Source organism: Streptomyces sp. NPDC093544, assembly GCF_040683495.1.
Taxonomy (GTDB): Bacteria; Actinomycetota; Actinomycetes; order Streptomycetales; family Streptomycetaceae; genus Streptomyces.
In genome coordinates, this window is record NZ_JBFBEA010000010.1 from 209,284 (window position 1) to 266,562 (window position 57,279).

The 57,279-nt window shown below is 68.9% G+C and carries 49 protein-coding genes and 4 pseudogenes (2 of these 53 cut by a window edge); 23 read left to right on the top strand and 30 right to left on the bottom strand.

Annotated features, from left to right (window positions below):
• From AB0N66_RS17450 to AB0N66_RS17480, 7 genes are all read left to right on the top strand, one after another.
• A protein-coding gene (locus AB0N66_RS17450; protein ID WP_365435008.1) for a S8 family peptidase crosses the window boundary here: on the top strand, positions 1-325 show its 3' portion. 884 nt of this gene lie to the left of the window's left edge; only the last 325 of its 1,209 coding nucleotides appear in the window; its start codon lies beyond the left edge, outside the window; it ends in the stop codon at positions 323-325.
• 217 nt (positions 326-542) lie between these two features.
• A complete protein-coding gene (locus tag AB0N66_RS17455; protein WP_365435011.1) occupies positions 543-971 on the top strand; it encodes a hypothetical protein in 429 nt (142 codons plus the stop codon).
• Position 972: 1 nt separating this feature from the next.
• A complete protein-coding gene (locus AB0N66_RS17460) occupies positions 973-2,067 on the top strand; it encodes a GNAT family N-acetyltransferase (protein WP_365435014.1) in 1,095 nt (364 codons plus the stop codon).
• 368 nt (positions 2,068-2,435) lie between these two features.
• Complete coding sequence (locus AB0N66_RS17465) at positions 2,436-3,254, top strand: glycosyltransferase family 2 protein (RefSeq protein WP_365435017.1); 819 nt, start codon at positions 2,436-2,438, stop codon at positions 3,252-3,254.
• Positions 3,251-4,264 carry a glycosyltransferase family 2 protein gene (locus AB0N66_RS17470; RefSeq protein ID WP_365435020.1) on the top strand — a complete coding sequence of 338 codons (1,014 nt, stop codon included), beginning with the start codon at positions 3,251-3,253 and terminating at the stop codon, positions 4,262-4,264. The genes AB0N66_RS17465 and AB0N66_RS17470 overlap by 4 nt, the downstream gene beginning before the upstream one ends.
• A complete protein-coding gene (locus AB0N66_RS17475; RefSeq protein WP_365435023.1) occupies positions 4,261-5,058 on the top strand; it encodes a polysaccharide deacetylase family protein in 798 nt (265 codons plus the stop codon). Before AB0N66_RS17470 ends, AB0N66_RS17475 begins: the two co-directional genes overlap by 4 nt.
• Entirely contained in the window at positions 5,051-8,890 is a 3,840-nt protein-coding gene (locus AB0N66_RS17480; RefSeq protein WP_365435026.1) for a lipopolysaccharide biosynthesis protein, read from the top strand. Before AB0N66_RS17475 ends, AB0N66_RS17480 begins: the two co-directional genes overlap by 8 nt.
• A gap of 94 nt (positions 8,891-8,984) precedes the next feature.
• Here the strand turns inward: AB0N66_RS17480 and AB0N66_RS17485 are convergent, their stop codons facing one another.
• Positions 8,985-10,400: a xylan 1,4-beta-xylosidase gene (locus AB0N66_RS17485; protein ID WP_365435029.1), complete on the bottom strand. Its 1,416-nt coding sequence runs from the start codon at positions 10,398-10,400 to the stop codon at positions 8,985-8,987.
• Between the two features lie 272 nt (positions 10,401-10,672).
• Between AB0N66_RS17485 and AB0N66_RS17490 the strand changes: the two genes are divergently transcribed.
• The gene (locus AB0N66_RS17490) at positions 10,673-11,767 is read left to right on the top strand and encodes a DUF5925 domain-containing protein (protein WP_365435032.1); all 1,095 of its coding nucleotides are present in this window, start codon (positions 10,673-10,675) and stop codon (positions 11,765-11,767) included.
• Between the two features lie 34 nt (positions 11,768-11,801).
• Here AB0N66_RS17490 and AB0N66_RS17495 read toward each other — a convergent pair whose 3' ends face one another.
• On the bottom strand, positions 11,802-12,170 hold the full coding sequence (locus AB0N66_RS17495; protein ID WP_365435035.1) for a GntR family transcriptional regulator: 369 nt from the start codon (positions 12,168-12,170) through the stop codon (positions 11,802-11,804).
• Positions 12,171-12,242: 72 nt separating this feature from the next.
• On the opposite strand from AB0N66_RS17495, the gene AB0N66_RS17500 reads away from it, so the two are divergent.
• The 5 genes and pseudogenes from AB0N66_RS17500 to AB0N66_RS17520 all read left to right on the top strand — a co-directional run bounded on the left by AB0N66_RS17500 (position 12,243) and on the right by AB0N66_RS17520 (position 17,450).
• Positions 12,243-13,172, top strand: coding sequence for a GNAT family N-acetyltransferase (locus AB0N66_RS17500; RefSeq protein ID WP_365435038.1), 930 nt, complete (start codon positions 12,243-12,245; stop codon positions 13,170-13,172).
• A pseudogene (locus AB0N66_RS17505) lies at positions 13,153-13,383 on the top strand (DUF402 domain-containing protein); the annotation flags it as partial. The gene AB0N66_RS17500 and the pseudogene AB0N66_RS17505, both read left to right, overlap by 20 nt.
• A gap of 178 nt (positions 13,384-13,561) precedes the next feature.
• Positions 13,562-14,701: a tyrosine-type recombinase/integrase gene (locus AB0N66_RS17510; RefSeq protein ID WP_365435042.1), complete on the top strand. Its 1,140-nt coding sequence runs from the start codon at positions 13,562-13,564 to the stop codon at positions 14,699-14,701.
• Complete coding sequence (locus AB0N66_RS17515) at positions 14,698-15,024, top strand: helix-turn-helix transcriptional regulator (RefSeq protein ID WP_365435045.1); 327 nt, start codon at positions 14,698-14,700, stop codon at positions 15,022-15,024. Before AB0N66_RS17510 ends, AB0N66_RS17515 begins: the two co-directional genes overlap by 4 nt.
• Positions 15,021-17,450 carry a hypothetical protein gene (locus AB0N66_RS17520; protein WP_365435048.1) on the top strand — a complete coding sequence of 810 codons (2,430 nt, stop codon included), beginning with the start codon at positions 15,021-15,023 and terminating at the stop codon, positions 17,448-17,450. The genes AB0N66_RS17515 and AB0N66_RS17520 overlap by 4 nt, the downstream gene beginning before the upstream one ends.
• Before the next feature lie 41 nt (positions 17,451-17,491).
• Here the strand turns inward: AB0N66_RS17520 and AB0N66_RS17525 are convergent, their stop codons facing one another.
• Entirely contained in the window at positions 17,492-18,157 is a 666-nt protein-coding gene (locus AB0N66_RS17525) for a hypothetical protein (RefSeq protein WP_365435051.1), read from the bottom strand.
• 116 nt (positions 18,158-18,273) lie between these two features.
• On the opposite strand from AB0N66_RS17525, the pseudogene AB0N66_RS17530 reads away from it, so the two are divergent.
• A pseudogene (locus AB0N66_RS17530) lies at positions 18,274-18,543 on the top strand (DUF402 domain-containing protein); the annotation flags it as partial.
• A 13-nt stretch (positions 18,544-18,556) separates the two neighbouring features.
• Here AB0N66_RS17530 and AB0N66_RS17535 read toward each other — a convergent pair.
• The gene (locus AB0N66_RS17535; protein WP_365435054.1) at positions 18,557-19,180 is read right to left on the bottom strand and encodes a class I SAM-dependent methyltransferase; all 624 of its coding nucleotides are present in this window, start codon (positions 19,178-19,180) and stop codon (positions 18,557-18,559) included.
• A 137-nt stretch (positions 19,181-19,317) separates the two neighbouring features.
• On the opposite strand from AB0N66_RS17535, the gene AB0N66_RS17540 reads away from it, so the two are divergent.
• Together AB0N66_RS17540 and AB0N66_RS17545 are read left to right on the top strand one after the other, a co-directional pair.
• A complete protein-coding gene (locus tag AB0N66_RS17540) occupies positions 19,318-19,452 on the top strand; it encodes a hypothetical protein (protein WP_365435056.1) in 135 nt (44 codons plus the stop codon).
• Between the two features lie 349 nt (positions 19,453-19,801).
• Positions 19,802-20,857, top strand: coding sequence for a lytic polysaccharide monooxygenase (locus AB0N66_RS17545; protein ID WP_365435284.1), 1,056 nt, complete (start codon positions 19,802-19,804; stop codon positions 20,855-20,857).
• Positions 20,858-20,909: 52 nt separating this feature from the next.
• On the opposite strand, the gene AB0N66_RS17550 is transcribed toward AB0N66_RS17545, so the two are convergent.
• Both AB0N66_RS17550 and AB0N66_RS17555 read right to left on the bottom strand, forming a co-directional pair.
• Positions 20,910-21,788 (bottom strand): alpha/beta fold hydrolase, encoded by an 879-nt coding sequence (locus AB0N66_RS17550; protein WP_365435059.1) that lies wholly within the window; start codon positions 21,786-21,788, stop codon positions 20,910-20,912.
• Between the two features lie 173 nt (positions 21,789-21,961).
• Positions 21,962-22,408: a MarR family winged helix-turn-helix transcriptional regulator gene (locus AB0N66_RS17555; protein WP_365435062.1), complete on the bottom strand. Its 447-nt coding sequence runs from the start codon at positions 22,406-22,408 to the stop codon at positions 21,962-21,964.
• 118 nt (positions 22,409-22,526) lie between these two features.
• On the opposite strand from AB0N66_RS17555, the gene AB0N66_RS17560 reads away from it, so the two are divergent.
• Entirely contained in the window at positions 22,527-22,901 is a 375-nt protein-coding gene (locus AB0N66_RS17560) for a cupin domain-containing protein (protein ID WP_365435065.1), read from the top strand.
• A gap of 218 nt (positions 22,902-23,119) precedes the next feature.
• On the opposite strand, the gene AB0N66_RS17565 is transcribed toward AB0N66_RS17560, so the two are convergent.
• The 3 genes and pseudogenes from AB0N66_RS17565 to AB0N66_RS17575 form a co-directional block, all read right to left on the bottom strand.
• On the bottom strand, positions 23,120-23,920 hold the full coding sequence (locus tag AB0N66_RS17565; protein ID WP_365435068.1) for a M15 family metallopeptidase: 801 nt from the start codon (positions 23,918-23,920) through the stop codon (positions 23,120-23,122).
• 136 nt (positions 23,921-24,056) lie between these two features.
• On the bottom strand, positions 24,057-25,205 hold the full coding sequence (locus tag AB0N66_RS17570) for an MFS transporter (RefSeq protein WP_365435071.1): 1,149 nt from the start codon (positions 25,203-25,205) through the stop codon (positions 24,057-24,059).
• Positions 25,206-26,104: 899 nt separating this feature from the next.
• Positions 26,105-26,467 (bottom strand): annotated as a pseudogene (locus AB0N66_RS17575) (transposase); the annotation flags it as partial.
• Positions 26,468-26,828: 361 nt separating this feature from the next.
• Between AB0N66_RS17575 and AB0N66_RS17580 the strand changes: the two are divergent.
• On the top strand, positions 26,829-27,899 hold the full coding sequence (locus AB0N66_RS17580; RefSeq protein WP_365435074.1) for a chitinase: 1,071 nt from the start codon (positions 26,829-26,831) through the stop codon (positions 27,897-27,899).
• A gap of 16 nt (positions 27,900-27,915) precedes the next feature.
• Here AB0N66_RS17580 and AB0N66_RS17585 read toward each other — a convergent pair whose 3' ends face one another.
• Entirely contained in the window at positions 27,916-28,500 is a 585-nt protein-coding gene (locus AB0N66_RS17585; protein ID WP_365435077.1) for a DinB family protein, read from the bottom strand.
• Between AB0N66_RS17585 and AB0N66_RS17590 the strand changes: the two genes are divergently transcribed.
• On the top strand, positions 28,499-28,771 hold the full coding sequence (locus AB0N66_RS17590) for a hypothetical protein (protein ID WP_365435080.1): 273 nt from the start codon (positions 28,499-28,501) through the stop codon (positions 28,769-28,771). The genes AB0N66_RS17585 and AB0N66_RS17590 overlap by 2 nt on opposite strands.
• Here AB0N66_RS17590 and AB0N66_RS17595 read toward each other — a convergent pair.
• Positions 28,762-29,838, bottom strand: coding sequence for an ImpB/MucB/SamB family protein (locus tag AB0N66_RS17595; protein ID WP_365435083.1), 1,077 nt, complete (start codon positions 29,836-29,838; stop codon positions 28,762-28,764). The genes AB0N66_RS17590 and AB0N66_RS17595 overlap by 10 nt on opposite strands.
• Positions 29,835-33,359: a DNA polymerase III subunit alpha gene (dnaE, locus tag AB0N66_RS17600; RefSeq protein WP_365435086.1), complete on the bottom strand. Its 3,525-nt coding sequence runs from the start codon at positions 33,357-33,359 to the stop codon at positions 29,835-29,837. Before dnaE ends, AB0N66_RS17595 begins: the two co-directional genes overlap by 4 nt.
• Positions 33,360-33,687: 328 nt before the next feature.
• On the opposite strand from dnaE, the pseudogene AB0N66_RS17605 reads away from it, so the two are divergent.
• Positions 33,688-33,843 (top strand): annotated as a pseudogene (locus AB0N66_RS17605) (DUF3533 domain-containing protein); the annotation flags it as partial.
• Between the two features lie 208 nt (positions 33,844-34,051).
• On the opposite strand, the gene AB0N66_RS17610 reads toward AB0N66_RS17605, so the two are convergent.
• The 12 genes from AB0N66_RS17610 to AB0N66_RS17665 form a co-directional block, all read right to left on the bottom strand.
• Entirely contained in the window at positions 34,052-35,134 is a 1,083-nt protein-coding gene (locus tag AB0N66_RS17610) for a S1 family peptidase (RefSeq protein WP_365435089.1), read from the bottom strand.
• Positions 35,135-35,411: 277 nt separating this feature from the next.
• On the bottom strand, positions 35,412-36,290 hold the full coding sequence (locus AB0N66_RS17615; RefSeq protein ID WP_365435092.1) for a slipin family protein: 879 nt from the start codon (positions 36,288-36,290) through the stop codon (positions 35,412-35,414).
• A 176-nt stretch (positions 36,291-36,466) separates the two neighbouring features.
• Positions 36,467-37,369 (bottom strand): S1 family peptidase, encoded by a 903-nt coding sequence (locus tag AB0N66_RS17620; protein WP_365435095.1) that lies wholly within the window; start codon positions 37,367-37,369, stop codon positions 36,467-36,469.
• Between the two features lie 440 nt (positions 37,370-37,809).
• Positions 37,810-38,592 carry a DUF1684 domain-containing protein gene (locus AB0N66_RS17625; RefSeq protein ID WP_365435098.1) on the bottom strand — a complete coding sequence of 261 codons (783 nt, stop codon included), beginning with the start codon at positions 38,590-38,592 and terminating at the stop codon, positions 37,810-37,812.
• Positions 38,593-38,596: 4 nt separating this feature from the next.
• The gene (locus tag AB0N66_RS17630) at positions 38,597-39,895 is read right to left on the bottom strand and encodes an NtaA/DmoA family FMN-dependent monooxygenase (protein WP_365435101.1); all 1,299 of its coding nucleotides are present in this window, start codon (positions 39,893-39,895) and stop codon (positions 38,597-38,599) included.
• Positions 39,892-40,971, bottom strand: coding sequence for an LLM class flavin-dependent oxidoreductase (locus AB0N66_RS17635; protein WP_365435103.1), 1,080 nt, complete (start codon positions 40,969-40,971; stop codon positions 39,892-39,894). The genes AB0N66_RS17630 and AB0N66_RS17635 overlap by 4 nt, the downstream gene beginning before the upstream one ends.
• Before the next feature lie 69 nt (positions 40,972-41,040).
• The gene (locus tag AB0N66_RS17640) at positions 41,041-42,018 is read right to left on the bottom strand and encodes an ABC transporter substrate-binding protein (RefSeq protein WP_365435106.1); all 978 of its coding nucleotides are present in this window, start codon (positions 42,016-42,018) and stop codon (positions 41,041-41,043) included.
• A 77-nt stretch (positions 42,019-42,095) separates the two neighbouring features.
• The gene (locus AB0N66_RS17645; protein WP_365435287.1) at positions 42,096-42,848 is read right to left on the bottom strand and encodes an amino acid ABC transporter ATP-binding protein; all 753 of its coding nucleotides are present in this window, start codon (positions 42,846-42,848) and stop codon (positions 42,096-42,098) included.
• 83 nt (positions 42,849-42,931) lie between these two features.
• Positions 42,932-43,813, bottom strand: coding sequence for an amino acid ABC transporter permease (locus tag AB0N66_RS17650; protein ID WP_365435109.1), 882 nt, complete (start codon positions 43,811-43,813; stop codon positions 42,932-42,934).
• 101 nt (positions 43,814-43,914) lie between these two features.
• Entirely contained in the window at positions 43,915-45,750 is a 1,836-nt protein-coding gene (locus AB0N66_RS17655; protein ID WP_365435112.1) for an FAD/NAD(P)-binding protein, read from the bottom strand.
• Positions 45,747-45,953, bottom strand: a complete 207-nt coding sequence (locus AB0N66_RS17660) for a hypothetical protein (protein ID WP_365435115.1) — start codon at positions 45,951-45,953, stop codon at positions 45,747-45,749. Before AB0N66_RS17660 ends, AB0N66_RS17655 begins: the two co-directional genes overlap by 4 nt.
• A 527-nt stretch (positions 45,954-46,480) precedes the next feature.
• Positions 46,481-47,665, bottom strand: coding sequence for a DUF5685 family protein (locus AB0N66_RS17665; RefSeq protein WP_365435118.1), 1,185 nt, complete (start codon positions 47,663-47,665; stop codon positions 46,481-46,483).
• A gap of 290 nt (positions 47,666-47,955) precedes the next feature.
• Between AB0N66_RS17665 and sepF the strand changes: the two genes are divergently transcribed.
• Positions 47,956-48,396 carry a cell division protein SepF gene (gene sepF, locus AB0N66_RS17670; protein WP_365435121.1) on the top strand — a complete coding sequence of 147 codons (441 nt, stop codon included), beginning with the start codon at positions 47,956-47,958 and terminating at the stop codon, positions 48,394-48,396.
• Positions 48,397-48,461: 65 nt separating this feature from the next.
• Here the strand turns inward: sepF and AB0N66_RS17675 are convergent, their stop codons facing one another.
• Both AB0N66_RS17675 and AB0N66_RS17680 read right to left on the bottom strand, forming a co-directional pair.
• Positions 48,462-49,652, bottom strand: a complete 1,191-nt coding sequence (locus AB0N66_RS17675) for an acyl-CoA dehydrogenase family protein (protein ID WP_365435124.1) — start codon at positions 49,650-49,652, stop codon at positions 48,462-48,464.
• Between the two features lie 179 nt (positions 49,653-49,831).
• Positions 49,832-51,424: an MFS transporter gene (locus AB0N66_RS17680; RefSeq protein WP_365435127.1), complete on the bottom strand. Its 1,593-nt coding sequence runs from the start codon at positions 51,422-51,424 to the stop codon at positions 49,832-49,834.
• Between the two features lie 372 nt (positions 51,425-51,796).
• On the opposite strand from AB0N66_RS17680, the gene AB0N66_RS17685 reads away from it, so the two are divergent.
• Positions 51,797-52,189, top strand: a complete 393-nt coding sequence (locus AB0N66_RS17685) for a hypothetical protein (protein ID WP_365435130.1) — start codon at positions 51,797-51,799, stop codon at positions 52,187-52,189.
• A 116-nt stretch (positions 52,190-52,305) separates the two neighbouring features.
• On the opposite strand, the gene AB0N66_RS17690 is transcribed toward AB0N66_RS17685, so the two are convergent.
• The gene (locus tag AB0N66_RS17690; RefSeq protein ID WP_365435133.1) at positions 52,306-53,082 is read right to left on the bottom strand and encodes a helix-turn-helix domain-containing protein; all 777 of its coding nucleotides are present in this window, start codon (positions 53,080-53,082) and stop codon (positions 52,306-52,308) included.
• Positions 53,083-53,482: 400 nt separating this feature from the next.
• Between AB0N66_RS17690 and AB0N66_RS17695 the strand changes: the two genes are divergently transcribed.
• Positions 53,483-54,514, top strand: coding sequence for a phosphatase PAP2 family protein (locus tag AB0N66_RS17695; protein WP_365435135.1), 1,032 nt, complete (start codon positions 53,483-53,485; stop codon positions 54,512-54,514).
• 106 nt (positions 54,515-54,620) lie between these two features.
• Here the strand turns inward: AB0N66_RS17695 and AB0N66_RS17700 are convergent, their stop codons facing one another.
• From AB0N66_RS17700 to AB0N66_RS17710, 3 genes are all read right to left on the bottom strand, one after another.
• A complete protein-coding gene (locus AB0N66_RS17700) occupies positions 54,621-54,836 on the bottom strand; it encodes an I78 family peptidase inhibitor (RefSeq protein ID WP_365435138.1) in 216 nt (71 codons plus the stop codon).
• 343 nt (positions 54,837-55,179) lie between these two features.
• Positions 55,180-56,238, bottom strand: a complete 1,059-nt coding sequence (locus AB0N66_RS17705) for a YafY family protein (RefSeq protein WP_365435141.1) — start codon at positions 56,236-56,238, stop codon at positions 55,180-55,182.
• Positions 56,239-56,423: 185 nt separating this feature from the next.
• Positions 56,424-57,279, bottom strand: the 3' portion of a protein-coding gene (locus tag AB0N66_RS17710; protein ID WP_365435144.1) for an ABC transporter substrate-binding protein. Its footprint extends 431 nt past the window's final position; 856 of the gene's 1,287 nt are visible here — the last part of the coding sequence; its start codon lies off the right edge, out of view — the gene reads right to left on this strand; its stop codon occupies positions 56,424-56,426.

Here is a 57,279-nt window from a genome sequence, read left to right on the forward strand (position 1 = left end):
GGTCGCCGCGGCGATCACGGTCGGCGCCACCACCAACACGGACGCCAGGGCCAGCTACTCCAACTACGGCACGGTCCTGGACATCTTCGCCCCCGGCTCCTCGATCGTCGCCGGTTACAACACCAGCGACACCGCCACCGCCACGCTCTCGGGTACGTCGATGGCCACGCCGCACGTCGCGGGCGCGGCAGCGATCTACCTCGCGGGTCACACCTCGGCCACCCCGGCCCAGGTCGCCACGGCCCTGGTCAACGGGTCCACTGCCAACAAGGTCACCAGCCCGGGCACCGGTTCGCCGAACCGGCTCCTGAAGATCGTCCCGTAACACGCCAACTCGCTTGACGTGAAAAGCAGTTCCCCGGAGGCAGTCGGCGCCTCCGGGGAACTGTTGTTCACGGCCAGGGGCGAGCTGTTCACGGACGGGGGCGACTCGTTCGTGAAGGGGCGTTGGGCGCACGAACGCCTTCCGCATCTTGACGACCCGCCGTACGCTGCGCGACATTGAAGCCCGGCATCCGGCGCTTCGGGGGGCAAAGTCGCCAATGCAGACCATACGACGCATCAAGGCATCTTCATCAGGCACCACGGAGGGGACGGGGCAGGATCCGGGGAGGGACCTGCTGCCGCTGCTCGGCGGCGCTGCGACGGTGGTCGCGGTAGTCGGCGCGGTGCTCGCACTCGCCGACGTGGACTCACCGCTGCGCGGTCCGTTCACCCTGTTCTTCCTGCTCGCCGCGCCGTCGGTCGCCATCGCGGCCACGCTGCACGGCCTGGAACCCTTCGGCCGGCTGCTGGTGTCGGTCGCCGGAGGGGTCGCCGTCAACATGCTGGTGGCTCAGGGCATGCTGGCCCTGCACCAGTGGTCGATGCCCGGTGGGGTCGTGGCCGTGACCGCGATCAGCACCTTCATGCTCCTGCTGGTACTGGTACGGCGCCTGCGTGGCCGTACCGCGAGAAGGCGGGCCTCCTGACGTGGACATCAGCGTGTACCGCCCGGGCGAGCTGACCGCCGCCGACCGGGCGGCGTGGACGGCTTTCCAGGTGAAGGCCCATCTGAACGGCTCGCCCGGACTGGCGAACCCTTTCCTGTCCCCCGAGTTCACGCTCGCGGTGGGCCGCTGCCGACGCGGCGTGCGGATCGCGGTCGTACGGGAGAACGGCGAGCCCGCGGCGTACTTCCCGTTCCAGCGCACCGGAACCGGCATCGGCCGGGCCGTCGGCCTCGGTGTCTCCGACTGCCAGGGAGCCGTGCACCGGCCCGGCTTCACCTGGGACGCCACCGAGTTGTTGCGGGCCTGCGGGCTCGCGGTGTGGGAGTTCGACCATCTGGTGGAAGGGCAGGCGCCGTTCGAGGCGGGAGCCGCCGACAACTTCCCCTCCCCGGTCATCGACGTCGACCAGGGCTACGAGACGTTTCTGCGCCAACTGCGCGAGCGGTCACCGAAGTTCACCAAGTCGACGCTGGCCAAGGAGCGCAAGCTCGGCCGGGACGCCGACGGGATGCGCTACGTCCACGACGAGCGCGATCCCGAGGCGCTGCGCACCCTGATGGACTGGAAGTCCGCGCAGTACCGCAGGACCGGGCGCAGCGACCGCTTCGCGCACCCCTGGATCAGCCATCTGGTGGAGCAGCTCTTCCACACCCGCTCTGCGCAGTTCGCGGGGATCCTCTCGGTGCTGTACGCGGACGGTAAGCCGGTCGCGGCGCACTTCGGGCTGCGTTCGGAGCGGGTGCTGGCCTGCTGGTTCCCGGCGTACGACCCGGCGTTCTCGAAATACTCGCCGGGGCTGATCCTGCATTTGCGCATGGCCGAGGCGGCCGCCGCCGACGGAATCGCCTATCTGGATCTAGGGCGGGGCCAGAAGGAATACAAGGACTCCCTGAAGACGCGGGAACTCGCCGTTTCCGAAGGGTGGGTGACACGACGTCATCCGATCGCGATCGGGCACAGGGCGCGCCGCGCCCCGGTCCGGGCACTGCGAAATGCGGTGCTGGCCAGGCCGGAACTGTTCGAGCCGGCCGACAGAATCCTCAAGCGGATGGGGAAGATCCGCTCGAGGAGTTAGGTAACGGTCAAACCAACAAAAACGTGAGGCCTCGTTCCAGGTCTTGCCATACGGTCTCATTCATCAATACCGTCGTACATCTCACCCGCATCGGTTCATCAACGCATATGCGATCTAGGGGAGGGCTCAAGATCGCGGATGACCGGCGCGGGGCGCGGTAGGGGGGTGCCGTGCTCGGTGACCACTTGTGCCGAGTCGTCCGCGCGACCGGCTTTTGCGTTTTCTGAAAGCCGGCAGCTTTGCCAGCTCACCCGGCACGCACGGAGATCTATTTCGTTATGCCGTAAGTGAGAACCCCCCTTTCGAACCGGACAAAGAGCCGGACTGCCCAGGGGCGGGCGGTCCACCGGACGAGAGGGACCAGACTCATGAGCTCAGTCCTGCGCCCAGCCATTTCGGGCCAAGATCAGACTACGGCCGGCAAGTACCGGCCCATCTCCTCTCACCTGGCCATAGCGCCGCCGGTGAGTGTCGTGATTCCGGCCATGAATGAGGCCGAGAATCTTCCGTACGTCTTCAAGACACTTCCCAGCTGGATTCACGAAGTGGTTCTCGTCGACGGCAATTCCACCGACAACACCGTCGAAGTGGCCCGTGAACTGTGGCCGGACGTCAAGGTCGTCAAGCAGCACGGAAAGGGCAAGGGGGATGCCCTGATCGCCGGGTTCGAGGCGTGCAGCGGCGACATCATCGTGATGGTCGACGCGGACGGTTCGGCCGACGGCAACGAGATCGTGTCGTATGTGTCCGCGCTGGTGTCAGGGGCGGACTTCGCCAAGGGCTCGCGGTTCGCCAACGGCGGCGGCACGTCCGACATGACGCCGATCCGCAAGCTCGGCAACCATCTGCTGTGCGCGGCCGTCAACGCCAAGTTCGGGGCCCGTTACACCGACCTCTGCTACGGCTACAACGCGTTCTGGCGGCACTGCCTGGACAAGATCGACCTCGACTGCACCGGCTTCGAGGTGGAGACCCTGATGAACATCCGGGTGGTCAAGGCGGGTCTGAAGGTCCAGGAGATTCCGAGCCACGAGTACCTCCGCATCCACGGTTCGAGCAATCTGCGGGCCGTGCGGGACGGGATCCGGGTGCTCAAGGTGATCCTCAAGGAGCGCTCCAACCGGCGCGCGCTGCGCCGCACTCCGCACGCCTCCCAGCTCAACTCGGGCCAGGGAGAGGTGTCTTGAGCGGGCGGAACTTCTCCGTGGTGATCTGCGTCTACACCGAGGACCGCTGGGAGGACATCCTCGCGGCGGTCTCCTCGGTGCTGGCGCAGTCCCTGCCCGCACTGGAAACACTCCTCGTCGTGGACCACAACACCACGCTGTTGGAGCGGCTGACCAGGGAGTACAAGGAGACCGACGGGGTGCGGGTGCTCGCCAACGCGGGCCCCCGCGGCCTGTCCGCGGGCCGCAACACCGGAATCGCCGTCGCGCGCGGCGCGATCATCGCGTTCCTCGACGACGACGCCGTGGCCGAACGGGACTGGCTGCGGCACTTCGCGTCGGGGTACGAGGATCCGCGGGTCATGGCCGTCGGCGGCCGTACGATGCCGATCTGGGCGTCGGGCCGCCGGCCCGCCTGGTTCCCCGAGGAGTTCGACTGGGTGGTGGGCTGCACATACAAGGGGCTGCCCCCCGGCCGGGTCCGGGTCCGTAACGTCCTGGGCGGCAACGCCTCTTTCCGTCGTACGGCGTTCGACGCGGCGGGCGGCTTCGCGACCGGCATCGGCCGCGACGGCGACAAACGCCCGCTGGGCTGCGAGGAGACGGAGCTGTGCATCCGCCTCACCCGCGCCAGGCCGGACGCCATCCTCCTGATCGACGACCGCGCGGTCATCCACCACCGGGTGCCCAAAGTGCGCGAGCACTTCGCGTACTTCCGCACGCGCGCGTACGCCGAGGGCCTCTCCAAAGCCCTCGTCGCCCGAAGTGTCGGTGCGGACAAGGGACTTGAGTCCGAGCGGCGCTACGCCACCCGTGTGCTGCCCGCCGGGGTCGCCCGCGGGCTGCGGGACGCGGTGCTGGCCCGCCCGGGCGGCGCCGGACGCGCGGGCGCCATCGTCACCGGAGTGCTGACGGCGGCGGGCGGGTACGCACTCGGGAGCATCCGGGCACGCAGGGGCGGCGCTACTTTCTCCGTCGTGGAGATCGAGGGGGTCTCTCCGGCAGCTGACGACAAGGGGGCCGCGGCATGAACGAACCGGTGCCGATCCTCATGTACCACTCGATCGCGCCGCGACCGAGCGACGCGACGCGCGGACTGTCCGTCACCCCGGACGCCTTCGCCCAGCAGATGGCGCTGCTGGACGCGCAGGGGTTCGCTCCGATCAACACGGGTCAGCTGGCGGCGAGTTGGCGGGAGGGCGGCCCGCTGCCGGAGCGGCCGGTGCTGGTCACCTTCGACGACGGCTACGAGGGCGTGCACCGGCACGGACTGCCCGTGCTCGCCAAGTACGGCTTCGCGGCAACGCTGTTCGTGTCGACGGGCTGGATCAGGGGCGCGTACGACACCGGGGGCAGCCTCGACACCATGCTGGACTGGGACCAGGTGCGCAAACTCGCCGCGGAGCAGGTGGAGATCGGCGGGCACAGTCATACGCACCCGCAGATGGACCAACTCACCGAGGACGCGCTCCGGTTCGAGGTACAGCACTGCCGGGAGATCATCACCGGGGAACTGGGCACCCGCCCCGCCTCGTTCGCGTACCCGTACGGCTACTCCAGCCGTCGGGTGCGCGAGGCGGTGCGGGAGGCGGGCTTCGCCCAGTCGCTCGCCGTCGGCAACGCGCTGGCGCGCCGCCGCCAGGGGCCGTACGCCCTGCGGCGCGTCACCGTGCGCCGGAGCACCGGCATCGAGGAGTTCGAGCGACTGGTCGAAGGCCGTGCGATCGCCCTCAACTTCGCCAGGGACCGCGCCCTCACCAAGGGGTACGCCATGGTCCGAAGAGCACAACAGGTCCGCCGGAAGGCCATCAGTTCCCGTGTCTGACACGACCACCACCGCCCAGGCTTCATCGCCCACGACCGAGGCGCCCGCACAGCGCACGGGCCGCCGCCTCCGCCTGCCCGGCCGGGGCAAGGGCGGGAGCGGAGGAAACCAGCTGTTCCGCAACGCCTACGCCCTGATGCTCAACACCGGTATCTCCGCGGTGCTCGGGCTCGGCTACTGGCTGGTCGCCGCCCGCTACTACTCCGAGACGGCGGTCGGCCAGGGCTCCGCCGCGATCGCCGCGATGAAGCTCCTCGCGGGCCTCACCGCGGTGACGCTGACGGGCGCCCTGGCCCGCTTCATCCCGGTCGCGGGCCGTGCCACCGGGCGCCTCATCTTCCGTACGTACGCGGGCAGTTCGGTGGTCGTCGCGCTGGCCGCCGGCGTCTTTCTGCTCACCCTGAGCATCTGGGGACCCTCGTACCAGTTCCTGCACGGATCGCTGGCCGGCCTCGGCTTCGTCCTCGCCGTCGTCGCCTGGTCGCTGCTGACACTTCAGGACGGTGTGCTGACCGGCCTGCGCAGCGCGCTGTGGGTGCCGGTCGGCAACACGGTGTTCTCCGCGGTGAAGCTGGTGCTGCTCGTCGTCCTGGCCTCCGTGATCCCCGCGACGGGTGTCTTCGTTTCGTGGGTCGCGGCGATCGCCATGTCCGCGGTGCCGCTCGGCTGGCTGGTCTTCCGGCGCCTGGTCCCCCGCCACATCAAGGCGACCAAGGAGGACACGAAACCGCCCTCCGTGAAGGAGATCGGGCGCTTCCTCGCGGGCGACTACACCGGCTCGCTGTTCTCGCTCGCCGTGGTCTACCTCGTCCCGGTGATCGTCGCCTCGCAGGTCAGCTCCGCCGACAACGCGTACTTCTACATCACCGCGACCATCGGCGGCACGGTCAACCTGCTCGCCATCAACATGGGCGCCTCACTCACCGTCGAGGGCTCGCACGCCCCGGCACGCCTCGCCGCGAACACCCGGGCCGCGCTCAAGCGGATGGCGCGGATCATGCTGCCGGTGGGCGCGCTGCTGTTCCTCGGCGCGCCGTTCATCCTGCGCGTCTTCGGCCAGGGCTACGCGGACGCGGCGACGCCGCTGCTGCGCTGGTTCGCCATCGGCGGACTGCTGCGGGTCGTCATGGAGACCTACTTCGCGGTCCTGCGCGCCCAGAGCCGCACGGCCGGACTCGCTTGGCTCCAGGGCCTGTTGTGCGCCCTCGTGCTCGGTCTGACGGTGACCCTCCTCCCCCGCATGGGCCTGACCGGCGCGGGCGTCGCGGAGGTAGCCGCCCTCGCCGTGATCGTGACCATCTCCGCGCCCCGGTTGTACAAGATCCTGCGGACCGCGCCGGCCGAGGTGCCCGCGGGCGCGGCACCGGACGGGGACCTCGCCGACCTGGGGGCGCGCGAGGTGCCCACACCGAAGCGCGGGCCCGCGTGGGCACTGGACTCGGACACCCTCGCGCTGGGCGTCCATGTCGACTTCGACCACCTGGAGCGCCGGCCGGACGTGCGGCCGGGGCCGGGGACGCCGCCCACCGGGTCACCGGCGGTGCGGCCTGTTCACCGGCCGACCTGGGCGCTGGGCACGAAGCCGTCGGTCGGGCTGCCCGTCGAGGCACGGGAGCCCGGTTCGGAAGCGTCGCTGGGCCCGTCCGAGACTCCGGAGATCGACGCCCCCTTCGATCCGGAGAAGCCGGAAGGCACCCCTTCGGAGGCCCAGGGCGAGGAGTCCGGCGACCCTGCCGGGTGGGCGCGGCCGGCCACAGCGGACCCGCACCTGGCAGACAGGACGGATCCCCCACCCCCGTCCCCGCGCAAGCGATTGACACCCCCGACCAAACCGGGAGTGATCCTCGGCTGTCTGCTGGTCTCCGCCCTGCTCCTCTACTGGGTCCCCGCACTCGGTCTCAACGACGGCGCCCTCGACCGAATGGGCGGGCTCGGGCTCATCTCGGTGCTGCCACTGCCGACCCTCGTCGGCGCCGCCCTCCTGATCATCGTGTTCGCCTCACTGCTCTGGATGGGCCGAGAGCACAAGGGGCTGCTGCTCGTCACCCTGCTCGCCACCGTGGTCTCACTGCACGCGCTTCCCGCGGTGATCGAGACAGAGCCGCGGTTCGCGACGGCCTGGCAGCACCTCGGGTTCCTGGACTACATCGACCGCACCGGATCCGCCGTACCCGATCTGGACGCCCGCTGGAGCTGGCCGGGCTTCTTCGCGGCGGCCGCGTTCGTCGCGAAGGCCTGCGGGGTCACCGACCTCACCGAGGTGATCCGCTGGTGGCCGCTCACCATGCAACTCCTCTACCTGGCACCGATGTTCCTGCTCGTACGCTCGATGCGGGCGAGCTGGCGCGCCAAGTGGACCGGCATCTGGATCTTCGTACTCAGCGGCTGGGTGGGCCAGGACTACTTCTCCCCGCAGGGCTTCACCTATCTGCTGTACCTCGTCTTCGTGGCGATCCTCCTCGTCTGGTTCCGGGCACCGCGGGTGCTCTGGACGAAACGGCGGCCGGGCGAAGCGGAGGTCGAGCCGACGGACCGCCGCCAACAGGCCGTCCTGCTCATGGTGTTGATCGGCCTGTTCGCGGTGACCGTCCCGGCGCACCAGCTCACCCCGTTCGTGATGCTGGGCGTCCTCGCGGTCCTCGTCCTGGTCGGCCGCTCCGAACTGCGCGGCCTGCCCATCTTGTTCGCCGTCCTGGTTGCCGTCTGGGTCGGCTTCATGGCCGAGCCGTACTGGTCGGGCCACTTCGACGACCTGTTCGGCGGGATCGGCGGCGTGGGCGGCAATGTGTCCTCGTCGGTCTCCGGCCGTATCGAGGGCGGCAGTTCGACCCACAAACTCGTCCTCTACGCGCGCGTGCTGCTCGCCGGCGGCGTGATGACATTCGCCTGCTACGGCTGGTGGCGCCGCCGCGAGAACAAGTACCGCGAACGCTCGCTGCTCGTCCTCACCTTCGTGCCGTTCCTGGGCTTCGGTATGCAGTCGTACGGCGGCGAAATGGCCCTGCGCGTCTTCATGTTCGCCCTCCCGGGCGCGGCCCTGCTCGCCGCACTCGCCCTGTTCCCACGCACCGGCGTCACCGCGAAGGAACGGGACAGGGACCGCGTGAGCCTCGCACCACTGGCGGCCCTCATGGCAGGCCTGGTCCTCATGGGCGGCTTCCTGGTGGCCCGTTGGGGCAACGAGTCCTTCGAGCGGGTCCGGCCGGGCGAGGTCGCCGCCATGAACTACGTGTACGCGCACGACGATCCGACCGCGCGTCTGCTGTGGATGAGCAACGACACGGTCGAGAACGTGACCCCCTCGATCCCGTGGGGCGCGCGGGACATGGAGAAGATCGAGTATCTGCCCACGCTGGCGCCCGTCGACCCGGTCCTGGTGTCGAGCCTGGTCAAGGCGCTCAAGGACGCCGGCCCCAACTCGTACCTGATGATCAACCGCAGCCAGGTGGTCTACCTCCAGCTGGACGTGGGCTACTCACCGACCTGGGAGTCGCGGCTCATCAAGAACCTCGACCAACGGCAGGAACTGAAGAAGGTCTTCGTCAACGACGACGCGACGGTGTACGCACTGCGCGAGCAGCCCGCGGGCGAGATCCCGAAGGCCGATCCGGGACCGATCGGACCTCAGGTGACGTGGACACCATGGTCGGTGGTGGGCGGTCTCGCGGCCATCGCGCTCATCCTGATGCTGACCGCCCGGGAAGTCGTACGCGTCGCCGTACGGCCCAGTGTGCGGCAACTCCGTTGGCTGCAGAGCAGCTTCTGGTTCGCGCTGCCACTGCTGGCGGTACTGCTGGCTTCACTGGTGCAGCGGTTCCTGACGATGAAGTAGCTCCTCGACGATGCGGTGGTACGAGGGTGAAGTTGTTCCTTGCAGGCGTACGAGGATGAAGCAGCTCTTTGAGAGGCGTACGAGGTGAAGTGGCTCAGCGTTCCAGCCACTTCACCTCGTACGCACCCAACTCGACCTGCTTCCCGTCGACTTTCACGCTGATCGACCGGTCCAGCGTGTTGACCACGAGGACCGTCGTGCCGGTGGCGAGGACGCGCACCCGGGACACATCGGCGTCGGCGACGGGCACCGTCTCGTACGTCGTCCCCGGCGGGAACTCCTCACCGAACCGGGAGAGGAGGTCGAACATCGACATCGCCCGGCCCCCGTCACCACTGCTCGTCGGCGTCCACAGGCAGCCCGCGCAGTCGGGCCCCTTCTCCTTCTCCGGGTTCCAGTAGAAGCCGGAGGTGGCGCCGCCGCGGGCCATGGCGATCAGGCCCGAGGCCTGCACGGCGACACGGCGGGTCTCGGACCAGCCCTTGCGTTCGTCGTTGCCGTCGGCCGGTTCGACGTAGTACTCGGCCCACCACAGCGGCAGATCACCGGTCCGCTCCCGCACCCACTCGCCGACGGCCGTGAACTTGTCGGTGGCCGCGAACTCGTCCGGCAGCAGATCGTCGTCCTTGGTGTAGCTGGAGCCGTCCACGACGACGAAGTCCGCGCCCGCCTTGTGCTTGTTCCAGTAGTCGAAGGCGTCCAGGACACGCTGGTCCATGGTGCCCCAGGTGCCCTTCACCGTCGGCGACGCGTCGTGCGTCTGGCGCGGGTCGAGGCTGTCCATGACGAGATACGGCCCGCCGACCATGATGTCCGGGTTGACCTTCTTCAGAGCCTTGTAGACCAGGTTGTAGAGCGCGGTGTAACCCTCGTAGTCCCAGCGGGCCTTCTCGTCGTTCCAGAAACCCTTGAACTCGTTCCAGACGATGAAGTGGCGTACGTCCGGATAGCGCTTGGCGACGGTCGCGGCGAGCGCGGCGAAGTCGTCGAAGTGGGCGGGATCCGGGGCGGTCTCCAGGGCGGCCTGGCTCCAGTCGGTGTCGCCGGACTCGCCGCCCTTCATCCAGTCCGGGGAGCAGCACAGGGTGACGACCGGGGTGCCGCCCGAGGCACGCATGAAGTCGATACGGCGGTCCATGTCGACGAAGTCGTAACGCCCCTTGGTCGGCTCGGGGTTACCGGCCCCCCAGCCCATGATGTGCTGGATCTGCGGCAGCGGCTGCTTCGACAGCAGCCCCTCCACCCGCTCGGTGGCCGCCGCGCTGCCCTCGTCGGCGCTGAACTGGGTGTGCGTGAAGCCCCAGCCGACCTCCGGCTCCGTCGCCTTTGCCGGGACGGCGGGCGTGCCGTGCACCTTGTCCCCGTCCGGGGTCGTGCCCTCGGTGCCCGCGCCGCCGCCGGGCAGTGTGTTGATCAGGGTCACCAGCAGGGCCAGAGCGACCGCTCCCACGCCGAGCACCGCGGTGAGCCGCCACCGCCGAGTCCCCGAATTCCACCCATGACGTCCCATCAAGGGCAACAGTAACGGCGGGGACAGGCGGTGGAACAGGTTCCGGCTTCCGTGCCGAGCCAGTTCACGGCCTCGCGGCGGGTCACGCGGCCGACCTCGATATGGCCGTGACCCCGCCTCGTCCCTCCGGCGGCCCTGACACCGGCGACCGCGCGACCGCCTCTCGGACACCCGGTCGAAAGCCGGTTGAGCTGGGGCCCCTCGCGAAGGACACCCGGACCTGGCAGCGGAAATCCCGTGCACAGGTTCCCTCGGTGACGGATCATGGCGGCATGTCTGCCAACCCACACGACGCTCTGCCGATCCGGCTCAACGTCGATGACAGCGACTCGCCGTCGGACGTCATCGACGCGCTGTTCCTCGGCCGCTTCGCGACGGGCGAGCAGCCTCACTCGCACGCCGTCAACATCGACCGCGTACGGTCCGGGGCCACGCTGCTCCCGAAGGGCGCCCGCGTGCTGCGCTCCGCCCGCGACGACGACCGCAGCGCGACCCTCGCCGAGGGCGACGGCTGGACCCTCCTCGTCTCCCGCTGGAACCGCGGCGCCGACGTCACGGTCACCGCGACCAGCACCGAGCTCGCCGAGAAGGTCCTCGACCAGGCAACGGACGGCGCGGCCGACGAGCCCGAACCCCAGCCGGAGAACGTGACGATGGGGTTCTGGTACGTGTCCCCGCGCCGCGGCCCGTACCGCACCACACGCCAGATCTCGGCCGGCACCTGGGACGAGGTCCGGCCGAACTACACCACTCCGGTGGCGGACGCGATGGACACCCTGATGAAGACGACGCCGGAGGACATCGCCGGCCGGCTGCTCCTGCTGCACGGCCCGCCGGGCACGGGCAAGACCTCGGCCCTGCGCACCCTGGCCCGTTCCTGGCGCGACTGGTGCCAGGTGGACTGTGTCCTGGACCCCGAGCGGCTCTTCTCCGACGTCGGATACCTGATGGACATCGCGATCGGCGAGGAGGACGGCACGGGCAAGGGCCGCTGGCGGCTGCTCCTCCTCGAGGACTGCGACGAGCTGATCCGCGGCGAGGCCAAGCACACGGCGGGTCAGGCCCTCTCGCGCCTGCTCAACCTCACCGACGGCCTGCTCGGCCAGGGCCGCAACGTCCTCGTCGGCGTCACCACCAACGAGGACCTGGAGCGCCTCCACCCCGCGGTCGTCCGCCCCGGCCGCTGCCTCGCCCGCATCGAGGTCGGCCCCCTGACCCGGCGCGAGGCCGTGAACTGGCTCGGCACGGAAGAGGGCGTCTCCCGCGAGGGCGCGACCCTGGCAGAGCTGTACGCGCTCCGCCGGGGGACGTCTCCGACGCAGGTACCGGATCAGCGGGAGGGCGCGGACGCGGGGCTGTACCTGTAGGAGGCACCGGGCGCAGGCTCGCTTCCGGTGCGCGCTACTCCCCGTACGCCGCCCGCAGGGCATCGCGCGCCGCGTCCCGCGCGGCGGACTCGGTCAGACCGAGGCGGCGTACGCGCTCGGCGTAGGCCTGCGCCGCGATCGCGGCCTCGCGAGCGGCGGCCGAACCGGCGGCAGCAACGAACGTTCCGTTGCGGCCCCGCGTCTCGATCACCCCGTCCGCCTCCAGGGCCCGGTACGCCTTGGCGACCGTGTTGGGCGCGAGGCCGAGCGACTCGGCCAGCCCCCGCACGGTGGGCAGCCGGTAGCCGACCGGCAGCGCCCCGGACCGGGCCTGCTCGGAGATCTGGGCGCGCACCTGCTCGTAGGGCGCGGCCCCCTCATCGATGTGGATCTTCAACGTCACGGGGCGATTGTCCCGTACCCGGCGGAAAAATGAGAGGCACCCGAACACAGCCCGCGCGTAGCGTCAGGCTCCATGACAGTGATCGTTCGCGACGTCCGCCCCGGCGACCGGCGGGACGCCGAGGGCTTCGCCCGAATCCGCACCCTCGCCCTCCCCTTCGTGCTGTACACCCCCGACTCCGTCGGGTACGACGTCACGCACGCTCACCCCGACGCCCACTACCGTCCCCTGCTCGCCGAGCAGGACGGCGAACTGATCGGCACGGCCCAGGTCGGCATCGTGCACGACAGCCCGGAGCCGGGCCAGGGCTATCTCAACGTGTACGTCGCCCCGGACCGCACGCACCGGGGCGCGGGCTCCCTCCTGGTACGCGCCGCCGAGGAGCACCTGACGGCCCTGGGCGCCAGGAAGCTCTTCACCTGGGTCCTGGACTCCCCCGCCGATCGCGCCTTCGCCGAGAGGCACGGCTACCGCGCGAGCCGCTCCGCGCACTTCCTCCGCCTGGACCTGGCAGGCGGCACCCTGCCGCCGCTCCAGGACCTCCCGCCGGGCGTCGAACTCCGCACGGGCGCGGACTTCGCCGGCGACCCGCGCCCGCTGTTCGACCTGGACGCGGAGACGACGGCGGACGAACCCAGCGACGTCGACCAGGAGTTCACGGACTACGAGGCCTGGCTCCAGGAGACCTGGAACCACCCTCTCTTCAGCCCGGAGCTGACCTCGGTCGCGGTCGTCGACGGCCGCCCCGCCGCGTTCAGCGCGGCCCGCACGAACGGCGGCACCGGCTACGGCACCGTGATGACGGGCACCGCCCGCGCCCACCGCGGCCGCGGCCTCGCCAAGCTCGCCAAGAACGACTCCCTGCACCGCGCCAGCACCGCGGGATACACGGAGGCGTTCACGGGAAACGACAGCGGCAACGAACCGATGATCGCGATCAACAAGTGGTTCGGCTACGAGATCTGTGCGACGGAGGTGCGCCATGTCCGCGAACTCGGCTGACGCGAAACACCAGTTGGAGATCGTCCTCGTCAAAGCGGGCCGTACGAAGATCCGTTACCCCGCCCAGTTGCTCGCCGACGACGGCACCCGCGTCACCGTTCGCGCGCCGTGGGCGGGCGACGGCGTCCGCGACTTCGGCTTCGTACGGTTCGAGCCGGGCGATGTCTTCACCGAGTACTACTGGCGGGACCGCTGGTACGCGGTGAAGGAGGACCCCCGGGAATTGCATCAGATGCGTGATCGGTCGTTGGCGTGTGGCCCCGAACTGCGTGAAGTGTACCGGCTCGCCACCTGACGTCTTTCGGCTCTGATCGTCGCCCTGACCTGCGGGTTTGTTTAGAGCCATTCGTTAGATGCATGATTCTGCCCTCTAGTGAGAGAGGGCGGGAGTGTCCGACGGTACGAGGGAAGTGCAGGGGGCCGCACGGCTTGAGCTGGTCTCCGGGGTGCATCTGTTGCATCCCGAGGACGCCGTACTCGACGCGATGGTGTCGGGCTGGGCACGACAGCAGATCGGCGGTCGCGGACTCCAGGCGGATACGGCCGCCGGGCGCCAGCGGATCGTTGAGCAGTTCAGGGATTTCACGAATGAGTACCCGTGGAACTGGACGGCCGCGCACATCGACGAGTGGATGGCCGACCTGGTGATGCAGCACGACCGCGCCAAGTCGACGCTCCGCACTTACCAGGGAGCCGTGAGCCTGTTCATGGACTACCTGCTCGACCCGGTCTACGGGTGGGTGGACGTCTGCCTTGAACGGTTCGGAACGCACCCGACGCCGATCCTCCACGATGGCAACCGTCGCGAACACCTCGTGGATTACGAGGGCGAGGCAGAGCGCCGACCGATGACGCGGGAGGAGTGCCAGCTCTTCTTCGACCATATCGACGATCGGGTGGAGCGAGCGGTCAAGCGGGGCCGCAAGGGTGCCTTGACCGCCTACCGGGATGCCACCTTGTTCAAGACGATCTATGGGTGGGGACTGCGGGCTTCGGAGGCGTCCGGCCTGGACGTCGTGGACCTCTACCGGAACGCGAAGGCTCCGCAGTTCGGCCGGTACGGCATGGTGCACGTCCGCAAGGCCAAGGGCACCAAGGGCTCGGGGCCGCGGCGGCGGAACGTCGCCAGCATCATGCCGTGGGCAGTCGAGTCCCTGGAGGACTACGTCGTCAACGTTCGTCCCCGTTATGGCTTTCCCACTCACCCGGCGCTCTGGCTGACCGAACGCGGTGGCCGACTGAAGGTGGGCGAGATCGAGGACCGGTTCGCTCTCTACCGCGAGGAGCTGGGGCTCCCGGAGGAGCTGGTGCCGCACTGTCTGCGGCATTCGTACGTCACGCACAACATCGAGGACGGCGTCGATCCGAAGTTCATTCAGGAACAGGTCGGCCACCTCTACGCGTCCACGACCGCCCTCTACACCGCAGTCAGCAGCGACTTCGCCAACACGATGATGCTCAAGGCCATCGACCTGGCCTTCGACAACGATCCCGGAGACCGGGCCCTGGAACGGAGTGGACGACGATGACGGTGAAGCTCGACTACAAGTGGCACCTGCGCGAGGTCATGGCCACCAAGGGCATGTTCTCCACCACCGATCTGCGGCCTGTGCTGGCCGAGCGGGGCATCGACCTGTCCGCCAGCCAGATCTACCGGCTGGTGGTGGAGGTGCCGGAACGGCTCAACCTCAAGGTCCTGATGGCTCTGCTGGACATCCTCGACTGCTCGATGGACGACCTGATCGAGCCGGTCGCCGTGGGCAGGCCGAGGGCGAAGAAAGCCGCGGATGGCACCGAGACCACCGGCGTCGGCGACTTCCGGCCCAAGCGGGCCCGGATCACCGGGTCGTGACCGTGTCTGCGCGGACCGCCGTCGACCCGCACGCGGTGATACGCGAGCTGGTCGCCGCGGTCGAACCGGATCTGCCGCCGGGGACCGTCCAGGCGGCGATAGACCAGGCCGTTCGGTCCAAGGCAGCCGCCGTCCGCCTGGCCCAGGTCCTCGACGGAGACCCCGGGCTGCTGACCTCGGGCCGGGCCGAAGGCCCGGCCTCGGTCGAACGCCTGATCCGCCTCCTACAGGAGGGCGGCGCCGTCCACGTCGTCCGTCCGCCCTGCGCGCTCTGCGGCAAACTCGCGCCGCTGACTTGCATCCACGACTCCGGGCTGCGGATCTGTTCCTTATGCGGCAACTACCGCACGAGGGCCGAGGGTTGGTCCTGCATGGCCTGCGGCAATGGCGAGACCCCCCGCTACGGCCTGGACCGCTTCGGCCGTGAGGTCTGCCGCTCCTGCTTCAAGGCCGACTGCACCGAGGACCCGGCCGCCGACCTGCTGAACCACCTGTCCGGTCTCGGGCTCGACAAAGCCGTGCTCCAGACGGTGATCGCCGAGGTCACTGAGGGGAAGACCACGATCGCCCGCCGTCTGCTCTGGGACCTCCAGAACCAGCCGGACCTGTTGGCGGGGCAGGCTCCCCACCATTCCCCGCGGACCGTGCTGCTGGCCGACCGGCTGCACCAGGGCGGAGCCGAGGGTGTCCCGGCACCGAAGTGTCCGCACTGCGATCGCCCGGTCCGGCTGACGCACTCGATCAAGCGGATGCGTATCTGCGGGACCTGCTACAACCGTGCGAAAGCCGAGCCCTGCAAATGGTGCGGACGCCATCGCCCGGTCGCCGGCCGCGATGAAACGGGCTCCCCGATCTGCGTCACTTGTCGCCGGGAGGAGCCCGCTTACCAGGAAACTTGCGCTGTCTGCGGCCGTCTCGACGCTGTCGGCGCCCGCACCGCCGACGGGCCGCTCTGCACTGCGTGCCGCAAGCCGCCCGTCGTCCGGTGCGGTTCCTGCGGCAAGCTCCGCGGCTGCATGTTCGCCAAGACCGACTCGCCTCGCTGCCGGGCATGCTCACGCAAGCTGGAGCCTTGCACCGACTGCGGACGCCCTTCCCACGTCACCGCCAGGACCACACGGGGACCCGTCTGCGAGAACTGCTGGGAGAAAGCCCCCGAGGCCCATAGACCCTGCCAGCAGTGCGGCACGGTCGAGCGGCTGTTCCACTTCGGTCTCTGTCGCCGATGCGCCGGCGAACGCCAGCTGCAGACGCTGATGACACCGCCCGACGGCAAACGCCGTCCCGAGCTCGACAAGGTCGCAGCCGCCCTGCTGGACCTCAACCCCCGCCGGACCCTGCTCTATCTGCGGGAGTCCGCCACTGCCAGCCGTCTCGTCACCGACCTCTCCACCGGGGCCTGCGAACTCAGCCACAAAGCCCTCGACGCCCGCATGAGCCACCAGCGGGACATGGCCGTCGACTACTTCCGGGCCGTCCTGGTCTCCGCCGGCATCCTCCCGGTCCGGGACGAGTACCTGGCACGGCTGGAGCGATGGATCGAGCAGAAGACCGCAGCCATCGAGGATTCGGAGGACCGCCGCCTGATCGCTGCGTTCGCCCGCTGGGACCGCACCGCACGCATCCGACGACGAGCCCGCGGCAGACCAATCTCCTCCTTCACCAGCGACATCGCCCAGACCCAGATCGCCAAGGCCATCACCTTCCTCACCTGGACCAAGAGCCAGGGGGAGACTCTGGCGACCTGCCGACAGCCCCTCGTCGACCTCTGGCTCACGTCGGAAGACCACCAAGGCCCCTACGTCGCACGGCCGTTCGTCCGCTGGGCGGTCCGCAGTAAGTTCGCCACCAACATCAGCATCCCCGGCAAACCACGGCGGACCTACCACCGCCCGCTCGACGCCGACGAACGCTGGACGACCGCCCGTCGGCTCCTGAACGACGACTCCATCGAGACCAGAGACCGCGTCGCCGGGCTGATGGTCCTGCTCTATGGCCAGTTCCCGGCGAGAACCTGCCGCCTGACCGTCGGCCACGTCATCCACAACGAGAATGGCGTCGCCCTCCGCCTCAACAAGATCCCACTGACGCTCAAGCCGCCCATGGACGGCCTGGTCCTCCAGCTCGTCGACCTCGCACGCGACCACGAACGCACGGTGATATCGAACGAGAACAACGCGCCCTGGCTCTTCCCGTCGCTGCAGATGCCCGGAAGACCGATGACCAGCCAGCAACTCGGCCGCCGCCTCCGCAACATCGGACTCCCCTCCGAAGCCGGACGAAGCGCGGCCCTGCTCGACCTCTGCACACAGATCCCCCCAGGCGTTCTCCAGCGCCTGCTCGGGATCAGCCCTTCGGCTGCCGAGCGCTGGTCGGCGGGGGCCGTCAGAACCGCCTACGCAGCAGAGATCGCTCGGCGAACCTGACCTACGACACCACTCGGCCCGTGTAGTTGCTCCTCAACGACTCAGCCATCGTCGTCCACACCTCCTCGCAGCCCCCATTCATCGAGGCCTGAGTAGATCAACGCGATGCGCCCTCCGGGAAAGGACATGGATGTGGCCTCCCCTGAATAGAGGGCCACCAGCGAGTCGGGCCCTCTCCACCAGGTGTCTGCCAGACCCATCACCTCGTGCACCGGTTCGTAGCCGTCCAGCTCGATGCCATCGAGGTCATCGCTGACGAGTTTGGTGACCTGTTTTGCCCACATAGATGCGTGGTGGGCCAGGGCGAGCGATTCCACCCAGCCCTCGACGGTTGCATGGAGAGGTGCCCACCCATCTGCCTGGATGCCGAACTCACCAGACGGACTGATCATGAATGAGTAGGGGACTGCGGTCCGCTGCGTCCCGGCTTCGAACCACCACCCTGCAGTATCTGATTCGGGTGAGTCGGGATCGAAGTACTTGGGGCCTCCGTCGTACTGCGATGCGGGTGGCAGGAGCAGACCGCCCCATCGCCTCTGGTAGGCCGCCATTCGGTCGATCACTGTTGCGGGGATGTCTCGCTCAAGCCACCACTGTCTGTGATCCTCGACAGGCCGAACATCGATCTTGATGCCATGCGTGCCGACAAACGATCGAGCTCGTCGAGTCAGGCCGTCGGGCACGTCGTTGATGAGGTGAACATTCACCAGGGGGACGCTACCCAGCAGTCGTGCGGAGAGCAGGCCCGGGGCCATTCCGCACCAGCCGCAGTCTGACCTACACCCGCCCTATTCCCCCGTCTGAATATCCGAGCCTGCCGATAGTCCGCGACGCCGAGGGCGCCCTGAAGGGCTGGTACTGCGACATCACCCGCCCGGCCGTCGTCTCCGGCACCGAACTGGTCGTCGAGGACCTCGACCTGGACCTGTGGCGCTCCGCCGATGGCACGGCCGTACTCCGCCTGGACGAGGACGAGTTCGCGGCGAGCGGCCTGGCGACGACGGATCCGGTGGCCGCGGCCGCCGCCGAGAACGCGCTGGCCGAACTCGAACTCCTCGCCCGGAAGGGCGACTTCGAAAGCCTCCTCACCTAGAGGACCTGTCCACTCAGACAATGGCCACCACGGCATACCGCTCGTCCTCGACCTCCCTCCCCCACAAGTGCGAGTCGTCGGAGAGCCGCTCCACCCGGACGTCCTCCGCGAGGGGTTCGAGGAGGGCGGTGAGCCGGTCGGCGGATATACCGACCGGGCTCACCGTCCCCCACACTCCCTCGACCAGCACCAGCCGCCCGCCCGGGCGCAGCAGTCCGCACCAGTGCCGCAGGACGCGCCCCGGGTCGGGCAGCGTCCACAGCACATGGCGGCAGAGCAAGACATCGAACCGCTGCTCCCCGATGGGCGGTGCCGCCGCGTCACCGACCAGGAACGCCGCGTCACGCCCGGCGAGCTTGGCGCGGGCGAGGTCGACCATACGAGGCGAGAAATCGACCCCGGTGACGCGATGTCCCCACTCGGACGCGAGGAGTGACAGGCTGCCGGTGCCGCAACCCAGGTCGAGGACGTCCGCGGCCCGCTCCGGCAGCCACGTCCGCAGCCGGGCGGCCCAGGCCTCCCGTACGACGGGATCGCGCAGCCCGTGGTCCGGCTCCTCGTCGAAGGTGGCGGACTCTACGTCCCAGTCGATGTCAGCCGCTGGAATCACTGGATTCATCTCATTGTTACTCGCCATGTGCACCAGGGTGACAGTCACCACTGACAGTCGAATCGTGACTGGCACCACAGACAGATCGCGACCGATGAGGAACTCTCCCCGAAAGGGTCTACCTCCGTATCACCATGGACATAGGTAGACGCAAGGAGGCAGCCATGCGCCGCGTAACCCTGCAGAAGCCCCTGAGGAAGTCGGACTCCCGCCGCGTGCGGGACGAGGCCGACGAGCGCCCGACCGAGCGTCCGGAGGTCCGAAAGGACATCCACCGCACGTGGTGGCCGGACGGGTGAGGGGCACACGCCCGCCTCACCACGAGAACCGACGGGCGAGCCGCTTGCGGTAGTGGATCCGGTCGTACGGGCCGCCCACGCGCCCCTTCACGACCTCGTATCCGCCACCTCGTATCCGGTTGCCCCTTCGGGTACAGCCACAGCCCCGTCCTCGCACGCCTCTCCATGACGCGAACGCTGCCTACCTGATCGCAGCCTCAGGGCTCCCTTAACGCCGTCATAAGGATCTCCTTCTCCCGCCTCCAGCAGGCGATTTCGCGGTTTCTTCGGGCTAGCTTGCTGATCACCCCCACGGGTTTCAGCCCAAGCATCCGGGACCGTTTCGAGGAGTTCCCCCATGACCGCCGCCCTGCCCACTCGCCGCAAGGCCGCCGCGATCGCCGTCGTCGGTGTCGCCCCGCTCGCCCTGACCGCGCTCGCCGCCGTGCCGGCCACGGCGCACGGCACGATGGGCGACCCGGTCAGCCGGGTCTCCCAGTGCTACGCGGAGGGTCCGGAGAGCCCCAAGTCGGCCGCCTGCAAGGCGGTCGTCGCGGCGGGCGGCACCCAGGCGCTCTACGACTGGAACGGCATACGCATCGGTGACGCCAACGGGCAGCACCAGGCGCTGATCCCGGACGGCAAGCTGTGCAGCGCGAACAGCGACGAGTTCAAGGGCCTGGACCTGGCCCGCGCGGACTGGCCGGCCACGAGCGTGAGCAGCGGCACGTACACCTTCAAGTACCGGGTGACCGCGCCGCACAAGGGCACCTTCAAGGTGTATGTCACCAAGGCCGGCTACGACCCGTCCCGGCCGCTGGCCTGGGACGATCTGGATCTCCAGAATCCGGTGGCCACGGCCACCGATCCGGCCGCGTCGGGCGGCTTCTACACGTTCTCCGGCACCCTCCCGCAGCGCTCCGGCAAGCAGTTGCTGTATGCGATCTGGCAGCGCTCGGACAGCCCGGAGGCCTTCTACTCCTGCTCCGACATCACGTACGGCGGCGCGGGCGGCGCCAGTGACACCACCGGCAGCGGCAGCGGTACGACCACCAGTTCCTCCCCGGCTCCCGCCCCGACCGCCTCCGCGCCCTCCGAGGAGCAGATCGAGGCCGGTACCGACAAGTCGACCGTCGAGCACAACGGCCACGGCGACAACGACGCCAGTACGTCCGCGGAACCCACCACGGCCACCACGGACCCGGCAACCGACGAACCGAGCACCGAGGACTCGGAAACCGCGGCGTCGGCCAACCAGGCCGAGGCCCAGGCGGCCGGTACGTCGGGGAACCTCGCCGAGACGGGCGGCGACGGCACCACCCCCTACCTCGCGGTCGGCGGCGCCGCCGCCCTGGCGCTCGGAGCGGCGGCACTGTTCGCCTCGGTCCGCCGCCGCGCGGTGAGCGGCGGACGCCACGGCCGTTAGACAGTCCGGGGTCTGTCCGGCGGCTCAGGCCCGACAGACCCCGGCCTCAGCCTCAGCCGAGCGCGGACGCGCAGGTGGTCGGGGTCGCGCGCGCCGGATCGAGCGCGTTCGCCACCTCGTGGAAGGCGATGCGGTCGAGCAGGCCGATCGCCACGTGCTCGGAGAGGTCGATGGCGCAGAGGTTCTGCAACAGGACGTTGTTGACGTCGGAGCCGGTCAGGAACTGTGAGCGGTACGGCGTGACCACCTCGTCGTACTTGGTGGCGATGACCGTGTAGTGGACGCCCGCGACGGTGTCGCCGCCCGCGTTGAGCTTGGCCAGGAACGCGGATCCGGCGACCTGGTCGGTGAGTCCCGGGGTCGCCGTGGAGAGCAGGTCCTGGGCGCCGGGGAAGTACGGCAGCAGTTTGGTGAGGCCGCTGAGGGTGGTGCCGTGGTTGTCGGGCGCGATGCCGACGAGGGCGTTCACCTTGGCGGCTCCCCCGAGGAACTTGAGGTAGTAGCGGGGCATCATGCCGCCCTGCGAATGGCCTACGAGGTCGGCCTTGGCGGAGCCGGTCGCGGCCAGCACTTTGTCGACGAAGACCTGGAGCTGCTCGGCCGACTTGTCGATCGGCCCGAGGCCGTTGAAGACCGGGACGCCGGGCAGTTGCCCGTAGTCGAGGGAGTAGACGCAGTAGCCCCGGTTCACCAGATAGGGCGCGAGGGCCAGCCAGTTGTCCACCGAGTTGCCGAAGGTGCCGTGGACGAGGACGACGGGGCGGGGGTGTGCGGTGGACGGTTTGCAGGAGTAGTTGTTCCATCCGCCGCTCGGCGCGGCGGCCTCGACGGTGGCGGAGGCGGCAGTGGCGGAGGTGGCGGGGACGATGACGACCGTGGCGGTGAGCAGGAGCGCGGACAGCGGTCTGAGCAGGCGCTTCCAGGGCAGCATCGAGTGATCTCCTTGCGGCTCAAGGGAGTTGCGACGACGTACGCCCTGTGATCCGGATCACGAGGATGCTGTTCACTCTTCAAGTTACGAGTGAGTAGTCCAAGTGTGAAGTTACGCGTCAGTAAAAACTTCCAGCGGTAGTCAATAGCTGTGATAAAGCCACTGACGAACCGTCACCAGGCGGGCTTGATGGGACCGTAGGGCGCAATGCGCGCCAAACGGTCACGCAACGCCCGAACTTCACCCTCGCCGAGCAGTTCGACCCACGGCCGAACGGCCTCCGCCGCCGCCTCCTCCGCGGCACGCGTGCAGGCCCGGCCGCGTTCGGTCAACACGAGCAGCCGGGCGCGCGCGTCATCGGGGTGCGGCCGCCGCTCGACGTACCCCTTGCGCACCACCTCGTCGACAAGCTGGCTCGCGGCCTGCTTGGTGACCCCGAGGTGCGCGGCGAGGTCGGTGACCGTCGCCCCGCCCGGCGCGAGCCGCGCGAACGCGAAGCCGTGCGCGGGCCGCAGCCCCTCGAACCCCCGGGCGACGACACCCTCGTGGATACGTTGCGTCAGCTCACCGGCGGCGGCGAGCAGCGCGGCGGACAGGGCCATGGCCTCGGAGTTCTGCACGAGGACATTGAAACACCGCCGCCATATTGGTCAAGCCACTTGACTATGCGGCCGCGACGGCCAACCATATGGTCAAGCAACTTGACCATTATCGAAGTCGCCCGCCGCCGGAGGCACCATGCCCGTCATCCACCCGTCCCAGGCCGTCGTCCACGAGATACACGGCGCCCGCTTCGTCTCGTACGCCGCTCCCCTCAGCGGCAGCAAAGAGCTGTGCGCCTGGCGGGGGGAGATCCCGGCGGGAACCAAGGCCCCGGTCCACACCGTCAGCCGCGAGGAGATCTTCCACCTCCTCTCCGGCGAACTGCTGATCACGCTCGACGGCCGCGCCGAGCGGATCACCGCGGGCGACACGGTGATCATCAACCCGGGCGCGACGTTCGGCGTCGAGAACCCCACCCAGGAAACCGCGATCTCCTGGGTCACCACATCCATCGGCCTCCAGGCGGAGCTGGCCGACGGCTCGGTCCTCACTCCGCCGTGGGCCAACTGAGCTGAAGGGCCGGCTCGGAGCGCGCCAGCTCCAGCGGTCGGCCGATCCAGTTCCTTCCTCGGAGACAGCGACCAGTACCCGTGCGGTACGGAGGCGTACGTCTCCCCCGCAGCAGATCCCGCCCGATCAACAGATCGGACGGGATCTCGTCAACTGCTCTCATCCACTCGACACATACCCGAGGGAGAGGCGGTGGGCCGGCGTGGGATGCGAGAGGGTCAGCTCAATGAGGCGCGGGCGATGGGGAAGTCGAAGTATGTGTCGGGGTACGGCTCGTTGTTGAGCGTGAAGTGCCACCACTCCTCCGGGAGATTCCTGAAGCCCGCGGCTTCCATGGCGCCCTTGAGCTTGAGCCGGTTCTCCAGCTGAACTCCGGTGATGCGCGGGTCGAGCGTGTGGGCGAGGGTGTCGAAACAGTCGTATCCGGTACCCATGTCAATGGAGTTGTCCGGGAAGCGGGTGCCCTGCGGCTCGTAGCAGCGGACGAGTGGTTCCCCGGGCACGTAAGGCCGCGTCGACTTGGCCGGGAGCTTCACGATGGTCAGGTCCATGGTGCTGCCACGGCTGTGTCCCGACTTCTCCGCGATGTAGCCGTCGGTGAACAGCGTCGACTTGTCCACCCGCGGGTAGAACTCGCCCTTCATGGTGTCGTCGGCGAGATCCTCGGCCCAGCGCACGAAGTGGTCCACGGCCCGCTGCGGCCGGTAGCAGTCGTACACCTTGAGCGAGTAGCCGGTGCTGAGTAGCTGCACCTGAACCTTGTGCAGCGCCTCAGCGGCCGCCTTGGTGAGGATGCACAGGGGTTCCTGATAGCCGTCGATCGGCTCACCGACGAAATTGTGCGGAGTGAAGTACCTCATTTCCTGAATGATGGAGCTGTCGACGCGACTGAGAGCGACGAACCCGTCCGGGGCCTTGGGCTCGCTCGCGACTGCTGCGGCCGGAGAAACAAGGGCCAATGAGAGGAACGCAACGAATCCGAGGAAAAGGACACGCAGGTCGGTTTTTTGTTTCTGCATGAGCGAATACCTATCAGGAGTTGCCGGGACTTTCATACGGTTTCTTGGAAGAGGGAAATTTACTTCAACAAGTCCGGAAAGCGTAGCGGGCTTGGTACGGAAAATTGCTCTACTGCTCCCCTGGCGTCGCCGCCCTTCACTGCGCACGCCGGCCCAGTCGATCCCAACTCGCGACGAGCGCTGAAAGGGTCAGGGCAATGAGGCAGATCCCGAACCAGGTGGCGGTGGGAATCAGTCCGTACCGCTCGGAGAGGAATCCGGCCGCGACCACCGGAACGCACATCGCCAGATAGGTGATGACGTAGATGGAGGCCATCAGGCGGGCCCGCTCCTCCGCCGTCGCAATGCGTACGACGGCACCCACTCCGCCCTGGAAGGCCGGGCCGAATCCCGCTCCGGCCAGCACGTCACCGGCGAAGAACAGCGTGCTCGACCGCAGGTGTACCCCCACCAGTACGACGGCCATGCCGACCGCGAGTACCAGTGCACCCGCCCGCATCAGGTCGGCGGGCGCCACCCGCCGGATCACGAGCATCGGAAGAATCCCGGTGAACGCCAGCGCGAACACGGTGAGTCCGCCCACGATCACCGACTCCGAGCCGGTGACGTTCTGCGCGAGGCGGGTACCGAGCGCGAGATAGAACCCGCCGAGTGCCCACACGGCCACGAACACCGGAGCGATCAGTAACAGAGTCCGCCGTACAGGCCTGGGCACACGGGGACCCTGCCGTATCGAGGCCAGTGCGCCGGGCTTCCGTACACCGGTCTCGGGGAGGAAGAGAGTTGCGAGGGTCTGGGCGAGAAGGGCGGCCAGGAGCAGAAGGTAGACCGTGCGGGTCGGGGCGGGCAGGAACTCCACCAGCAGGCTCGTGCCGAGCGTCCCCACGGCCATGCCGACGAGCGGTCCCGCGCTGATGAGCACGACCGTGGCCCGCTTGTGCGATATGTCCAGCAACGCCGCGCCAAGGGTACTGGTGGCCATTCCGGTGGCCAGCCCCTGCAGTAGCCGTGCGATCAGCAGCGCCGTGACTCCGTCCGCCCGACAGAACACGGCCATGGAGAGCGCCTCGATGCCGAGGGCGGTCAGGATCACCGGGCGTCGCCCGATGTGGTCGGAGACGGAGCCGATGGTCAGCAGGGCCGCCAGAACGCTGAGGCAGTAGACCCCGTACACGACCGTGATCATGCCCGAGGACAGGTGCCACTGGGCCTGATACAGGTGGTAGACGGGACTCGGCGCGCTGGAGGCGACCAGAAAGGTCAGCAACGTGCTGGAGAGGAGCAAGACGCCCCACGACGGACCGGTCCGTCTTAATCGGGCTGTCCCATGCTGTAACTCCGAGATGGTGCGCATGCTCTCCTCGTCGGTCGGTGGCCGCAGGACATTCGGGTCCTACGGCAGGCTCGCTGTTGGGCAGGGAAAGGCGGATCTGCGGCAGGCGGCTGGGCACGACCGGAGTCGTTTGTCGACATGACTGTCGGCTGAAGACAGGCCGGACGGCCTGGCGATCCGCGAGCCGAGGAGACCTTGCCGGGAGAAGAGGGCGACCACGCTCCAGGCAGGCACCGGTAGGCACCTTCGCTTTCCCGCTCATGATCCGGACACGGACCCAGGTGAAAAACGCACGCCAACCGTGTTCGATCAGCCAGACCCCAGATTCGGTTGCACAACGGCTTCTGACCGTCTCCGGTTCAAGGTCTACGGCGCTGCGGGGGCCGGCCATAGCAGGGCGGCGCCGCCATTTCACGTCATGAAGGTCCGACGACCGTGGTCAACGGACTCGCCGGATCCTTCGCGTGCCTGATCATCCTCTAAGGAACACGGCGGCCACCAGCCGCGCGGGTAGGAACAGCGGTACCACCCCCGACCCCGGCCGCTGCGCCACACACACTCGAAACCGGAGACATCGGCCCCCGAACAACTTCCCTGGTCAGAGGACCCATCAGAGGAGTCCGGACAGGGAAGCACATCAGGTCGAAACTTCCCAATATGCGAAATGCTTGATCTTCGACAACCCCCATGCTCAGCCACGCATCAAAGAGATGCTGTCGAGCCGCGGAATGAATGAAAGGAAAAGGCCGCCGCCACCTATAAAGGCGGGTTCGGATTCCACCCGACCCTGTGTTTCCTGGCGACGAGCCCGCGCTCGCGCAGCCAGGCCAGGTGTCCGGCGGAGAAGTACGCCTGTCCGCGCGGAGTTTGACGGGTCGGCGACTCCGTGGTCCCCGGCGGGACCGGACGGCGGGTATGCCGCGGATGAGCGGTTTGAGGGCGAGGCTGTCGTACATGTTCGCGCCGGACACGGCGACGGCGAGCGGGATGCCGTGGGCATCGGACAGCGCCTGCAGCTTGCTGCCCTTCGTGGCGCGATCGACCGGGTTCGGCCCGGTCAGCGATCCCCCTTTTTTTGCGCGACCGGAGGACGCGTCGACGATCGCCGAGGTCCAGTCCACCTCGCCGCGGGCCCCGAGTTCGTCCAGCACCGCCCGGTGCAGCCGACGCCACAGGCCGGCCTCGGTCCATACCGTGAAGCGACGATGCGCGGTGGACGGGCGCAACGGGGCGGCCGGCTCCCCGAGTTCATCAGGAACCAGACACTTCGATGGATCAGCACCCACAACCGGCGTCATGCCGCACGAACATCAAGTCACGTGAGACAACCTCTGACGGCCGTCTTTCAAGTGGCGTAAAGATCCCTTGACTTCGGTGAATTGCGGCAGTCATATTAATGATCCAAAGTGGAGGCGGAGTCGGTCAACCCATTCATCGCGTGATGCGGTGAGCGCATTTCCGGGATTGCCCGACTTGGCTGGAGTTCTGCCACTTTTTGATGGGCGACGGTCCTTGGTATCGGTGTGGATATCAATGCCTGATTGTCACGATGCCGGATCCCCAAAGGTGATAGACGTGTCCGTATTCCGCCCGATTTTCCGTAGATCAGCCGCAGTGGTGGCAGCTGTGGCGGCTCTGACCGCCGGCATGACAGGAGCTTCGGCCGCCGAGCAGGCCTCGGCCGCCTCGCCCCGCACCATGCCGGCGCACGTGTTCGCTCCGTACTTCCAGAGCTATCGGCCCGGTGACCCCGCGGCGCTGGCCAAGGAGTCGGGGGCCAGCTACCTGACCATGGCGTTCGTGCAGACCGAGGAGCCCGGTTCCTGCGAACCGCTGTGGAACGGCCTGCCCGAGACTCCGATCTCCGCCTCTGTCTACGGCAAGGAGATCGCGAAGCTCAGGAGCCGGGGCGGGGATGTCTCTGTCTCCTTCGGGGGCGGCGCCGCCAGTGGGCTGGGCACGGACATCGCGGACAGCTGCACCGATGTCAGCCGTATCGCGGCCGCCTACGAGAAGGTCATCACCACCTACGGCATCACGAGGCTCGACCTCGACGTCGAGGGGACGTCGCTGAACAACACCGCGGGGGTCGACCGGCGCAACAAGGCGATCGCCCTGGTCGACGAGTGGGCGAAGCGGACCCATCGCGAGGTCCAGTTCGGCTACACCCTTCCGTCGTCGCCGACGGGCCTGGAGCCGAACGGCAAAGTGCCGCTGACCAACGCCGTGGCCAACGGAGCGGATATCGACCTCGTCAATATCATGACCTTCGACTATTGGGACGGCAAGCAGCACGACATGGCCGCCGACACCTTCACCGCGGCAGACAGCCTCGTCGCCACCCTCAAGGAGATCTACCCCGACCGGAAATCGAAGCAGCTGTGGGGAATGGTCGGCATCACCGAGATGATCGGTCTGGACGACTACGGGTGCTGCGGCGAGACCGGCCCGCCGGAGATCTTCACGCTCGCCGACGCCAAGGCCGTCACGAAGTGGGCGGGGGAAAAGGGCATCGCCTCCCTCTCCTTCTGGGCCCTGGGCCGGGACAACGGTGACTGCCCCGGTGTGCACGACGGCACCTGCTCCGGTGTGGAGCAGTCCGAATGGGACTACACGCGGACCATGCGCTCGTTCACCCACCGCTAGACCGTTAGACCGCTGGCTAAGCCTTGATCGGTGCGGCCGACCTGGCAGCCTGCTCGATCTTCGCGCAGTAGGCTGCACGGGCTTCCTCGTCGATCTGCTTCTCGTATTCGGCGCGCATCCCGGTCCGGCCGTCGAGGCCCTCGCGCAGGATATCGGCGTGCCCGGTATGCCGGATGGACTCGCCGAGGACATGGACCATGACGGCGAACAGGTTCGTGTTGAGATAAGGCTCCGGCCACCACGGCACGTGGCCGGGGGCGTCGAGGGGAAGCTCATTGATCGTCGCGTCCGAATGTTCCCACGTGCGCCGGTACAACCCGATGATCTGATCGCGGGTCTCGTCCTCGGTCGCCCACAGATCGCTGCCGTTGGAGTCCTGCCACCGGGGCAGCGGTTCCGGGAAAGGGCGGCCGAAGACCTCGCCGAAGTACCTGGCCTCGACGGTGGCCACGTGTTTGACCAGGCCGAGGAGGTTGGTCCCGGTCGCTGTCAAAGGCCGGCGGGCGTCGTATTCGGACAAGCCATCGAGTTTCCAGAGCAGCGCCTTGCGGTCCCGCCGCAGTCTCCCGTGCAGGTTGTCTTTCGCGAATTCATCGATCATGCGGCATGAGCCTGCCATGGGCTGCTCATGGTCTCAAGATCCCGTACGCGGTCCGCAACGACTGGCAGAGCACCGCTACGACGCCGAGATCCTCAGAGTCGCCAAGGCCGCAGGTTTCGGGATCCTGGAGAACCTGGTGGTCGAGCGGTACCCGTTCGACGACATCGCCGAGTACATCCGCGAGAAGCGCGTCGATTTCGGCGCGATCGTGGTCGGCACGGGCGGTGGCAGCGCGAAGCGAGTAGACCGTCGCGTGCTCATCTACGGCTGAGATTGAGATACGGGCTCGATTGCTGAAGTAGATCGGCCCCCTACAACCGTCTTCGCCGGAATCCGGTGGTTCTTGGCGTAGGCGGAGCAGTCTGCCAGGGTCGCCGGGCCTACGGCCTCGGGGCCGAAACGCCGACGAGCGCGGTCCGCGGCGGCCTCGGCGGCGCAGGCGCGATCGGCGGCGGGATCCAGGGAGAGCTGACGGTAGGCGCTGTCGGCCGGCAGCAGGGCGTCGGCGCGGATCACGAAGGCGCGGACCCGCGCTCGTTGCAGTCCGAGGGAGGTCAACAGGCCCAGGGCGGTGGCGGCGAGGGCGGGTGAGTGGTCGGTGGGTTCCGGGAATGTGCGTGTGCGCGTGGTGGAAGTGCGGTCGGCGTACCGCACCGTGAGGGTGAGCCGTCCCGCGATCTGCCGTTCTCCGCGCAGGCGTTGGCCGATCCGGTCGGCAAGTCCCAGTACGGCTCGGTGGTGTTGTGCCGGGTCGAGGCAGTCCCGGTCCAGCACCAGGTCGGCGGCCAGCTGCCGGGCCGGTTCCGACGGGGTGACCGGACGGGGATCGTGGCCCCGGGCGCGCTCGGCCAGCAACCGGGCCTGACCGGCGCCGAGAAGCCGCTGCAGGGTTCCCGCCGGCAGGTCGACGACCTGGCCGATGGCGTGCAGGCCGTACCTGCCGAGCGTCTCCGCGACGGTACGGCCGATCCCGGGCAGCGCGGTGACGGGCCGCGGGTACAGCCAGTCGGCGGCCTGGCCGGCGGGAACCCAGGTGGTGTCCCCCGGTGCGGACGCGTCGGCCGCCATGGCCGCCAGCATGCGGTTGCCCGCGAGCCCGGCGCTGCTGTCGATGCCGTAGAGCGCCTTCAGCCTCATCTTCGCCGTCTGGACCATGTCGTAGGCAGACAGGTCGAAGTACCGGAGTGCCGACGTCAGGTCGAGCTGGACGGCGTTGGGTGGTACGGCCTGGACGTGAGGCGTTATGCCATACATCAGTTCGATGATGTCGTCGTACTGAGCCTCGTTCAGCGTGGTGTGCAGGTGGAGGTGGGCGATGTGCCGCAGGCGTGTGCTCATCCCGCACTCCCCGGGCTGCGGTGGCCGAACTTCTTGAGGTCGGCGGAGCGGGTGCCGGCGGGCTGGAGGTCGGCGTACGGGTGCAGGCGGGCGCCGGTGGTGCCGTTGGCCAGGGTGCGCTGCGGCTGGGCGGGGGCGGGCTGCGGCTGCCCCGAAGCCGACCGGACAGGGGCGGACCGCGGCTGCCCCGGGGCCGGTTGGGCGGGGGTCGGGTGCGGGCGGTCGGTGCCGAGCAGGGCGAGGGCGGCCTCGGGGCCGTTGTCCCGGCGGGCGGCGGCGATCTCGTCCAGGTCCCAGGCCATGGCGCCGACGACGGTACGGCGGGTACCGCGCACCTGGACCGTGCCGCGCACAAGCAGCAGCCCGCTGTGGAAGACGGTGTGCGCGCAGGCCGGATGGGAGTCCTCGAAGAACGCCAGGTCGACCAGGCCGGAGCCGTCCTCCAGGGTGACGAAGATGATCCGCTTGCCGCTGGCGATCGGCGGGGTCTGGGTCGAGGCCCGCACACCGGCTACCAACACCTGCTGACCGGCACGCAGCCCGGCCAGGTGCGCCGCGTCGGTCGCGCCGATCTCGCGCAGCAACCGGTGGTGATGCTCCATCAGATGCTTGGAGATGTCGATGCCGAGGGTGCCCAACTCGGCACTCAGGGCCTCACGTCCCGTCATCTCCGGCAGACCGCTCGGCTCCGCTCCCCCAACTGCGCCTGCGTCGATGGGCAGTTGCCCCTTGCCCGCGGACCGGGCGCGGGAGGCCCGGTGGAGTTCGGCGATCTGCAGCAGCAGGTCGCGCCGCGTGAGACGCCCGTCATGGAGAGGGCTCAACGCACCGATCTCCGCCAGGCGTTCGGCGATCGGCCGGCTGGGGTGGGCCCGCTGCCAGAAGTCCGACAGTGATCCGTACGGCTGTCCCTCCTCGATCCGCGCACACTCCTCCTCGCTGATGCCGTGCACCGCGGACAGCGCCAGCCGTGTGCCCCACTGCTCTCCGTCGGTCTTCTCCACGGTGTGTTTCACCTTGGAGCGGTTGATGTCGACGGGCAGGATCGGCACACCGCGCCGACGGGCGTCGGAGACCAGGACCCGCTTGGGCCACATACCGGGGTCGTGTTCGAGAAGGCCGGCCAGCAGGTACGCCGGGTGGTGGGCCTTGAGCCAGGCGCTCTGCAGGGCCGGTACGGCGAAGGCGACCGCGTGGGCCCGGCAGAAGCCGTACGCGCCGAAGGCCTCGACGGTCTTCCAGACCTCCTCCCGGACGGCCGCGCTATAGCCACGTACACGGGCCCGCTCGTGGAACCAGTCCTTGATCCTGGGCAGTTGGTCCTTGTCGCCGAGTGCTCGTCGGGTGATCTCCGCGAACGCCCGGTCGCAGCCGGTCAGCACATGCAGTGTCTCGATGATCTGCTCGTGCCAGATGGTCACGCCGTAGGTGTCGGCGAGCACGGGTTCCAGGTCCCGGTGGGCATAGTCCGGCGTACCGCCATGGCGGGCGGCGATGTACCGCTCGGGCATGCCGCCGGCGACCGGTCCTGGGCGGAAGAGGCTGATGTCGGCGATGACGTCCTGCGGGTCGCGGGGCTGGAGCCGGGACAGCAGATCCTGCTGTCCGGGCGACTCGAGCTGGAACAGGCCCAGCGTCTGACTCTCCTGGATGAGCTTGAAGGCGAAGACGTCGTCAAGCGGCACCTGCTCGGGGTCGTCCAGGTCGATGCGGTTGCCGGTGGTCCGTTCGATCTCGGTGACGGCGTGGGCCATCGCGGACTGCATCCGTACGCCCAGGACGTCGAGTTTGATGTTGCCCAGCGCCTCGATCTCCTCCTTCGCCGCCATCGCCATCGGGTAGTCGCCCTGCGGAGTGGGCTGCACCGGCAGCCGGTCCAGGAGCGTCGCGTCGCTGATGACCACGCCGCAGGGGTGCATGGCCATGCCGTGGACGAGGGAATCGAGGCCTTCGGCCAACTCCCACAGCGGCCCGTACTGGTCCATCTCGCCCGCCAGTTGCCGTAGTTCGGGCAGTTCGGCGAGGGCGCCGGTGATGTCGGAGGCGCGGAGGTGCGGGAAGCTCTTGGCGATCCGGTCGACGTCCGCCGGTGCGATCCCCAGCGCGAGGCCGGTGTCCCGTAGAGCCCGGCGGGCCCGGTAGGTCTCGGGCATCGCGGTGACCGCCACCCGCTCCTTGCCGAACCGGTCGAAGATCACGTCGTAGCACTCCAGGCGTCGGGCGGACTCCACGTCGATGTCGATGTCCGGCAGCGATTCACGGCGCTTGCTCAGGAAGCGTTCGAACAGCAGGCGATGATCGAGCGGGTTGGCCGTGGCGATGTCCAGCGCGTGGCAGACCAGCGAGCCGGCGCCCGAACCGCGGGCCGCGACCCGGATGCCCTTGGCCCGGATGTCGGCCACGACCTGGCCGACGGTGAGAAAGTACGAGTCGTAGTTCCAGTGGGAGATCACGTCGAGTTCCTCGTCCAGCCGGTCGAGTGCCGCTCGGTCGCGGTCGAGGCCGCGTCGGGCCAGGCCGTCTTCGCACCTCCGGCGCAGCAGCCCGGCCGCGCCGCCCGCTCCCGGCTCAATGCCGAAGAGCGACGGTTCCGGAAGGTGGGGTGTGCCGAGGCCGAGGTCGGCCCGGGGGTCGACGGCGCACGCGGCCGCCGTGTTCGCGGTGTCCGCCAGCAGACGGCGGGTCCGACGGATGTCTCCTCCGGCGCATTCGACGATCATTCGCGCGACGGTCTCCATTTCTCGCTCGTCCTTGAGCCAGCGTTGTCCGCTGTCCAGGCGGCGCCGGTCGATCGGCCGCAGCAGCCTCGCCGCGTCCAGGACATCGGCGAGGCGGTGCTGGTCGGGGTCGGCGTAGCGGACGGCGTTGGTGAGCACGGCGGTGGCGTGGGTGCGGTCGGCCAGCGCCAGGGTGCGAGCGGCCAGGCGGAGCGATCCAGGACCGACGCTGAAACGTTTCTGCGCAACAGCCTCCAACCGGACCCCGTCCCCGAAGACCTCCCGCCATGGCACCAGCAGCTTCATCGCGACGTCCTCCCGGCCCGCCGCCAGCGCCCGCACCGGCTCCGAGAGCGGCCCGAGCAGCACGGTCAGACCGGGACCGCCGTACTCGCGCAGCGCCTCCCACGGCACCACGGGCGCCGCACCGGACACGGCGCCGACATGGGCGGCCGAGGTGATGCGGCACAGCCGCGCCCATCCGGCTCGGTTCTGCGCGAGGAGAACGAACCGCAGCGGCGGCTCGACGACATGCGCGCCGCCGCGTGCCGGAGTGCGGCGGCGTTGGGCCGGCGGCAGGGGTGCCAGGGCCTCGACCGCGAGGTCGATGCCGAAGAGCGGCCGGACCCCCTCCTTCTCGCAGGCCCGCGCGAACCGCACGACACCCGTGACCGTGTCCCGGTCGGTGAGCGCTAGCACCGGCATGCCGCGCTCGGCCGCCCGCTGGGCCAGCTGCTCGGGGTGGGATGCGCCGTAGCGGGCGGAGTAACCGGATGCGACATGCAGATGGGCGTAGCCCGCCATGTCGCACCTCCATCACTCCGCCCCATTTCAGCCATAAGCCCGATACGTCTATCGTACTCTCGTTCGATTATCTTAGCCTCATCAGCCCCGGTCAGCGAGCTTATTCGAACTCCTGATCGCATCCGGAGTGCCCGCGTCGATGGCGGAAACAGCTGTCCTCCCGTCACCTCCGCGACCGGGCCGCGCAGTTGGGTGTCGCCGCCCTGCGGAGCACGCCCATACGTCCACCACGATGAGCTTCGTCACGCGACGGAGGGCGCGGAACGGAGCCCCGCCAGGCACCCTGGGACGCAAACCGGGGATCCCGCCGACGACGCCCCGGGCTGGACTCGGCCCCGCCCCCCAGCCGGGCACGGGCGCCTGGGTCGCCCGCTCGATCGCGTACTTCAAGGGCAATGACATGGCCGGGCCGCTGTTGGTGCTCTCGGCGTGGGCGGTGGCGGGAAGCGCGGTGGCGCTCCTCGCGGCTTCGTTCCGCAAGAAGCGCCACACCGAAGCGGACACGGGGGCCGCCGCCACACCTCAGCTTCCGTGGGACGCCACACCCACCCGGACGAAAGCTCTCGTAGGACGCGCACAGCCGAAAGTCCCGCCCCCGCAATCTGCCCGGGGACGGGACTTTCGCCTCTTCAGCGAAACCGCCTCTTCAGCGAAACCGTCTCTTCAGTGAAGCGGTCTCTTCAGTGAAGCCGTCAGCCGATGGACGCCCCGAAGGCCGAGAGCGCCTCGGTGACCGGCTGGAAGAACGTCTCGCCGCCCGAGGTGCAGTCGCCGCTGCCGCCGGAGGTGAGTCCGATCGCGGTGGAGCCCGAGAAGAGCGAGCCGCCGCTGTCGCCGGGCTCGGCGCAGACGTTGGTCTGGATGAGCCCGTTGACGATGTCGCCGTTGCCGTAGTTCACGGTGGCGTCCAGGCCGGTGACCGTGCCGCTGTGCACCTGGGTCGTCGAACCGCTGCGGGTCACCGACTGGCCGACCGTCGGGTCACCCGCCTGGCTGATGGCCTGCGCGGACCCGTTGTAGAGGTCGACCTCGCTCGGGTGGGCGACGTCGGAGGTGTACTCGACCAGGCCGTAGTCGTTGTCCGGGAAGCTGGATCCCGCGTTCTCGCCGATCACGTTGCCGGACGAGTCCGACCAGGTGGAGATCGCCTCGGTGCAGTGGCCGGCCGTGATGAAGTACGGCGCGCCGTCCTTGACCACGTTGAAACCGAGCGAGCAGCGGCCGCCACCACCGGAGATGGCGTCGCCGCCCGCGATGAAGGGCTTGAACTCCCCCTTCGTACGCTGGAGTTCGGCCTTGGAGCCGAGCCCGTCGACGACCTCGGTCAGCTTGGCAAGTTCGGCCTTGGAGACCGTGCGGTCCGCGGTGACGACGACCTTGTTGGTCTCCGGGTCGGTCGCCCATGAGGTGCCGGGGATGGTCGCGTCCTTCTGGAGCGTCGTACGAGCGCTCGTCAGCTCGGCGAGGGAGTGCTCGACGATTCTCGCCTGGGCGCCGGTCGCCTGGACGGACTTGGCGGCGGCCTCGTCGAGCACGTTGACGACGAGAAGCCTGGCCTTCGCGTCGTAATACGTTCCCGCCGCGTCGGCGCCGAGGTCCTTGCCGAGGGTCGAGGCGAGCTTTCCGGCCGCCGCGATCGAGAAGGTCTGCGGAGTGGGGGCCTGCGGGGTCTCGCTGGCGTTCGCAGTCTGGAAGGTTACTCCCGCGGCGATCAGTGCGGTGATTCCCGCACCCGCGATGGCGGCACGCCGCCTGGGTATGCGTCGGTGCTTCAACTTACGTCCTCCTGTGGGGGACCGACCGGGAGGTTGTGGGGACCTCTCCGGCCGGAAGGTGTACGGACATGAACCCGCAGTACAGCAAAAAGCCGCGTCCATGCCAACAGTTCGACGCCCACTATTCCGAGGTGTACTGGGGGCACACAAGGTCGACTTCAGGACTCACGTGCACCAAGGGGCGTACACCCCCTGTGACTTGACTGTGTGTGGTCACTCCACCTGGGTTCGCTGTGCAAACACTGCGTGCGAGTACCTGTTGTGCAGTCTGTGAGGTCTAGTCCTGTCTGGTTTTCGACCCTTCGGCGTCCGATTCCCCCGGGGCCTCGCCGGGCGGGAGTTGCTCCTGCACCGGTTGCTGAGGAACTGCCGCCGCGGGTGGCGCACTCGGCGTACCCGGCTGCGCCCGTTCCAGGAACCGCAGCAGTTCCACCGGGAAGGGCAGTACGAGGGTGGAGTTCTTCTCGGCCGCGACCGCCACCACCGTCTGCAGCAGGCGCAGTTGGAGCGCGGCGGGCTGCTCGGACATCACCTCTGCGGCTTCCGCCAGCTTCTTGGACGCCTGAAGTTCGGCGTCGGCGTTGATGATCCGGGCGCGGCGTTCGCGGTCTGCCTCGGCCTGCCGGGCCATCGACCGCTTCATCGTCTCGGGCAGGGACACGTCCTTGATCTCGACCCGGTCGATCTGCACACCCCAGCCGACCGCCGGGCTGTCGATCATCAACTCCAGGCCCTGGTTGAGCTTTTCGCGGTTGGAGAGCAGATCGTCGAGATCGCTCTTGCCGATGATCGAGCGGAGCGAAGTCTGCGCCATCTGCGAGACCGCGAACTGGTAGTCCTCGACCTGGATGACGGCGTCGGCGGCGTCGATCACCTTGAAGTAGATGACGGCGTCCACCCTGACCGTGACGTTGTCCCGGGTGATGCCGTCCTGCGCGGGCACCGGCATCGTCACGATCTGCATATTGACCTTACGCAGCTTGTCGACGAAGGGCACGATCATCGTGAACCCGGGGCCACGCACCGACGAGCGCAGTCTGCCGAGCCGCAGCACGACGCCCCGTTCGTACTGTTTGACGACACGGGCACCGGCCATCACATAGACCAGCCCCACGGACGCGACGGAGACTCCCGCCGCCACCAGCTCCTCCACCATTACGGCCCCCAGGGTCCGAAGTGGGCGCATCAGGCATGTACGTCGACGGTAACTCCGTCACCCGAGCAAGGGCGAGCCCCCGCACGTCAGTTGCGTGCGGGGGCTCGCCTTCTGCTGGCTGCAGGTCAGGTCGCGCGAGTGCCGGTGCGGTGGTGTGTGCCGCTCTGGAAGACGGTCTAGAAGACGCTGACGCCGTAGGCGCTCAGGGCCTCCACGACCGGCTGGAAGAACGTCGTGCCGCCGGAGGTGCAGTTGCCGCTGCCGCCCGAGGTCAGACCGTAGGCGATACCGGAGCTGGAGTAGAGCGAGCCGCCGGAGTCGCCGGGCTCGGCGCAGACGTTGGTCTGGATCATGCCGTAGACGATGTCGCCACCGCCGTAGTTGACGGTCGCGTTGAGGGCGCTGACCCGGCCGCTGTGCGTGCCGGTGGTCGAGCCGTCACGGTAGACCGTGGCGCCCACGGCCGGGGTGCCCGCGCTGGTGATGTCCACACCACCGGCGGTGCCCGCCTTGGCGACCGTGGTGTTGGTGTAGCGCACCAGGCCGTAGTCGTTGGTCGGGAAGCTGGAGCCCGCCGTGGTGCCGAGCGTCGTGGTGTGACCGGAGTTCGACCACCAGGTGCCCGCACCGTCGGTGCAGTGACCGGCGGTCAGGAAGTAGTACGTGGTGCCGCTGCGGACGTTGAAGCCGAGGGAGCAGCGCCAGCTGGTCGCGTAGATGGCGTCGCCGCCCTGGATCAGCTTGTTGAACTTGCCGGGGACGTGCTTGATCTCAAGGGCGCCGGCGTTGTCGCCCGCGGTCGCCTTGATCTCCGTGATCTCCGCCGCGGAGACGGTGCTGTCGACGGTGACGACGACCTTGTTGGTCTTCGCGTCGACCGCCCAGGCGGTGCCGGGAACATCGGCCTTGAGCACCGAGGCGCCGGCGCTCTTCAGCTCGGACGCGCTGAAGGGCTCCGCGCCGCTCGCGCTGGAGGTGGGGATGGTGACAGCAGCTGCGGCCACGAGTCCGGTGGTCACGGCGATCAGCCGGATCCGTCTCGCTATACCGCTGCGGGGGGTGGTGCGCTTGATCCTCACGTTCGTCCCTCCGAGGGGGGTGTCGGGGGCCCGCGTGGGGTCGGGGCCCGTGAGGCGCAGCCAGGGACACCCCTGCCCGGATTCCGGACAAGCCGTGCTCCTGGGAAGCGCTGTGGGGGAGTATTCGGCCGCGCGACTGATGGGCGCAAGGGCGCCTTTCGGTCATGCAGGGTTCAACTGCCCGACGACACAAGAGGGTTGATCTTGCGCCGAACATACCCACGAGCTACGCGTGTTGACAGGCATTGACCATGTCACCGCAGTGACCATCGCCGAGTGCCGCCCTCAGGGGGCACGGCCACCGGGCGAGCGGCGCACTGGCCGAGAATGGCGTGTTCCTGTCATGCACACAGCCGTCTCACAGAGAGATACGGTCCGGCCACGCGAACGCGCGCCGACGAAGACCACCGTCGGCGCGCGCAGACCGGAAACCGGACGACTCAGAGCAGGTTCCGCTCCCCCGCCGCGATCGCCGTGCCCAGGGTGTTCCCGGGCGGCGGGAACGGGCAGATGAAGTGGTCGGCGAAGGCGCACGGCGGGAGCACGGCCCGGTTGAAGTCCACCGTCGTACGCCCCTCGGCGTCGGGCGCCGCCGGCCGCAGGAACCGGAAGCGGTAACTGCCCTCCCCACTCGTGGAGTCGGCGAAAACGGCCCACAGTGAGCCGTCGCTCTCCACCGAGACCTGGAGCGTGAGGTCCTGTCCGTCCAGGGTGAAGGCGAGCACCCCGCCGAGCCCCAGACCGCGCGCCCGCCCGTCCGCGTTCTCGACGCGTACGGTGCGACTCTCGCCGTACGGCGTGAAGTGCCCCGGCACCGACCAGCGCGGATCGTACTCGGTCGCCTCGATGCCCTTGAAGGCCTGCCGCGCGGTTGAGCCGGGGTCGAAGTCGCGTACGCCCCAGATCCCCTCCCGCACGAGCACGACGAAGCGGCGCTCGCCGTGCCCGACGCGGGCCCCGTCCGCCGGACCGAGGTCGGCGCCGAGCGTGACCTCGCCGGTGAAGAGCTCCCCGCCGAGAGTGAGACCGTCCTCGGCCGTCGCCGTCAGGACGACCGCGTCACCGCCGGCGGCCCACCGTCCCGGGATACCCGGAAGTTGCCCCTCCGGATAGTCCTCGATCCAGTAGGTGCCCGTGAGCGCGAGCGGTCCATAGGGCACGGACACCGTCTCGGTACGGTGCTCGTGCCAGTGCTTCCAGTCCTCGGATGCGTCCGTCGTCATGTGATCAACCCTTCCACACCGGATCCTGCAACCCCAGGTGTGAGCGCAGCGTCGTGCCCGTGTATTCCGTGCGGAAGGCGCCACGCTCCTGGAGCAGCGGCACCACCCGGTCCACGAAACCGTCGAGACCGCCGGGTGTCAGATGCGGTACGAGGATGAAACCGTCGGCGGCGTCCTTCGTCACGAACTCGTCGAGCTCGGCGGCGACGGCCTCCGGGGTGCCGATGAAGGACTGCCGGCCGCTCGCCTCGATCACGGTCTGCCGGATGGACAGCCCCTTCTCGCGCGACAGGGCCCGCCACTTCTCCGCGATCGCGGAGGGGTCGGCGACTTTCACCCGCCCCTGGACCAGGGTCGATCCGGGCTCCGGGTCGATGTCCGGAAGGGGCCCGTCGGGGTCGTACGAGGAGAGGTCGACGCCCCAGATCTGCTCCAGCGCGAGGATCGCGTTCTGCGGCGAGACCTGCAGGCGGCGGATCTCTGCGGCCTGCTCCTGAGCCTCGGCGGCGGTGTCGCCGAGCACGACGGTGACCCCGGGCATGATCTTCAGATCCTCGGGCGCCCGGCCGTACTTCGCGAGCCGCCCCTTCACGTCGGCGTAGAACTCCCGGCCCGCCTCCAGCGTGCCGTGCCGCGTGAAGATGACGTCGGCGGCGGACGCGGCGAACTCGCGGCCCTCGGGCGAGTCCCCGGCCTGGATGACGACCGGGTGCCCCTGTGGTGAGCGCGGGACGGTGAACTCGCCCGCGATGTCGAAGTGTTGACCCCGGTGCGCGAACGGCCGGGGCAGTCCGTCGGGCGTCCAGGAGTCCCACAACTCTCGCGCCGTGGACAGGAATTCGGCGGCGCGTGTATAGCGGTCAGCGCGGTCCAGGTAGCCGCCGCGCCGGAAGTTCTCGCCGGTGAAGGCGTCCGAGGAGGTCACCACGTTCCAGGCGGCCCGGCCGCCGCTCAGGTGGTCCAACGTGGCGAACCTGCGGGCGAGTTCGTACGGCTCGTTGAAGGTCGCGTTGACCGTGGCGGCGAGTCCGAGCCGCTCGGTGACGGCCGCAAGCGCGTTGAGCACGGTGATCGACTCGGGCCGTCCCAGCACGTCCAGGTCATGGACGCGTCCCCGGTGCTCACGCAGCCGCAGCCCCTCCGCGAGGAAGAAGAAGTCGAAAAGACCGCGCTCGGCGGTACGCGCGAGATGCTCGAAGGACGCGAAGTCGATCTGGGACCTGGACCGGGGATCGGCCCAGACGGTGGTGCTGTTGACGCCCGGGAAGTGCGCGGCGAGATGCACCTGCTTGCGTACGGTCATGACGTTCCCCCTGCCACGGCGTACTGGTTGGCGGGCCGGCCAAGCCCCAGGTGCTCCCGGAGCGTGCTGCCCGGATAGAAGGTGCGGAACAGGCCGCGGTGCTGGAGCAGCGCCACCGTGCCGTTGACGAACCGCTCCAGGTCACGGAGGGGTTCGACGGGCGTGAGATGGAAGCCGTCGGCGGCCTCGGCCTGGTGCCAGGAGGTGATCAGGTCGGCGAGATCGACCGGACCGCCCCGGTACAGCGGGCCCTGCGCGGTCTGCCGGGGTCCGCCGCCGCCGTGGCCCGGCTCGGCCGCGTGCTCGCCGTCACCGAGGTCGACGGTGAGCCCGGCGAGGACCCGCAGATCGTCCGGGTCCCGCCCGAATCTCGCCGCTCCGTCCCGCAGTTCGGCCCGTACGGCACGAGCCTGCGCCGGGCCCGCGACCCGTACGAGCGCCACGTCGGCGTACCGGGCCGCGGTCTGCCGGGCGTGCCCCTCGGTCGCCTCGACGACCCGGACGGGGTGACCCTGCGGGGGACGCGGCACGATCGAGGGGCCCTTCACCGAGAAGGTCGGGCCTTCGAAATCGACGTAGTGCAGCTTGTCCCGGTCGATGAAGCGGCCGGTCGCCTCGTCGCGTATCTCCGCGTCGTCCTGCCAGCTGTCCCACAACCGGGCGGCCACGTCGGCGACTTCGCCGGCCTCCCGCCACAGCGCGTCGGCGGGCGCGGCATGCCGCCGGCCGAACAGCCGCGCCTCACCCTCGGACGTCGACACGTCGATCTGCCAGCCGGCCCGGCCCCGGCTGACCCAGTCGAGGGTCGCCACGGCCGCCTGGACGTGAAAGGGCTCGGTGTGCGTGGTGGTCACGGTCGGCACCAGCCCGACCCTCCGGGTGACGGGCGCGACCCGTGCAAGGACGGCGAGCGCGTCGGGCCCCGGACGCGCGAAGGTGTCGCCGAGCGTCACGAAGTCGAGCGCCCCACTCTCCGCGAGTTGCGCCAGCTCCACATGGGAGGCGGCATCGTAGGCCGCCTGCTGATCGAGGGCGGCGGCCAGGTGCAGAAGCCCCCGGCCGTTCGGTGCGGTCATTGAGTGGGACCTTTCAGCGGGGGTACGGGGGCGACGGGATCTGTGCGGATCCCGTCGCCCGCGGGTGGACTACGACTCGGTCTTCGGCAGACCCGGAGGGTTGATCTCGGACTTCTCGACGGCCTCGGTCGTCAGCCCCCAGCGCTTGAGCACCTCGGCGTACTGGCCGTTCTCGATCACGTGGTCGATGGCGGCGGCATAGGCGTCCACGAGGCCGCTGTCCTTCTTCGTGGTGGCGGCGATCTTGCCCTGGAGCTTGTCACCGGCGCCGGAGAGCGTGCCGACGATCACGGTCTGGCCGGCGGACGCGACGTGGTAGGCGGCGGACGGACTCGGGCCGAGGTAGGCGTCGATACGTCCCGACTGGAGCGCCAGGTAGTAGTCCGTGTCCTTCTGGTAGTACTTGATGTCCACGGGCTTGAGACCGGCGTCCTCGTTCTGCTTGCTCCAGTCGACGAGGATCTTCTCCTGGTTGGTGCCGGAGGACACGGCGATGGTCTTGCCCGCGACGTCCTTGGGCTCCTTGACCGTCCAGTCGACGCCCTTCTTCGCCTCGAACGCGATGTTGTCGAGGCGGTAGGTCGCGAAGTCGTACTTCTCCTTGCGTTCCTCGGTGACGGTGACGTTGGAGAACACGGCGTCGAACTTGGCGCTGTCGAGCCCGACGAAGAGGTTCTCCCAGGAGACCTCCTCGTTGTCGAGCTTGAGACCGAGGATGTCCGCGACCAGCGTCGCGATGTCGATCTCCGAGCCGATCCGGGTCTTGTCGTCGGTCGCGTAGAACCCGAGTGGCGGCGAGGCGTCGGCACTCTGGCCGAGCTTCAGCGTGCCGCGCTCTCTGATGGCCGCCGGCACGAGCGCGGCGATCGAGTCGACCTTCTTGCCCCGGATGCGGTTCTGGTCGGGGCTGATGTTGATGTTGCCGACCTTCTTGGTGTCCGAGCCGCCCGTCCCGGTGGCCGCGTCAGTGTCACCACCGCAGGCGCTGAGCAACGGTGCGGCGGCAAGGGCGGCGATGGAGGCTGCGAAGGTACGTCGGGACAACATGAGCGAACTCCTATGAGGGTTAAGGGATTTGACGAGCCGTTTCAGAGAGATCAGAAAGAGCAGAAAGAAACGGGGCTTCAGAGGACCTTGGACAAAAACGCGCGGGTCCGTTCGTGCTGTGGCTTGTCGAGTACGTCGCCGGGGGCGCCCTGCTCGACGACGCGGCCGTCGTCCATGAAGACGACGGTGTCGGCCACCTCGCGGGCGAAGCCGATCTCGTGGGTGACCACGATCATCGTGGTGCCCTGGTGGGCCAGGTCCTTGATGACGTCGAGGACTTCACCGACCAGCTCGGGGTCGAGCGCGGAGGTCGGCTCGTCGAAGAGCAGCAGCTTCGGCTCCAGGGCCAGCGCGCGGGCGATGGCGACCCGCTGCTGCTGACCACCGGACAACTGCTTCGGGTAGGCGTCGGCCTTGTCGGAGAGCCCCACCCGGTCGAGCAGTTTCCGCGCGGCCTCGACAGCGTCCTTGCGGGGCCGCTTCAGCGCGGACACCGGCGCCTCGACGATGTTGTCCAGCACGGTGAGGTGCGGGAAGAGGTTGAAGTTCTGGAAGACGAAGCCGATCTGGGTGCGCTGCTTGAGGATCTCGCGCTCGCGCAGCTCGTACAGCTTGTCGCCGGAGCGCCGGTAGCCGACGAGGGTGCCGTCGACGCTGATCCAGCCCTGGTCGACCTTCTCCAGATGGTTGATGGTGCGCAGCAGCGTCGACTTGCCGGACCCGGACGGACCGAGGATGACCGTGACCTCTCCGGTCCCCACTTCGAGGTCGACGCCCTTGAGCACTTCCAGCGAACCGAAGCTCTTGTGGACGGACTTGATGTCGACCATGGCCGCCGTCTCGCCCTGCGTGTCCTCGTCCTGACCCTTCTCCTGACCCTGACCCTGACCCTTGTCCTTCGCGACCGTGGCGCTCATCGCGTGGCCCCCTTCGAGAAGTGTCGTTCGACGTAGTACTGGAGGATCGAGAGCGCGGTGGTCAGGAGGATGTACCAGGCGGTGGCGACCATCAGGAGCGGCACGACCCGGCCGTTGCGGCCGTAGATCACCTGGACCTGGTAGAAGAGCTCGCCGATCGCCATCACGGAGACGATCGAGGTCCCCTTGAAGAGGGAGATCACCTCATTGGCGGCGTTCGGCAGGATCGAGCGCATCGCCTGCGGCAGCACGATCCGCCGGATCTGCCGCAGCTTCGGGATGCCGAGCGCGGCAGCCGCCTCCAACTGCCCGCTGTCCACGGCCAGTACGCCGCCGCGCACGATCTCCGCCGCGTACGCCGCCTGGTGCAGCGCGAGCCCGAGCACGGCCGCGCTCATGGCCCCGACCAGGTCCATCGTCGGGAAGGAGAAGAAGCCGGGCCCGAACGGGATGCCGAACTCCAACTCCTGGTAGAGGTAAGCCAGGTTGAACCAGAAGAGCAGCTGCACGATCAGCGGGATGGAGCGGAACGCCCAGATGTAGGCGAAGGCCACGCCCTTCAGGAACGGGCTGGCCGACAGCCGCATGAAGGCGAGCACGACACCCAGCGCGAAGCCCAACGCCGTGCCGTAGAAGGTCAGTTGAATGGTGACCCAAACCGCCTTGAGTACCACGTCCGCCGTGAAGTACTCGGCGAAGACATTCCACTCCCAGCCGGCGTTGGTGGCGAGTCCGTGCACGAACTGCGCGAGCAGCACGGCGGTCGCGACCACGGCGGCCCAGCGCCAGGGGTGCCGGACGGGCACGACCTTGAGCGCGCCGAGGTCCTCGGGTTCGGTGGCCGTTTTCGTGAGGGGTGGATCACTGGTCAGGGACATGAGGGTTCCTCGGAGGCGTGTTGGGACGTGAGCGGAACGCCGGGCGGGTACGGCGGGTCAGGAGACGGAGAAGCAGGGTCGAGCGCGTCGGGGTCGGAGCTTCAGGCCACGGCCCGACAGGACAGCGCGCGCAGGAACGCCAGCACGGCACGCGCCGCCGCGTCGTTCTGCCGGAAGGCAGGCCCCCCGGTACGCGGCCGGGTGAACGCCCCCGAGCCGCGCGCGTCGGTGTGCGGGCCGAGCGCGAAGCGCCGGGGGTGCGGGGTGCCTGAGCGGTCCAGGACCCGGCCGTCGACGGGGTCCACGGCGAGCAGCCCCTCCGGAGTCGCGGCGGCCCCGTCGGCGTACAGCTCGCGCAGCAGCAGGTCGCTGGTGCGCTCGACCGTGGGGTGCGGCAGCCGTGCCTCGACGAGCGCACGGGCCTCGACCGTCGCGCCGGGCACGGTGACACTGCCGGCCCGGAAGACGCCGTCCTCGGCGGTGACGGTCATGTCGGCGCCCACGAACTTCAGGATCCCGGCTCGCGACAGCGCCAGCATCTGGTGCAGCCGAGGCCCGGGCGGCCCCGACGCGAGATAGCTGAAGAAGCCGTGCCACCACGGGCCGATGTCACCGAGCCGGACCAACTGGCCGTATACGGAGAGCAGTCCGAGGAAGACGGCCAGGTCCGGGCTGTTCGACGGATCGTGACGTCGCGTCAAGTCGCCTTCGATGTAAGCGCGCAGTCCGTTCTGGAGTTCCTCGTACGAGGTGTGCCGCACTCCGTCGAGCGGATGGTCGAGGGCGGTGAGGTCGAGCCGGTCGGCCGGATCGGGCACAGCGGATATCACCAGCGCCTGGATCTCGGCGGCGTCCCCGGCCGCGTACTTCTCCTCGAAGTCCGTCCAGGCCATCCGCGTCCGCTCGGGGTGGGCCGCGAACAGCCGGTGGTAGTGCGCGAACCCCAGCTCCTTCTCGATCAGCGGCTGGACATCCCGCCGGAAGTCGAACCCCTCGGGCCGCGCGAGCAGCCCGTCGATCTCGGCGGGCCCCAAGAACCTTGGCAGCGGCGGCCGTTCGCCCTCCCAGTCGTAGCCGATCTTGGAGTGGTAGGGAACCCCGCGCCGGGAGCCGACGTACAGGACCGGCTCACGCCCGGACGGGAGGTATGCCTCCCCCTCATGGCGTCCGCCGCGCCCCTCCGTCAGCAGCACCATCAGGTCGACGAAGGCGAGCCCGAAGCCGCGCACGAGGACCGGTTCGCCCGATTCCAGCGCGGCCAGGTCGCTGTCGGCCGTGAAGTCCGGCGGCAGGTGCACCAGTCCGTGGCGTTCGGCGTACGCCGCCAATTCCCTCTGTTCGTCGTCGAGTTCGGCGTCGAGGTGACCGAGTGCCAGGACCACCAGGTCGGCGTGGAGCGGCTGCGACAGGCCCTCGAGCCACACCCGCTGGCGACCGCCGCGAGGCCCGGTGACGCGCAGGGCGCGGCGCGGGTGGTGCTGGACCCGGACGCCCGACGGCAGGGCGGCCACGGCCCGTTCGTACACCCAGCGCAGATACGTGCCCTGACGCTGTCGGTCCGCGAAGACCCGCCCGTCGAGGCCCGCCCACTCGTTCAGCGTGGGGCCTTCGAGCACCGGCCCGTCCATGGCCACCGTCTCGTCGGTGAACATCGTGACGTCCTGGGCCTGCGAGTTCATCCACAGCAGCGGAGACTGCTCCTCGCGCCAGATGCGTCCCCCGCCCGGCGGATAGGGATCGACGAGATGGATGTCGAAACCCCCGGAGCCCTGCGAACCCCCGGAGCCGTCATGGCCACCGGAGCCGTCAGAGCCTCCAGAGCCCTCGGAGCCCGGCGCACCCGAATCGCCGTACAGCTCAGGCAGGTTGGCGACGATCCGCTCCAGGACACCGGTCCCCCGCGGCCCGGCGCCCACGATGACGAGCGACGGCCTCATCGGCCCGCTCCACGCATGCGAGCAGAAGGTGGCGACATCGCAACGCCTCGTGTGCGATCGCTGTCGACGACGCCGATGCAGGCGGCCTCATGCAGAGGCAGGCCGGCGATGGCGGTCCGCTGGCCGAGACGGCGCTGCCGGACGATGCGGAAGGGCGCCGCACCTTCCGGTGCGGCCGCCTTGGTAAGGGTGTCGGACGACATGCGAAGGCTCCGTGATGCGTCGAGTCGAACACGGTGGTGCCTTCACACGGGGCCGCACGGTCACGAGGACCGAACAGACCACACAGGGCGTCACAAGGACGCCCCCACGGCCGAGCCCCTCAGCATGGCCGTCCGTCGAGAGTACGGGGCTGTTTCCCCCCACTGTCAAGGGTGTCCACACTGTGAGCGGTACGTCTCATGTCGGTTGACGCGGAAACGGATGCCTGTTCCACTTGCTCCATGCATTCGCAGCAGTGGCTGGTCACGCGCTCCCACATCGACTTCGGTCGAGTGTGGTCCTCTTCCTGTTGAGCTGACCGCCTGCGCCCTTTCTGACGGGCGCTTTCTGCGTTTTCCCGGCGCCGCCCGAGCGCCGCTGCCCACGCCTTCACACGCGTATCCCGCGCCCCCCTCGCGCACACAACTCACTTTTCTCAGTGCCATCCGCCCGCTTCCTGCCTCCGGCGGCGGGTCGCCCGACCCCCGCCGACGCCGACGCCGACGCCGACGCCGACGGGGAGCGTCCCTCAGCAGCCGCAGTCACACCCGCAGTCGCACCCGTCGCAGCAATTGCCGCAGCAGTCACCACAGTCGCAACAGTCGCCGCACCCACTGCAGTCGCAGCAGTCGCCCTGGCTGCACAGCCCTTCTTTGCGTTCCCGGCTCCACGGATCCTCGTACTCGCCACAGCACATCTGGCACGTACAGGCCAACCCCGCCCACACCAGGCAGCCCACGACGAGCCCGCGCCGGTCGCGGCGCGGCGGCTCCGGAGGAAGCGGCGGTCCACCCGGGCCACCGGGCGGCGCGTACGGTCCGGCCGGCGGGCCGTATACATCCGCCCGGTGTGCGCACGAGCTCGTGCCGAAGGCTCGGTCCACGGAGTTCCGCAGCTCGTGCGCGAGCAGAACGTGCGCCAGCCTGCTGTCGGTGAACTCGACCTCACGCAGTGCCAGCCGTATGCCGTGCAGCGCGTCATCGGCGAGCCGCCGCGCCTCCACGAGCGACGTACCGGTTCCCGTCAACGGGTTCCACGCGCCCGACGCGGCGTCAGTTTCCCTGTCCTCCACGGCATCCAGGAGATGCGCGAGCCGCCCGAAGAGCCGCCCGGCCTCGGCGAGCGGCACGGCGTTGCCCGGGCGCCCGGCGAGGACGGCGGTGTGCGCGAAGGCCGCGGCGGTCGCGGTCTCGGTCGGCTCGGTGACCGTCAGAATCGGCGTCCCGAGCCCGGCCAGCGCCTCGACATCGATCTGGCGGTCCACGGCGTCGACCAGCACAGCGGTGTCGAATCCGACCTCCGCGCCGGTACGTGCACCCGCGCGCCCCCAGCTTTTGGCGACCCGGCGCGCGGCGAGCGCCACCGGCCTGCGCGCCAACAACCCGTCCCCGTCCGCCACGTGGTCGCGCACCTTGGCCGACGCCAGCACCAGCGAGACGGCGGCGGCGAGCCGCGCGCCCTCGCCCTGCGCGACGGACGCCGTCCGCATGCCCCGCAAGGGACAGGGCCCCGCCGTACGCCGCCACCCGGTGGCGCGCTCGGCCTGAGCCTCCGTCAGAACCGAGACCAGCAGCCCGTCATAGTTCGTGACCACCCGGGCGAACTGGCCGTGGTCCCCGCGCAGCGCGAGGCACAGCCCGCACAAATGCGCCATCCACTGGGCCTTGAGTCCTTCACCGAGGCGATGGCTGCAAGGCCGCACTATCCCGAACACGACACTCCCCCGTGATGTGTACGAAGTTGAGGTGCGGCATCGTATCGACCACCCCGTTCACCCGTACGCACCACCCGTCACCCAAACGCCGTCGAGAATCATATTTCACTCTCAGTCAGCAGCCGTACACAGCAAGACCCTTGGGATACGCGGGCTCTCGACGTATTCGCTGTGCACCAGTACCGTCACGAAACCCCCGCGCGGCGTCTATCCCCTTGGCGCTACATCCGCATCATGGACGACCATGGGGATGCGGAAAGCAAGACAGACCGCTGTGAGAGGAGGCGTCCATGGGATCGGTGCGCAAGGCGAGTGCCTGGCTTGGCCTCGTAGACGACAACGATGACGAGCGTTACTACGACGACGACAACTACGCCGAGAGCCAGGAGACCGGCAATGCCTGGGTCACCGACCCTCGCGTGAAGGTCGCGTCCGAGACGGCGGAGGAGAAGGGCCGCCGGATCGGCACGGTCACCCCGGACAGCTTCCGGGACGCACGCGGAATCGGCGAACTCTTCCGGGACGGCGTCCCGGTCATCATCAACCTCACGTCCATGGAGCCCGCCGACGCCAAGCGCGTGGTGGACTTCGCGGCCGGCCTTACCTTCGGCCTGCGCGGCACCATCGAGCGGGTCGCCACCCGCGTCTTCCTGCTGACCCCTGCCAACACGGAGATCGTCAGCGGCGAGGCCGCGAGCCGTCCGGCCGACGGTTTCTTCAACCAGAGCTGAGGCAGGGCCGCTCACCGGCCCTGCCTTGCCGGGGTCCTTGCGGGTTCTTCCGGAGTCGTGGGTTCTTACCGGAAGGCATCGAGTCCGGTGAGCGCCTTGCCCAGCACGAGTTGATGCATTTCCACGGTGCCCTCATAGGTGAGCACCGACTCCAGGTTCGTGGCGTGCCGCATCACGGGGTATTCGAGCGAGATGCCGTTGGCGCCGAGAATGGTGCGGGCGGTCCGGCAGATCTCGATCGCCTCCCGCACGTTGTTGAGCTTGCCGAAGCTGACCTGCTCCGGGCGCAGCCGCCCCGCGTCCATGCGCCGCCCCAGGTGATGGGCGAGCAGAATTCCCTTGTGCAGTTCGACCGCCATGTCGGCGAGCTTGGCCTGGGTGAGCTGGAAGCCGCCGATCGGCCGCCCGAACTGCTCACGCGTCTTCGAGTATTCGACGGCGGCCTCGAAACTGGCCCGTGCGGCGCCCATCGCCCCCCACACGATCCCGTACCGCGCGTGCGACAGACAGCCCAGCGGCCCCTTCAGCCCGGTGACCTCCGGCAGCACGGCATCGGCGGGCAGTCGTACGTCGTCCAGGATCAGCTCACTGGTGACGGAGGCCCGCAACGACCACTTGTGCTTGATCTCCGGAGCGGAGAACCCGGCCGCGTCGGTGGGCACGACGAACCCGCGGATCCCTTCATCGGTCTGCGCCCACACCACGGCGACCCCGGCGACGGACCCGTTGGTGATCCACATCTTCCGCCCGCCCAGGACCCAGTCCCCGCCGTCGCGCTTGGCGTACGTCCGCATGGAGCCCGGGTCGGAACCGTGGTCGGGCTCGGTGAGTCCGAAGCATCCGATGACCTCGCCGGCGGCCATGGAGGGCAGCCACCGCTGCTTCTGCTCCTCGGACCCGAACCGATGGATGGCGTACATCGCGAGCGATCCCTGCACGGACACGAGCGACCGGATCCCGGAGTCCGCGGCCTCCAGCTCCAGGCAGGCGAGCCCGTACTGCACCGCGCTGGCCCCCGCACATCCGTACCCCTCGAGCGACATCCCGAGCGCCCCGATCCCGCCCAACTCCCGCGCCAGCTCCCGGATCCCGGGCAGCTCCCCCTGCTCGTACCACTCCGCGACGTAAGGCAGCACCCGGTCCGTGGCCCACGCCCGCACGGTGGCTCGGATCGCCAGGTCCTCCGCGTCCAGGAGATCGTCGACACCCAGGGGATCGGCGGGGTCAAAGGGGGGCAACTTCGAGGACGCGGACATGGCACAGCCTCCGGGACTCTAAAACTAGCGCCGCTAGTTACAAATGCGGTGCCGACGTTACGGCGCAGTGTCCCGCACGTCCAGGGGTCCACGAACCCGCAGCCGCCGACGGCGGGCGACCCCCACGGGAGACGGGCACCTCTCAACCAAGCCGCACAGGCGGTGCGCGGGCGGGAGAACTACACAGGCACGCGGGACTCCGCGACCTGCCTGGGCGCGGGGATCTCCGCCGGAGGCGCCTCGCACTCCATGACCCGCGGCAGCCGCAACGCCATTACGGCCCCGAGCAGCAGCAACCCCGCGCTGACCAGCAAGGTCACATGCAGTCCGTGCACGAAGGAGTCCCGAGCCGCGTGGCGCAGAGCCGCACCAGGATGCCCGCCGAGCCGCGCGGCAACCTCGTACGCCTCTCCCAGCGAGTGCCCCGCCGCCTTGGAATCGGAGGCCGGAACCCCCGGGACCGACGACAGCCGTGGCGTGTACGCCGCGTTCATCACACTCCCCAGGAGCGCGATGCCGATCCCGGCGCCCAGCTGGTACGACGTCTCACCGATCGCCGCGGCCCCGCCGGCCTGCGCCGGTGGAGCCTCGCTCAGCATCGACTCGTACGCGCCGAAGAGCGTCATCTCCAGCCCGAAGCCGAGCAGCATGAACCCGAAGAGCAGCAGTCCCGTGTTGTCGTGCCCGCCCATCGGGGTGAGCGTGATGACCGCGGCCGCGGTGATGCAGAACCCGGAGCAGACCATCGTGCGCGGCCCGAACCGCCGCAGCATCTTCGCCCCGCCGAGCCCGGCCGCCATCGCGGCGACGGTGAGCGGCAGCAGCCGCAGCCCGGTCTGCAGCGGCGAAAGACCGAGCACGAGCTGCAGGTACTGGGCGGCGATCAGCTCAAGCCCGACCAGGGCGAGCATGGCGAGCACGATGCAGCAGACGGACGTACTGAACGCGGGCCGCGAGAACATCCGCAGATCGACCAGCGGATGCTCGCGCCGCCGCTGCCGCCGTACGAAGGCGAGCATGAGCGCGCCGCCGGCCAGCAGCGTCACCAGCGTGAACGGGCTGAACTCACCCCCTCCGAGCTGCTTCACACCGAGGACGAGCCCGAAGAGTGCGGCGGCGCCCATGAGCGCGCCGACGACATCCCAGGGTCCCTTCCCGTCGCCCTTCGACTCGGGCAGCAGCAGTCGCCCGATGGGCAGGCTGACCAGCATCAGCGGAATGTTGACGAGGAAGACGGACCCCCACCAGAAGTGCTCCAGCAGAAATCCGCCGAGGAGCGGCCCGATCGCGGCGCCGACGGCGGCGACGGCGCTCCAGATGCCGATCGCGAGCGCCCGCTCCCGCCGGTCGGGAAAGACCTGTCGCAGGATGGAAAGCGTCGCGGGCATGATCATCGCGCCGCCGACGCCGAGCAGGGCGCGCGCGCCGATGAGCACCTGCGCGCTGTCGGCGAGGGCCGCGAGTCCGGAGGCGACGCCGAAGAGGGCGTACCCGAGGAGGAGGATGCGGCGGCGGCCGACGCGGTCGCCCAGCGTGCCGAAGAGGATGAGGAGCGAGGCACAGACGAGCGGGTAGACGTCGACGATCCAGAGCAGCTCTATCCCGCCGGGCTTGAGGTCCTCGGTGACGGCGGGCACCGCGACATGCAGCACGGTGGCGTCGAGGGCGACGAGGAGCAGGCTGACGCAGAGGACGACGAGGACGACCCAGCGGTTGGCACCGGGCCCGGCCTCCTGACGGCGTCGCACAGCGCCCGTAGTCGTCCCGGACATGTACTACCTCCCAGATGTTCCCTCGCGTTCGGCGGGACCGCGGGGTGGGGACTCCCTGCGGTTGCGGCCTGGGAGAGCGGAATCCCGGCCCACGCAACAAAGGCGAGTGAGCCGTCAGCGTACGCGAGTTCTCACCGATGACGCGTGGTGGACCTCTCACGTTCCTCACACCCGGGTGTGGCGTACGCCACGCTCCCCCGCATCCAAGCACGCCCCATACCTGCACACCCGTCTCCACAGTCCACTCCATGCACAGAACAGTCGACTTGCCGCTAACGACTCCTTGGGGGTGATCACGACAGGCTGGTGGAGCAACGGACGCCAGGTGGTTCTGGCGTCTTGACCTTGGAATCGTCCTAACGAGGAGTACGCATGCGAGCAAAACGAATCCTTGCCCTCGTCGGAACACCGGTCGCGGCCGTAGGCCTCCTGCTCACCGCGGGAAGCCCGGCACTCGCCGTGGACCACGAGATGCACACCGACGACAGCGACCCCGGCGGCCGGGTCCAGTTCACCGCGGGCGGCGACATCGTCAGGGTCGACGACCTGGAGGCGGACGGGTATGCCGCCAAGCTGGTCGTCTACAACCCCAACGGGACGACGCGATACACGATCCAGGCAGGCAGCGCGGGCACCAGCAAGACCGTGCGGGCCAGCGACGGCGGTGCCTACGACCTGACCGAGGACACCGCGTACAAGTTCACGATCTGCCTGCACAAGACCAGCGGCGACTCCTACTGCGACACCGCGGTGTGGGCGGGCTGACGGCGGCCCTGAGCGTCGGCTGATCCGACGCGGTACCGGCGGACGCGCAAGCGCCGCCGGTACTTTCGCGTGCGCGCCCACGGCTGCCGACGGGCAACGGACAGCCGAGCACCCGTCTATACCGGCAGGCCGAGGGCTCGGCGCCGGTAGTCGCTGGGCACGATGTCGTAGGCGGCACGAAAGGTGCGCGTGAAAGCGGCGTGCCCCCTGAAGCCCCAACGGACGGCGATCTGGTGGACCGGCACGTCCCGCAGCCGTGGATCGGTCAGGTCGCGCCGGACACCCTCCAGGCGCTGATGCCGGATCAGCGTCGTGACCGTGGTGTCGCGGGTCCGGAAGAGACGGTGCAGGTAGCTCACGGAGATGTGGTGGGCGGCGGCGACGGCCCGCGTCGACAGGTTCGGGTCGTGCAGGTGCTCGCGGACGAAGGTCTCGACGCTCAGGAGCAGACTGCGCTGACCGGACTCGTCCGGTACCTCGGCGGGGGTATCGACGTGATGGGCGAGCGCCGCGGCCAGCAGGTCCAGGGCCACCGCACTCAGCCGGGCGACATCGGCGGGCCGGTAGGAATCACGGTCCGCGGTCACGCCGCTGAGGAACCGGGCGAACAGCGCCCCCGTCCCTTCCTGTCCGGACAACCGCGTCACCAGCAGCCGGTCGATCTGCCGGGTCGAGAGCGGGAGCATCGCACGGGGCACATGAGCCCGCACCACGGTGGCTCTCTCCTGGCCGGCGATCCGCACGCTTAACGGCCGCGAACTGTCGCACAGCGCGAAGTCCCGGGTGCCCAACACCGCCTCACGGCCGACCTGGGTCACCCTCAGCTCCCCCCGCTGAGCGAACACCACCGAACACAGCTTCGGCACCTCGCCGCGTAACACCGTCTCGATCATCTTCCCCCCGTGCGTTTCCCCTCCGAAACCTGGTCGGCATCCATACTTCCCGGGCCATCCGTGACATGTCCACCTAATAGAACCAGCCGAGCACACCGCCATGTTCGCGACATTGCCCCTGATAGCGACCCGCAGACGGGTGAGCGACCCTCGGCCCAATGATCAACTCTGTGACGCCGGGTGAGCGGGCGGGTAATTTCACCCAATCTTCAGGTGAACGGAAATACAAGGGCTGCAAATCGAACTCACACCTGATCAATGGAATTGAAGGGTCCAGCCATGGCGGATTAGTGATTCATTGGAAATTGACATCATCCTGAGAGGAATCCCACATCACATCGTCATCACAAAGCGAGTGATTCGACCTGGAACACAGCTCACTCGCTGTAACGTCGATTGGGTGCGTACCAAACGATTGCTGACTCGTCTTGACCGGGTCTTCGCCCGGCTGGACCGTGAGCCGGAACGACCGGCCCACATCGATGTGCCGGTCATGAACCGGCACAGGGTCGTTCTCTTCACCGCGACTCTGGCCTTCTACGTGGCCATCGTGTGGGCCGTCGTGATCACCTCATGGCTGGTCCGGCTCGACTGGCAAGTCATGTTCTTCCGCCCCTATCAGCAGTGGCCGGAGATCCACGCCTTCCTCGACTACTACGTGGTACTCGGCCAGCGCGGCCCCACAGCGGTGATGGTCACCGCCTGGCTGGGCTGGCGCTCCTGGCGGCAGCACACCCTGCGCCCACTGCTCACGCTGGCCGCCTCACTGCTGCTGCTGAACATCACGGTCGGCGCCGCCAAGATCGGCATGGGCCGCCTCGGTCCGCACTACGCGACCACGATCGGCTCGAACGAGATGGGTCTCGGCGGCGATATATTCCCGTCGGGTCACACCGCGAACGCGGTCGTGACCTGGGGAATCCTGGCCTATCTGGCCTCAACCCCGCAGGCCAGGCGATGGCTGTCCGCGATCTCCGCCGTGGTCTCCCTGGGCGTCGGTCTGACCACCGTCTACCTGGGCACGCACTGGCTGAGCGACGTGGTCCTGGGCTGGGCGGCGGGCCTGCTGATCCTGTTGGCACTGCCCTGGTTCGAGCCGCTGATCGCCCGTGCGGAGGTCTGGATCTTCGCCCTGCGCGACAGCTGGAGAGCACGTCGTGCCCGTACCGCGCCCGAACCGGCGGGCTCTCCCGCCCCAGCGCCGGTGGGCGCACCCGTCATGGTCACGCAGCCCACCAGCGTGGAAGGGGACATGCCGGCCCGCGAGACGGCCGCCCCCCGCGCGCCGGTGACCCTGGCTCCCGGCCCGCACACGACACGCTCCGAGCGCACCCCGGTCACACCGGTCGGCAGCCGCCGCCCGCCACAGCCGGACCGGGTGCCGCGCACAACCACCACGAACCCCTCGACCCGCCCCGTGACGGGGCCCTGAGCACACAGAATCCGCGGGGCCGGTACGCACAGCCTCTCCCCGCACCGCGAAGGCCCCCGGCTCCTGAAGAGCCGGGGGCCTTCGCGCATGGCGTCGACGGCGCCCGTCAGCCTTTCCAGCAGCGGGTCACCCTGCCGTCGCTGACCTCGAAGTTCAGCCGCCCCGCGCGGTACTCCATGGTGATGATCGTCCCGGGCGGCAGCGAGCGCACCGTGGACCAGCCGTGCTCGCGGGCACGACGCTCGGCGCTTCTCGCCTCCAGCCCGACATAGGGTTCCGTGCTGTCCTGGGGCTCTGCGGGAGGAGTGGGAATGGGTGCCATGAACGCCACGTTAGGCGGCCCTCCCTCACCGGGGAAGCCCGACCCCGCACCATGCCTCGCTTATCCCTCTCCGGTCACACTTCTGTCACAGGATCACGGCACGCGTTTCGGCCGAACTCCGTCACACGTACGAGGGGTTCAGCTCACGTTTCGCACACCTTCGAACGTAATTCGGGACTCCGCTGACGCCGCCCCGAATAGCCCCGAGGAATGTACGGATCCAGCCGCCCGGCGATGCCTTTCCATTCCGATTCCGGGGCGTGCTCCGGGAGCTGACGCCGCATAGGAAATACACGGTTCCAGCACACAATCCCCGCACACCCTCTGCCCCCGAAGCACAACTTCAAGACGCTGACGCTGCCCCGGATCCGCTCCGAGTCCCCGGCGTTCGACCCGCACCATCCCGAGCACGCGGCGGTGTCCCCGGCCCCTCGGCCCGCTCCAGAGTCCGGGACAGCCGGTCCCGTGCCGTCCTGATCGCCCCGGTGAGCTCCGCGGGTTCGAGCACCTCGAACTCGAAGCCCGTCAGCATCACGTGGATCACCATCACGTCGAGGCTCGCGGCCCCGGTGCGCAGGACGCAGCTGTCCTTCCCCTCGGCCTCCAGCGTCCCCGCGGTGGGCGAGATCCGCTCGGCGGCCTCCTCGACGGACACGAGCAGCCTGATGACGGCATGCGAGGCGTACGCGCGCGTGGAGACGCCTTTGGAGACGTACGCCGCCAAGTCCTCGGCCGGTGGCGTACGGGGCGTGAAGCGCGGTCCGTGCGGCGGCGTGGGCGTGATGCGGTCCACCCGGAACGTACGCCAGTCCTCGCGATCGACGTCCCAGGCGACCAGGTACCAGCGGTGCTCGGTGCAGACCAGGCGGTGCGGTTCGACGGTACGGCGGCTGGAGGCGCCCTCATGGCTGCGGTACTCGAAGCGGAGCCGCTCGGCGTCCCTGCAGAGGTTGGCCAGTTCCGTGAGCACGGCGGGATCGATGGCGATGGCAGACGGCTGCGGGCCGCGCAGCATCGGCACGGTGAACGCGTTCAGGGCGCTCACCCGGCGGCGCAGCCGGTGCGGCAGTACCTGCTCCAGCTTGGCGAGCGCGCGTACGGAGGTCTCGCCGATGCCCTCGATGCCCTGCCCGGCGGCCGTCCGCAGGCCCACCGCCACGGCCACCGCCTCGTCGTCGTCGAGGAGCAGCGGCGGCAACTCGGCCCCCGCGCCGAGCTGATAGCCGCCGCCCGTGCCGGGGCTGGCGTTGACCGGATAGCCCAGCTCACGCAGCCTGTCCACGTCGCGGCGCACGGTACGGGGCGTGACCCCGAGCCGGTCCGCCAGATCCGCCCCGGACCATTCGCGATGAGCCTGAAGCAGCGAGAGCAGACGCAGCAGCCGTGCCGAGGTCTCCAACATGGCTGCGAGTCTGGCAGGCCTTTTTCGCCCCCTCCGCCCCTGCCCGTCCCGTACCTGGGGGCTCCGCAGGGGTTAGCCCCTCCGGCGTTTGAGGAGCGGGGGTTTGGAGGCGGAGCCCCCAAGTGACGGGAATGGGCAGGGGCGGAGGGGGCGAAAAACCCACCACCACGCCCCGCCACCGCACCTCAAGGCCGATAACCCAGCTGCCGCACCTCAAAACAGTTGCTGCCCATCTCCCCTTGGGAGACCCACCCCCGTTCGTCCTCCCAGCGGGCCACCGACACACACGTCCTGCGCGTCGCAGGCGGCTCGGCCAGCCGCTCGTAGACGACCGGAACCAGCAACCCGTCGGCGCTGTAGGACTCCCCCCGGTTCATGAACCGGTCGACACACGCACGCGTGACCCCCACCGACGCACAGGACCCGGCCGCCTCCGAGAACCACATCGCGGCGGCCCACCCCTCCAACTGCCACTGGGAGTGCGTCTTCAGCCCCTTCGTCGCGTCGCGGAACTCCCGTACGGCCGCATCCCCGATGTCCTCGTAGTTGCGGCTGGCCCCCGTGGCCCACAGCGCGTTACGGCACCGCGGGGAGTCCTTGTAGTCGGAGGCGACGGCGGACGTCCAGTTCTGCACGTTGGTGACCTTGGCGATGACCTCGGCCCCGACGGCGTCCATGGCCTCGCACAGCTGGGCGTTGCCGTGCGTGTCGAGGGCGTCGAAGACGAGATCGGCGCCCTGCTCCTTCAGATCGGCCGCGGCGGCCCGGAAGTTGGGGAGCGCGAAGTCGACCTGTTCGGTGACGACCTGGTAGCCCTCGGCCTTCAGCCCCTGGGCGACGAGCCGGGCGTAGGCGGCTGACGCGGACTGGTTGTAGGAGACCACGGCGGCCGTACGGGCACCCTGTTCGCGCTTGAAGTAGCGGTAGACCTCCGTACCGCCGTACAACTCACCGTCCCACCCAGGTGTGCCGGCACGGGGCGCGAGGCTCCCGTAGATCCCGTAGAGGTACGGATAGGTGTCGTAGGCCGGCCCGATGGGC

What these genes read in the sequence shown, in the direction of transcription:
- AB0N66_RS17515 (WP_365435045.1), top strand. Translation starts at nt 14,698, where the DNA reads ATGACGGTGAAGCTCGACTACAAGTGGCACCTGCGCGAGGTCATGGCC.
- AB0N66_RS17625 (WP_365435098.1), bottom strand. Translation starts at nt 38,592, where the DNA reads ATGACGACGGACGCATCCGAGGACTGGAAGCACTGGCACGAGCACCGT.
- AB0N66_RS17675 (WP_365435124.1), bottom strand. Translation starts at nt 49,652, where the DNA reads ATGTCCGCGTCCTCGAAGTTGCCCCCCTTTGACCCCGCCGATCCCCTG.
- AB0N66_RS17560 (WP_365435065.1), top strand. Translation starts at nt 22,527, where the DNA reads ATGCCCGTCATCCACCCGTCCCAGGCCGTCGTCCACGAGATACACGGC.
- AB0N66_RS17465 (WP_365435017.1), top strand. Translation starts at nt 2,436, where the DNA reads ATGAGCTCAGTCCTGCGCCCAGCCATTTCGGGCCAAGATCAGACTACG.
- AB0N66_RS17535 (WP_365435054.1), bottom strand. Translation starts at nt 19,180, where the DNA reads ATGGCGAGTAACAATGAGATGAATCCAGTGATTCCAGCGGCTGACATC.
- AB0N66_RS17455 (WP_365435011.1), top strand. Translation starts at nt 543, where the DNA reads ATGCAGACCATACGACGCATCAAGGCATCTTCATCAGGCACCACGGAG.
- AB0N66_RS17645 (WP_365435287.1), bottom strand. Translation starts at nt 42,848, where the DNA reads ATGGTCGACATCAAGTCCGTCCACAAGAGCTTCGGTTCGCTGGAAGTG.
- AB0N66_RS17680 (WP_365435127.1), bottom strand. Translation starts at nt 51,424, where the DNA reads ATGTCCGGGACGACTACGGGCGCTGTGCGACGCCGTCAGGAGGCCGGG.
- AB0N66_RS17550 (WP_365435059.1), bottom strand. Translation starts at nt 21,788, where the DNA reads ATGCTGCCCTGGAAGCGCCTGCTCAGACCGCTGTCCGCGCTCCTGCTC.
- AB0N66_RS17650 (WP_365435109.1), bottom strand. Translation starts at nt 43,813, where the DNA reads ATGTCCCTGACCAGTGATCCACCCCTCACGAAAACGGCCACCGAACCC.
- AB0N66_RS17590 (WP_365435080.1), top strand. Translation starts at nt 28,499, where the DNA reads ATGCGGCATGAGCCTGCCATGGGCTGCTCATGGTCTCAAGATCCCGTA.
- AB0N66_RS17585 (WP_365435077.1), bottom strand. Translation starts at nt 28,500, where the DNA reads ATGATCGATGAATTCGCGAAAGACAACCTGCACGGGAGACTGCGGCGG.
- AB0N66_RS17635 (WP_365435103.1), bottom strand. Translation starts at nt 40,971, where the DNA reads ATGACCGCACCGAACGGCCGGGGGCTTCTGCACCTGGCCGCCGCCCTC.
- AB0N66_RS17500 (WP_365435038.1), top strand. Translation starts at nt 12,243, where the DNA reads ATGACAGTGATCGTTCGCGACGTCCGCCCCGGCGACCGGCGGGACGCC.
- AB0N66_RS17655 (WP_365435112.1), bottom strand. Translation starts at nt 45,750, where the DNA reads ATGAGGCCGTCGCTCGTCATCGTGGGCGCCGGGCCGCGGGGGACCGGT.
- AB0N66_RS17595 (WP_365435083.1), bottom strand. Translation starts at nt 29,838, where the DNA reads ATGAGCACACGCCTGCGGCACATCGCCCACCTCCACCTGCACACCACG.
- AB0N66_RS17615 (WP_365435092.1), bottom strand. Translation starts at nt 36,290, where the DNA reads ATGGTGGAGGAGCTGGTGGCGGCGGGAGTCTCCGTCGCGTCCGTGGGG.
- AB0N66_RS17640 (WP_365435106.1), bottom strand. Translation starts at nt 42,018, where the DNA reads ATGTTGTCCCGACGTACCTTCGCAGCCTCCATCGCCGCCCTTGCCGCC.
- AB0N66_RS17540 (WP_365435056.1), top strand. Translation starts at nt 19,318, where the DNA reads ATGCGCCGCGTAACCCTGCAGAAGCCCCTGAGGAAGTCGGACTCCCGC.
- AB0N66_RS17660 (WP_365435115.1), bottom strand. Translation starts at nt 45,953, where the DNA reads ATGTCGTCCGACACCCTTACCAAGGCGGCCGCACCGGAAGGTGCGGCG.
- sepF (WP_365435121.1), top strand. Translation starts at nt 47,956, where the DNA reads ATGGGATCGGTGCGCAAGGCGAGTGCCTGGCTTGGCCTCGTAGACGAC.
- AB0N66_RS17490 (WP_365435032.1), top strand. Translation starts at nt 10,673, where the DNA reads ATGTCTGCCAACCCACACGACGCTCTGCCGATCCGGCTCAACGTCGAT.
- AB0N66_RS17475 (WP_365435023.1), top strand. Translation starts at nt 4,261, where the DNA reads ATGAACGAACCGGTGCCGATCCTCATGTACCACTCGATCGCGCCGCGA.
- AB0N66_RS17485 (WP_365435029.1), bottom strand. Translation starts at nt 10,400, where the DNA reads ATGGGACGTCATGGGTGGAATTCGGGGACTCGGCGGTGGCGGCTCACC.
- AB0N66_RS17685 (WP_365435130.1), top strand. Translation starts at nt 51,797, where the DNA reads ATGCGAGCAAAACGAATCCTTGCCCTCGTCGGAACACCGGTCGCGGCC.
- AB0N66_RS17705 (WP_365435141.1), bottom strand. Translation starts at nt 56,238, where the DNA reads ATGTTGGAGACCTCGGCACGGCTGCTGCGTCTGCTCTCGCTGCTTCAG.
- AB0N66_RS17700 (WP_365435138.1), bottom strand. Translation starts at nt 54,836, where the DNA reads ATGGCACCCATTCCCACTCCTCCCGCAGAGCCCCAGGACAGCACGGAA.
- AB0N66_RS17630 (WP_365435101.1), bottom strand. Translation starts at nt 39,895, where the DNA reads ATGACCGTACGCAAGCAGGTGCATCTCGCCGCGCACTTCCCGGGCGTC.
- dnaE (WP_365435086.1), bottom strand. Translation starts at nt 33,359, where the DNA reads ATGGCGGGCTACGCCCATCTGCATGTCGCATCCGGTTACTCCGCCCGC.
- AB0N66_RS17565 (WP_365435068.1), bottom strand. Translation starts at nt 23,920, where the DNA reads ATGCAGAAACAAAAAACCGACCTGCGTGTCCTTTTCCTCGGATTCGTT.
- AB0N66_RS17690 (WP_365435133.1), bottom strand. Translation starts at nt 53,082, where the DNA reads ATGATCGAGACGGTGTTACGCGGCGAGGTGCCGAAGCTGTGTTCGGTG.